Here is a 57,671-nt window from a genome sequence, read left to right on the forward strand (position 1 = left end):
CATATCGCCGCCATGGTAGACGCTCTGCATGAGGCCAATGCAAAATAAAAATGTCGGGATTATCGAATTTCAGGCAAACGGAATAAGCGGATTTCGTGGGTTTCATCTTCAGCGGCGACTTCGGCGTACACCCAAAGTTCGTCGCCGACTTCGAGCCAGTGCGAATAGCGAAAGGTCGAGAAGTGTTGATTGGGCGTACTGCTCTTCAACAACGGCGCATCCGGCGTCAGATCAATCATGCGGTGCAAGTCAAAGGTGAACGCCAAACCCGTCTGCACATTATAAACCGGGTCAAACCAGTTCACGCTTGATCCCTCATAAACAAATAGCCATCCCGCTCCAATTGGAAGCAATGACGAGGGTCGGACAAAAAAGTCATGCCAGCCGATCAGTTGCATCACCGATTGATGCGGATCGCCCACGGGCGCCCAGGTCTCACCGTCGCCGCTGGAGAAGTGATAGATGCGCTCGTTGCGCCGCATGTAGCCAATCAAATAGGCGTGATAAGCGCCGTCGGCGTAAGCGATGACCGGGTCTTTATATTCGACGGGGATTACATCGCGTTCGTATTCTTTCTTAATTGGCGATATAACGACTCGCGCCGTTGAAGGATCAAACTGATCGGGCCGTTCGGCGTCATCAAACTTGATGATGCTCCAGGGGCCGCCTTGCCAGGGGCCGCAAGCGTACAACTTCCATTTTTTTGTATGAGGATCGCGCAACAACGCGGGTCGCTCGAAGCCTTTCATCGGCAGGTCTTCCGCCAGAATCGAGAGCGCTTTTTCAAAATGCACGCCGTCGTCGCTTCGCAATATACGGATTTCATACCCGCGCAGCCCACGCGGAAACTCGGCGGACCGCATTCGGCACGCCAACCAGAACACGCCGTCTTCACCGCGCACAACCGACGGCGCCCCCGCCCACCATTCCGGTTCGAGTTTGTCGGGGCGCAAAATCACATCATAGGTTTCAAAGTGTTTTTGAAGCGAAGCAAATTCGTGATCGGGGAGATCGAGAGCGGCGGCATGATGCGCATAAAACAAACAGAGAAAAAGCACAGCATGAAAATGCAATAGATATTTTTGGATACGAAAAAACATAAACGATGACAGCCTTATCCGTTTTCTCCATTTTGGATGCGCGACAAAATCCGTACGGTTTTTGATTCAATCCACGGCTGAACGGTCTGGTCGAATGCAGCGAAGTGGTTGGTTTTGGTATGCGCCTGAAACGCTGACTCATTTGCATAGACTTCATACAAAAATATTTTGTTGGGATGATCGGGTTCAATGCAGACGTCAAATTGCAAGCATTCAACCTCACGCTCGATTGAATTTTTCGCTTGCGTCTTGACCGCATCAAGCAACGGCGCTTCACATCCTGCTTTGCTTTCAAATTCAACGACAACAACAAACATGAAAAGACTCCCCTGACTTACGATTCGTACGCCAAACACAACATGCAATATATTGAATCTATCGACATTAAATAATAAAAGGAATTACTTATCTACCAAAAAAAACTCAATTTCACAAGCCTATCAAAAATTACAGATTGGTCTCCGGGAAGAAATGGCGCATAAAAATCAATATAATAAACTAAAATTGTCAAGAAAATAATTTAACTGTCTTCGTTTTACTGTTAAGATAATACAAAATAACGATAACTATTTATAAACTTATTACTATATATTCATCTTTCGGAATACATTGATTTCATCCCGGGGATTGCTGTATCCTCTTTTTACTGGGAACAAGGTAAAAACGAACAGAGGGAGCACCATGGAAAACCCAGTCAATCGACGCGGATTTATTCGCAATACCGTATTATCAACCTCTATTGACGCTGCCGTTCCATCAGCGTCCGCGAACCAATCCGTCATGTCGCAATCGAATGGTATTCCGACCGGCAAAATCGTGCGCATAAACAAACAAGGATAGTTCGAATGAGCCATGACAACGTAGACCGACGTAAGTTTCTGCAAAAAACCGCTATCGCAGCAGGCGCCATGGCTGGCTTAAGTTTGGAAGAGAAAACGCTGATGGCAAATGCCGATACGCCTCAGCAAACGCAGGCCGCTCAAATTGACGGCGCGTTGCCTCAAGGCAAAATCGGCGACGTATCCATCAGCCGGTTGATCTGCGGCGGAAACCTGATCGGCGGTTACGCCCACGCGCGCGACCTCATCTATGTTTCGTCTTTGTTGAAAAACTATTTCAGCGAAGAAAAAATATTTGAAACCTTGGAACGCTGCGAAGAACACGGCGTCAACACCATCGTCACCAATGTGAATCCGCGCAGCAACGACTCGCGCACCACTAACATTCTCAGCAAATATTGGAACGAACGCGGCGGCAAAATTCAATGGCTGGCGCAATGCCATCCCGATTCAAAAGATATTGACGCCGTGGTCAACATCGCCGTCGATAACGGCGCGACCGGCGCCTTTCTCATGGGCGGCGTCGGCGACAACTGGACCAAACACGAGCGCGTCGACCTGATCGGCGAGGCCGTCAACAAATTCAAACAAAACGGCCTGATCGCAGGCGTTGCGGGCCATTCGCTGCAAGTGCCGATGGCGTGTGAAGCGGCGGGCGTCGGTAATGATTTTTACGTCAAGACCTTTCATCATGACAAATACTGGTCGGCGACGCCCGAAGAACACCGCATGGATTTCAACGTCGACGTCAAACGCCATCAAGACCACCGCAAAGACCACGATAATATCTGGTGCATTAACTCAACCGAAACCGCCGCGTTTATGGCGAAAGTCGAAAAACCCTGGATCGCGTACAAAGTCATGGCCGCCGGGGCCGTTCATCCCAGCGACGCATTTAAGTTCGCGTATGAAAACGGGGCCGACTTTATTCTGGCGGGCATGTTTGATTTTCAAGTGACAGAAGACGTTATCATTGCGAAGAATATTTTATCGCAGCCGCTGCAACGCCAGCGGCCTTGGCGCGCATAGGGAGAAACCAAATGAATAAGAAATCCGAAGTTGACCGCCGCCGTTTTATCACAACATCCATCGCCGCTTCCGCGCTCGCAGCGGGCGTAAGTTTTGAAGAGCAGAGTCTCGCGCAAGCCGCCGAAGCGCCATCGCGCCCTAAAGGCGACTCCAAGGGAATGAAGTACGGCAAGATTGGCGATCTGGAAATCAGCCGTTTGTTTTGCGGCGGCAATCTCATCGGCGGTTGGGCGCACAGCCGCGATTTGATCTATGTGTCGGATCTCGTCAAAGCCTATCATAGCGACGAAAAAATCATGGACACCTTCGAACTCGCCGAAGAATACGGCGTCAACACGGTCTTGACCAATCCCGTCTCCGACAAAGTCATCAATCGCTATTGGGATGAACGCGGCGGCAAGATTCAATGGATATCCGACTGCGCGTCCGGTAAGACCATCATCGAAGGCATCCAGCGTTCCGTCGACAGCGGCGCCCATGCGGTTTATGTACAGGGCGGCCTCAATGACAAGGCGGTTCTCGACGGACAAATTGATCTGGTCGGCGAAGCGTTAGCGTTTATTCAGGAGCAGGGCGTTCCCGGTGGATTAGGCGCGCACAGTCTTGAGACGGTTAAGGCTTGCGTCGATGCGGGCTTTAAGCCTGATTTTTGGGTCAAGACGATTCACCCCGACTTGTATTGGTCGGCCACGCCCAAAGAAAACCGTAAGGATGATTGCTGGTACGGCGGCAACCAACTCGACCATGATGAATTCCATGACAACATCTGGTGCCTCAATCCAGAAGAAACCATTGATTACATGAAATCATTAGAGACGCCCTGGATCGCGTTCAAAGTTATGGCGGCGGGCGCCGTCAGACCGCAGCAGGGCTTCCAATACGCATTTGAAAGCGGCGCTGATTTCGTCTGCGCCGGAATGTTTGATTTCCAACTGGTCGAAAACGTCATCATCGCCAAGGGAATTTTGAACAATCCCGAACTCGAAGCCAAACGCCCGCGCGCTTGGATGGCGTAAGGAGATATTCATGAAGATCAACGTCAACCGCCGGGGATTCATCAAAAAATCCATGATCGCTACTGCCGCGACTTTGGGAACCAGTTTTGAAGAGAAAGCCCTTCTCGCCAAAGAACCCGGCCCTGCGCCCGACGCATGGGAGGGCGAGTTCCCCGTCGGGAAACTTGGCGACCTCAATGTAAGCCGCCTGATCTGCGGCGGAAATCTCATCAGCGGGTTCGCCCATAGCCGCGACTTGATCTATGTCTCGTCGCTTTTACAAAATTATTTCACAGACGACAAAGTATGCGAGACGCTGGCGCAATGCGAAGAAAATGGAATCAATTCCGCCCTGCTTCGGGTGGACGACCATACCGTTCGTATTCTCAACAGATATTGGGACGAGTGGGGCGGACAAATGCAATGGATCGCCCAAGCCAAACTAGCGGGCAATGATCATAAAGCCGATTTCAATAAAGCCATCGACAACGGCGCCCAAGCCGTCTTCGTACACGGCGGCGTCGGCGACAGTTGCGTCGAAAACAAGCAGGTCGATCTCGTCGCCGAAGCGGTCGATTTCATCAACAGCCAGGGCGTGGTCAGCGGCGTCGCCGGACACAAACTCGAAACCATCAAAGCCTACGAAGACGCCAAACTCAACAACGGCTTTTACATGAAAACGCTCAACGCAAAGAACTACTGGTCGGCGGGCCCCATGCCGCGTAACGACAGCGTGTGGGCCGAGACGCCTGAAGAGACCATCGCATACATGAAAAGCATCAACAAACCCTGGATCGCATATAAGGTGCTGGGCGCGGGCGCCATTCATCCCAAAGAGGGATTCAAATACGCCTACGAAAACGGCGCCGACTTTATTTGCGCCGGGATGTTTGATTTTCAAATTACCGAAGACGTCATCATTGCCAAAACGCTATTAACCAGCAACCTCAAACGCGAACGCCCGTGGGTGGCTTAGCGTACCGCTATTTGAACTTACTTCAGGAGAACCGACATCGTGACAGTTGCAAAACCACTTGACCGCAGACGCTTCATTCACTCGGCGGGTGCCGTTAGTGCGCTCGCGTTATCCAACCGCTCCATCGCGCAAGCCAACGATACAATCAACCTCGCCGTCATCGGCGTCGGGACGCAAGGCCAGGAACTCACCAACGCCTGCATGAAAATCCCCGGCGTACGCATTCAGGCGATTTGCGACATTTGGGAAACCTACAACCTAAATAAAACATCGCGCATCCTCGAAGGCTTCAACCAAGAACATACAACCTATACCAATTACAAAGACCTGCTTGAAAAAGAAAGTGGACTTGACGCCGTCATCATTGCAACGCCGGATTTCTGTCACGCCGAACAAACGGCCGCGTGCCTGAACGCCGGGCTGCACGTCTATTGCGAAAGTTTGATGTCGAACACCATCGACGGCGCCCGCAGCATGGCGAACGCCGCAAAAGACAGCGGCAACTTATTGCAAATCGGCCACCAGCGCCGTAGCAACCCCTATTACCACTATTGCTTCGACCACCTCATCAACGAAACCAAACTGCTGGGCAAACTCACCGCCAGCAATAGCCAATGGAACCGCCCCGTACAAACGCCGCGCGGCTTCCCCCGGCGCTTTCCGGTTGAAGACGCCGTGCTTAAAGCAAACGGCTATTCGTCAATGCAGCAGTTTCGCAATTGGTCGTGGGCGCGCGAACTGGGCGGCGGCCCGGCGGCGGAACTCGGCTCGCACCAGTTTGACGTGATGAACTGGTATCTCGAGACAACGCCGAAATCAGTCCTCGCGACTGGCGGCGTCGAATATTACGACGACGGTGCGCACGAATGGTACGACACGCTGATGGCGGTGTTTGAATATGAAACGCCGAAAGGCACCATCCGCGCGTTTTATCAAACGTTGAGTTCAAACAGCAACTTCGGCTACTTTGAAAATTTCATGGGCGATGAAGGTACGCTTTACGTCTCCGAAGCGGCGGGTCGCGTTAAAGTCTACCGCGAGCCGAACGCGCCTGATTGGGAAAAGTGGGTCAAACTCAACATTTTGAAATCACCGGTCGCGCCGCCTAAGGAAGAAAAGAAAGAAGAAAGCGAATCGGTATTAGACATTAAAGAATCCGTCATCCCGCCGACGTACGATGTTCCGGTTGAATTCAGCGATCCCGTCTATCAACCGCACTTACAGAATTTCATCTCCGCCATGAAAGGCGAAGCCAAACTGGCTTGCCCGGCTGAGATCGCATTCGCCGCGACCGTGATGACCATCAAACTTAACGAAGCAGCGCAAAAAAGCGAAAAGACCGAATTCAAACCAGAAGATTTTATCGTATAAACACACAATGAAAATTCATCCGTGGTTATTCACTATAGTAGCGTGTCTGACGTCCGTGTGTTTTTCGCTGGCGCCGCTCTCTCAAGAAACACAGGATTGGATCGGCGACCGCGACGACGGCAGCCGCGCCATGCCGGTGCATAACATTCCGCTGCTTGATGAAGAAGGCATGGAACTCTTGCCGGACGATGAATTCCCGGTTCCCTTCTCGGTCAAGCAAACATGCGGAAAATGCCACCAATACGAACGCATCACTCAAGGCTGGCACTTTAGCGCCGCCATTGAGAGCGCATCGCCCGGGCGCCCGGGTCACCCTTGGATTTATGTTGACCACGATACGGGGACCGTCCTGCCGCTTTCCTATCGCGAGTGGCAAGGCGCGTTCACGCCAAAAGAAGCAGGCCTCAACGACTGGCAATTTATCAAGCGGTTTGGACGACACTGGCCCGGAGGCGGCGTAGGTGAATGGCAGTCGCTTGACGCGCAAGATTTGGTCATGCGTAAGTTTGTCTCCGGCCCGCTAGACGCAAACTGCCTCGCCTGCCATGACGCGAATCCGGCGCACGATCAAGCGGAATACGCCAACCAGATTGCGCGCGAGAATTTCCGCTGGGCGGCGGCGTCAACCTCTTCGTTTGCCATTGTATCCGGCGCGGCGGCGGATATGCCTGACGCGTATGACTACCTCATGCCCGAACCGCCCAATGATCCAAAACTAATTGAACCGGGCGTTGAATACAAACAGGGAATCTTCGACGCCAAGAAGCGCGTCTTTTTCGATATCAAAAAGCAAATCCCCAATGAACGTTGTTATTATTGCCACACCTCCGTCGATCTCGATGCGCTTCCCGCCAGCGGTTACAACCGCGAACAAGACGTACATATCGCGGCGGGCATGTCATGCGTCGATTGCCACACCAACGGCGTCGATCACGACATCGTTCGCGGCTATCCCGGCGAGTCGGTAGTCTCAAACAACCCGCTTGCTGGTGCGCTGACGTGCGAAGGCTGCCACATTCAACATAACGGTGCGTCAACGCCGACGGCGGGGCGCTTCACGGCGCCGCTGCCAGAGCACAAAGGCATCCCGCCGGTTCATTTCGACAAACTCGCTTGCACCGCCTGCCACTCCGGCCCCTGGCCCGACGAACGCGCGCACCGCTTCAAAACATCGCTCGCGCATGGCCTGGGAATGCACAAAATCAACCACGACCCTGACGCGCTTCCTCATATCTACGCGCCTGTCTTCGCCAAAGGCTTCGACGGAAAAATCGCGCCGCACTACGCACTGTGGCCGTCGTATTGGACGACTTACAATCGGGACAACGATGAGACATATTTATTGACACTCGATCAAATAAAAAGCCATGTTGGTGACTTGGACAATAAATTCCGAGAACAAGTGCAAGATCGTTGGGGCAACATAGACAACCAGCTCATTACCAATGTGTTTGATTCCATCCGAGTGGAGAATAGTGAAACGAATACATGGCCTAATTTGATTAGCGGAAGCAGGAAATATTCCTTGACGGATACACCGCCAAAATTGTTTACAGGCAACCAGTCTGAACCCTACCTCTGGCCGATGGGGCATGACGTTCGCCCCGCCGCGCAATCGTTAGGCGTTCGCGGATGCGATGATTGCCACAGCCAAGGCGCCGCTTTCTTTACTGGCGCGTTGCCCGTTGACGGGCCGTATGTTGACGAATCTTATTCTGAAATTCAAATGATCGCTTTGATGCAAATCGACCAACCGTATACGCATTTATTCAATCAATCATTTGGGATGAGGCCTTTGTATAAGTGCATCATTTCCGTATGCGCCGTCATCATCGCGTTGATTGGCCTCGCGTATATTGTTCGCCTCATCCAACGCGCGATGGACCGGACGAATACGATTCTCGATGACGAGTTGGAGGATTGACCGTGTCGCTTCGCTTCTTCCAAGGGGCCGCTGCGTTGGCGCTGGTCATAGGCCTTGTTCTTCTCACACTGACAGCAGCGCCGTCGATCCTGCACGGCGCCCAATTATCCGGCTATGGCCTGATTGCCCATATCAGCCTGTCGCCTATTTATGTCATTGCATTTCTGGCCTACATGTTCATGTCGTCTCCACGCTTGGATGCGCTTCAATCAACCACACTCAAATCACTGTTATCATTTTTATACTTGCTCGCGCTCGCCTCAACATTCGCCGCCATTGCGATCATCCCACTCACCATGCTGCCGCTGGTTTCGACGGACTGGCTTGAATGGCTGCTGCTCATGCACCAACGCTGCGCCATCGTGATGGTCGTTAGCGTATTGATCTACCTATCCAGTTACAGCCTGTCGCGCAGCCGTTTCTTTCAGGAGTAATCTGATTTCCGCCCCAATCAACGGTTCACCATGGCGTGATAATTTGTTGCGCTATGCGCATGACGCCATGGCGACGCGCTTTGAGATATTGCTCTTACATGATGACGCCCAATACGCGCGCCAGGCCGCTGAAGCCGCCTTTTCAGAACTCGACCGTCTCGAACAAACGCTAAGCCGATACATCGAAACCAGCGACATAACCCGCATCAATCGCTTAAAGCCCGGCGAACAGTCCCGTATCGGATTAGACGTATTCGCTTGTCTAAAAGAGTGCCTGGAACTTTACGTCGAAACCGAAGGCGCATTCGATGTTGGCATAGGCGAACTGATCACCGCATGGAAAAGTGCAACGCCTGATGAAGAAACAATAAATTGCATATTAAAAAACGGCGGGATACAAAACATCCAACTTCATGCAGACCCGCCAGCAGTAAGCCGATCAGAAAACTCAATTACGATTGACCTGGGCGGCTATGGCAAAGGCTATGCGCTAGACCGCATGGCGGAGATATTGCGGGAATGGGATGTGGAATGCGCATTACTCCACGGCGGCATGAGCACCGCGCTCGCGCTTGAGTCGCCGCCAAACGAAACGGGATGGCCCATTACCATCAGCCATCCCGTCAGTCAAAAAAATATAAAAACGCTTCATCTTTCAAACGCTGCATTCAGCGGCTCCGGCCTGCAAAAAGGACCGCACATTATTGATCCCCGCACGGGCCAACCCGCCGACCACCCGATTGCCGCCTGGGTGCTGACGAAACGCGCCGCCCGCGCCGATGCGCGATCAACCTCTTTTATGATGATGAACCCTGATGAGATAAACGCATGGATCCAAAACCATACCGATGAACAGGGCGCCACACTCGACGCTGACAACCAATTGCTTTGGTTCCCAACTACAGACCAAAGCGCATGATGTCGCCGTTGGAAGCGACGCCGTTTGAAACATCAAATGGCGCCAGGTCCTGCCCCACTGCCGCCTCGAAGTCGCCGTCGGGGCCGTAACTCATCAGCGCCCAAATTTTGTTGGGGCGTCCCTGGTTAGGGAAATGTTTGCCAAGACCGTTGGGCGTACGATAATTATCGGCAAACGCCGGGTCCCAATAGGGGTAGGTGTTAATCGGATCTAATGGGTTCGATTCTTCTTCTGTTAAGAGCGTATTAAATTTATCTTCTGGAATCGACGACATATACGATACAGGCGTCGTCAAGACAACCAACCGCTGGAAACGCGTCCGTTGCGTTCCATCCGCTGAAGTAAACGGATACGAGTTGTTATCTAACCGGTATTGTTCTATCGCAGTTCCCAGGTTGCGCATATCGGCTTGTGCGCCTGCGATTTTGGCGCGTATCTGCGCGTTTAAAAAATTGGGGACGGCAATTGCAGCGAGGATGCCAATAATGGCGACGACAATCAACAATTCAATCAATGTAAAACCATGCGATTTCATACAAAGATGCCTTTCATATCCGAATTTGCTCCACACCTAATGAATAGCGCAAGCGGAGCATTACCGTCTATGAAATTGATAAAATTGTCAGAAAAAAATGAAAATTAAGGTTCTTCCGTTAATTGGATACTTTTTTTATACATTGAATTGAGATTTCGCTGCATGTGGCATGGGTACACCTCTGCTCGCTTCAGTGTGGGCTTTCAGGCCCTTATGCACAGGCGCTCCCAGAGTTGCACCCATGCCTGAATTGGTTTGTCAATTATTGATACGCCGGGATATATTTTCGGAATCAAAATCATGACCATCCATCAATGTAGGTACTCACTTACCGGATGAACCAAAATTAATTACGGTCCGGGTGCGTCCCCCACTCATTGCGCCGCGCCGGGTCAAAATCGGGATTATTTTCAGGCATTTGCGCGTGAATTGATTCGCGCCAACGAATCAATTTTTGATGCAGTTGTTTTGTGATTTCCGGTTTTTCATTCGCAAGATTTTTTGATTCGCCCATATCATTTTTTAAATCATATAATTCTAAATGGCCGTCTTCAAAAAATTCAATCAATTTATATTTCCCGTCGCGAACCGCGCTTGCCGGCGACGAATGATGATAGATTGGATAATGCCAGAAGATCGGGCCGCGTTTCTTTTTCTCTCCCTTTAACCAGGGCATTAAACTCACGCCGTCTAAGTCGCTTTGTTTGTCGACGACGCGTTTCTCCACGTCCAAAAACGTCGGATAAAAATCTACGCTGCTGACAGGCTCATTACATTCGCTGCCCGGTTTTACGGCGCCCGGCCAACGCACGATCAACGGAACGCGTATCCCGCCTTCATACAAAGTTCCTTTTTCATCCCGCAACGGTGCATTGGTTGAAACAATCGGGCCGATGCCCTGAAAATGCTGGCGTAAGCCGCCGTTGTCTGAAAAGAATATGACCATTGTATCGTCCGCAAGTTTCAAATCATCCAAGGTATCCAGTACGCGCCCCACGCTTTGGTCGACGTGTTCCATCATGGCTGCATAGATTGGATTATTCACGCCGTCTGCGGGTTTATCTTTTTGTTCGTATTTGCGAATCAATTTTTCCCGCGCCTGCAATGGAATGTGTACGGCGTAATGATGAAGGAATGCACAGAACGGCTTGTCTTTGTGGTCTTGAATGAACTGTACGCAGCGGTCGGTTAAAACTTCAGATTGATAGTCTTCTTTGGTGATATCCGTTTCCGGCGTCGTTCGGAAATTAAAATGCGCACCGCCAGTCACCAGCATTTCGTCAAAGCCCTGACGGTCAGGAAAATGCTCACGCCCGCCCAGATGCCACTTACCGAACACACCCGTTTTATAGCCAGCCGATTGCATGGCTTCGCCCAGGGTGATGATTTCTAACGGCAGGTGTTGCGTACGGTTTTTTGGGACGCGCAGTTTTTCATACGGACGCCAATGTCCAGTTATAAAATCAATGACGCCCACATGCGCGGGGTATTGCCCCGACATAATGCTGGCGCGGGTCGGCGAACAGACCGGACAGGCGGCGTACGCATCGGTGAATCGCATTCCCTGCGCGGCGAGGCGGTCGATATTGGGCGTTTCATGGAATTTGTGTCCATAACATCCGAGGTCGGCCCAACCAAGATCGTCGATTAAGATAAAGACAACATTGGTCTTTGTATCTTGCGCATTGGCGGCCCGCCCCCACGAAGAACAAGCCGCGCCTGCGGCTAGCGCTCCAAGTTGAAATAACGCATTTCGACGATCAATCTTCATGGTTCACTCCCCAAAAATAATCAATGATCCAGCGACACTAACCATTTCATTTCAGACGAAATTTGTCTAGCCTTTTAGCGCTTTCAACTTTATGAAGAATGAGAAAATCACTTCGCCTCGCGCCGACTCACGTAAGAAAAGTCTCGCCTGATTTTGCATCGCCCCAGGCGCCGTCAATGTTCTGTAGAGAACGATTCGATAGCGATCTAGTAATATTCAGAACAGAATATTTATGGTTCTTCCGTAAAATGGATACTTTTTTTTCGCTGCATGTGGCATGGGCGCAACTCTGCTCGCTTCAGTGCGGGCTTTTAGGCCGGAATGCGTTTTCGGAACCAAAACCATGCTCATCCAACAATGTAGGTATTCACTCACTGGATGAACCATTTTTATTTTCCCTCTGTAGTCACCAAATCACTTTTTAATTCCCGTTCAAAAAAATCAAAGATGCGCTGAAACAAATGATAGCGCCGCGCATCGCCGCCGATGCTGTGGTCGCGTTGCGGATAGATATAAAGTTCATACTCTTTGTTGGCTTCGATGAGCGCATCCACCAGTGAATAAATATTTTGAATGTGCACATTGTCGTCTGACACGCCGTGCGCCAAAAGCAACGAACCTTCTAAACCGTCGGCAAAATTGATGGGGGCCGCATCGTGATAGCCGTCTTTGTTTTCATCGGGCTGTCCCATATAGCGCTCGGTGTACACCGTGTCATACAGCAGCCAATCGGTCACAGGCGCGACCGCCGCCCCGGCGCGAAACAACCCCGGCTTCATTAACATCGCCGCGCAAGTCATAAAGCCGCCGTTGCTCCAGCCCCAGATTCCCATACGCTCGCCGTCGACGTAAGGCTGCGTCTTGAGATGCTCGACCAGTAGTTCTAAATCCTGCAGCGGCTTGTCCGCCGCATTTTTATGAATTCCCTCGATCCATTCGCGCCCGCGTCCGTAGGTTCCCCGCGTATCGAAACCGACATAGATATAGCCTTGGTTGACAAAGGCCATGTCTTGCGAGCCGGTATATCGGTTTTTCACGACCTGCCCCGCCGGGCCGCCGTAGACGTTTACGATCACGGGATACTTTTTGTTTGGATCAAAATCAAAAGGCTTCAACACGCTCGCGTAATAGTCCAAACCGTCCGGCGATTGAATGGAAACAATCTCTTTTGATTTGATGCGCCACGGCGCATAGTCTTGCGGCGTGCGTTCGCCCATTTTACGAATCACGTTTCCGCTATTATCAATAATCTGAATGCAGCGCGGCGTTGCCGTGTTGGAATAATCATCAATGGCGAAACGGTGGTCCGCAGACCAATTCACGTTGTGAGCGCCGGGTTCATGGGTCAGCAGGCGGGGCTTGCCGCCGCTGAGCGAAACCGAATAGGCGTGTTGTTCAATCGGCGTTTCTTTATTGGCGACGAAGTAAGCGCGCTTGTTCTTTTCATCGGTTCCGAATGATGTGCTCCACGGGTTTGGGTCAACCTCCCAGGCGCCGCGCGTCAACTGGCGCAGTAATTTTCCCTGGTTGGAATATAAATAGAGATGGCTAAAGCCGCTACGTTCTGAGAACCAGAGGAACGCGTCTTTTTTCTTAAGAAAAAACGGCTTGCCATGAGAGGAAACCCACTCGTCGTCGGTTTCTTCGAGGATAGTCTTGCATTCTCCGCTGCGTAAATCCACAAACAGCAACCGCAGCATCGTCTGTTTGCGGTTCACCACTTGCACCGCCAACGTCTCGCCGTCCGGCAGCCATTCAACGCTGCATATATATTCGTAGGGTTCGCCGAGATCGACCCAGCGCGTCTCGCGGGCCGAGAGCGAAACCACTCCCAGCCTCACGCTTGGGTTGACCGTGCCCGTTTTGGGATAACGCATCTCGCGGGTCTGCGGGACGGGCTTGGAAAAATCGGTCACGGGATAAATTGAAACTTCGCGTTCATCAAATTGCAGATACGCAAGCCGGTCGTTGTTGGGCGACCATTCAAAAGCGCGCCATCCACTGCGGTTGTGAATTTCTTCCCAATACACCCACGACAGGCGCCCGTTCAAAATGCCGTCGCCGCCGTCTTCGGTCAGACGAATCTCTTTCTTCTGATTGCGGTCAAACGCATATAAATCACCCGTGCGGGTGTAGGCGGCGTAGCGCTCATTGGGCGAATCGGTCGCATCCTTTTTTTCTCCTTCCGGCAATTCGGGCCGCGTTTCTTCATTCAGCAAATTCTCTTTGAAGTTCCACACATACCGCTTGCCTTCAACGCTCAAACGTAGATCATTGGTCAACTTGCGCCAATTAAACCAGCCGATTTTCTTAATCGCCGTCACGTCGTCAGGAACCGTAGCGCGTTGTTTTGAAACGGCAATCGACGCGCCTTTGGGATGAGACGCCAGCGCAACAATCGCGTCATGCACCGCGAAGGGAGACACGACAAACGGCGTCGCATCCTTGGCGGGATCATAGATCACCAGATGCGGCGCTTCGGTCACGGATGAAACCAGATACGCCAGATGGTGGCCTTCGGGCGACCATTGCAGCGAACGCGGAAGATGAGGCGCAATCGGCTTTACGCCGGCTTCGTCCCGTTTATAAAGATAATCAAGATTAATATCTTTGAATGGCTCTTCTTGCGCGAATGTGAAAAGAGGAAATGCAACAAGCAGACATAAACACCAATGCAAATTACGCATGACAATTCATTCTCCAGAGATTTTATTTACCGTACCAACGGCCAATCCGCCATGTGTGATTGCAGCGAAGGTCGCGCAATTTCAAAAAGTTTGGGCCAGCGTTTTCCGGTAATGAATATGCGCCCGTTCATGGCGTCATAGGCGATACCGTTCAGTACATCCGTCAGCGGGGTTTGCTCATTCGGCGCAAGCAAGCCGCTTGCATCAATCCAACCAATCACCTGACCGTCTCTGGGGTCGATTCGCGCAATACGGTCGCTCATCCACACGTTCGCCCACACTTCGCCTTCGATCCACTCTAACTCGTTGAGACGCGTGACGGAGGCGGCGCCTTCTTTCACGGTTACGCTGCGCAATAAATCAAACGTATCCGGGTCGCGAAAGTATAAGGTTGAACTTCCATCGCTCATAATGAGCGATGCTCCGTCGCTGGTCAGCCCCCAGCCTTCGGTTTCATACGATAATTCACCGATGAGATCAAATGACGTTTTGTCAAAAACCAATGCCGTGTGCTCGCGCCAGGTCAATACAATAATTTTGTTTTCAACCACCGCGCAGCCTTCGCCAAAATAGCGTCCCTCTATATGAATCTGTTTAATCACTTCGCCCGTGTAAACGCTGACGCGGCGCAGAGTCGATTCGCCATACTGCCCGGTTGTTTCAATCAATGAATCCTTGTCCCACAATAAACCTTGGGTAAACGCATTTGCATCATGCGGAAACGAATTCACCACATCGACGGGCGCCGTCTCTGCGCAATAAACAAAGGCGCAAAACGAAACGGCAACGAAAAATACAATTGGATAAATGCGGTTGATAATCATCATTTTTGTCATCATAACGCCGTCGGGATGAATCATGAAACCGTTTCAAAATTCGCGGCGGCTTTTCCCTGCGTGAAATCTGTTGTTTAATAACGAACTGGTTTGCGCCTTATCCGGTTTTTCCTCTTCGATCTTTCATCCGCAGACCAGAAATTTCGAGGAGGAAGATATATGCGCTGGATACTACTTTCCGCTGTTTTGCTGTTCCCGTCAATTACGCTCGCAGGATCATTAGGAGAAGGGACGCCCGAATTTCGCGTCCGCGACGGCTATCACGTCAGTTTGGCTTCGCTGCAGTTGCCCGAAGCGCGATTCATTGAATTTGACGACAAGGGGACGCTCTATGTCAGCGCGCCGCGCAAAGGCGAAATTTATTCCTTGCGAGATGATAACAACGACGGCGTCTATGAACAAATCGGGACATTCATCTCAGACAAAAAACTCGTACATGGAATGCACTTCTACAAAGGCTGGCTCTGGTTCACCCAATCGCAGGGCGTCTTTAAAGGGCGCGATACCAACGGCGACGGCGCGGCGGATGAGGTCGTCACCATTATCCCCGACGGCGAATTGCCCGGCGGCAAAGGCCATTGGTGGCGCGCCATCTACGTCACCGACGACGGCTTCTATACATCTGTCGGCGATGAAAGCAACTTCACCGACCCGCCCGACGCGGAGCGCACCAAACTTTGGTTCTACAGTCTCGACGGTAAAACCCGCGAGCAAATCGCCAGCGGAATCCGTAACACCGAAAAGTACCTCTACCGCCCTGGAACCACCGAACTATGGGGCATCGACCATAACAGCGATTGGTTTGGCGAACCCATCGGCGAAAACAAAGACAAGCAGGCGATCACCGATTACAACCCGCCCTGCGAACTCAACCATTACGTCAAAGACGGCTTTTACGGCCATCCGTATCTGGTCGGCGACGTGGTACCGCGATTGGAATTTCTAGAGAAGCCCGACCTACTCGATCTCGCGCAAAAGACGATTCCGCCCGCATGGAAATTCGCCGCTCACGCCGCGCCCAACGGCTTTGCGTTTCTTGAAACCAACGCTCATTTTCCCAAAGACCATGTCGGCGACCTGTTCGCCGCCAGCCACGGTTCCTGGAACCGCACCACCAAAGTGGGCTATTCCATTGACCGTATTTTATTCGACGACTCAAACGGAAAACCTTACGGTATGTTGCGCATCGTGAGTACGCTAAAATCTGACAACGAGCCGAGAGATGACCGTTCCGGCATTATGGCCCGGCCCGTCGATTGCGCCGTGGCGCCGGATGGCACGATCATTTTCAGTTGTGATTACACTAACACGCTCTACCGAATTTCATACACCGGCGGCGATGCGAAAATTGGACAATAACCGAACCACTACTTTGCGAACTCTCTGTTTTATCTTATTCAGCGGCGCTGTGTGTTGCTTGAGTTTCATCTCATGCCAACATGCAGCGCCACCCAATAAACTTCAACCCGCCGTCGAGCCTCTTTCATTTCATCCCATCGAATATTTTGAATTTAACTGCGCCCGCTGCCACGGTTCGTACGGCTCCAGCTACGGCGACACATTCGGCGAAGGCATGACCGACGCAGAGTTAATCGAATTTGTTGACGACATGGCCGCCGGGCCGGGCCAGGCGCCAATCGAAGGCGCCGAACTTAATGCCCAAGTCGCTTTCCACCGCAGTTTGGTCAAAGACTTGCCCTTCATCGCCTGGACGGGCTGGGACGGAGAAACACTGTCGGGCGAAGTGACGGCAGGCTCAAGCGTCACGGTGAAAGTTGGAAACGAAATACTTGATGCTACCGTTAGAGACGAGAAATGGAGCCTGAATTCGACACAATTAAAACCAATTTTAGGCAGCCTCGTTATCACTGCGGAGCGCAATGGCGCAACCTCTCAATTGAAATTATCAGAGAGCGCTTTTAACCACGCATCAGAATTGCCCCAATAATCGAATTCATTTTTAATCCGTTCGATTATTGAGAAAGCCCACTCAACTTAATTCATATCAACAACTTAATTATTCTGATTCAAGGCTTATTCAATTTCACCACTCCATTCAAATGAAATTCTAACAATTTAGAGTTGTATTATGTTATAGATAATGTTATATTAATCCGTAATTCGTTTAAGTAAGCCGATGTATTTTATTTATTGTGTCGTGCGGTTGAGGGAAAATGCAGTATGGGATCGAGAACCTGTGCGTCAAAATCCCGAATATTGCAGGCGCAAATGGTTCGCCGCTTCACTCGCATCTGATGCAACAACAAAGGGCATTGCTGTAATACGACTCGTTCTCATCAGGGATGAACCAGAGCGAAGCCGAAGCAATAGCAATTTCAGAACGCGAGGCGAGAAATGTCAAATTCCAGTTCTACAAAATTCAACAATCTTCCACAAGCGAATTCATTTCTACGCGATTTCACATTGGATCCGCCATTGATTGCACTTTCAAAAGACCAAGAAGTTCCAAAAGCGCAACCTGCTAATTCAAGCGATATCTTAGGCTTGCTGTCTCAGTTGCTAAAAACCGTTGTCCAGGAGCAAATCTCCCAAACGCTGCAATCGCAAGTGGAGGGGGTTCGCCCAGAAGATAAAGCCCCGGTGAATGGAACGGCGGCGCAATCGAACAGTACAACGAACGATGTTTTTTTTACTGCGAGCGCCGCAGCCTTCTCTGGTGAGAAACAACAGTTTGGAGAGTCGCGGCCCCTGCCAGACATTTTCTTCCATACGCAGGAATGGCGCGCACTCAATGAAGGCATCGAACATTGCAAGGCCGCGTTTTTTAACCTGTCCCATGAAGTACAAAATGACCTGAGCGGTGAAAACAACGGCGCCTTGCAAGAAAAATGTTACGCCATACTCGATGCGCTAAATCTGCAATTGCAAGAAGCGGAACGGTTGCTTGAGAGTTCGAAGCATAAAGACGAAGGCTGGGGATACATCTTTAAAGAAATATATCCATTTTTTATGCGCAGCCGCTTTGCGGAACGCTCCTACTTTAAGCCGAAAGGATACGCCGGCGATTTTTTAATGATTGAAATGCTGTATCACAATCTAGCCGACGGCGATGGCCGAATCGGAAAAATGGTTGATAGCTGGTGTTTAGACACCGCCACCGCGCGGGCCGTCCGCGGGAGAAGAAAACTCCTCAAACAATTGCTGCATAAATTCTGCGATTTACGAAAAGACTCTCCCGACCCGATCCGACTGTTAAATCTGGGCTGTGGCTCAAACCGCGAGTTGTTTGATTTTCTCAAAGATTGCGATTACACCGAAAAAATTGAAGCGACTTGCGTCGATACTGACAAAGACGCGCTGCTCTTCACCAACCAGCGCGTAAACCGTTTTCACCATCGCGCTTCGATTCGGTTATTAGACGACAATGTCGCGCGTTGGTCGGTCGGTCGCAGCCGCTATCAATACTTGCAGCAAGACATTATTTATTCGTCTGGACTAACGGATTATTTTGGAACGCGTACCTTCCGCGCACTGGCAACGCGCTGTTACGACCACCTGAAACCCGGCGGGGTCTTAATCATCGGCAACTTCGGCCCGGCCAACCCTCATAAGACATTCATGGATTCCATTATCCGCTGGCGATTAATTCATCGCAGCGAAGAAGAACTCAAAGAACTCTTTGAAGATACGCCTTTCAGTACGCGGGTGAAGGTCATTTCGGAACCCCAATCAATCAACCTGTTCGCGGTTGCGCACAAACCGATGGATTAAACGATAGCGAACCTCGAGCGGCGGTCGCCGTTTAAATCAACGCGCCGTCTAATATGTCGCGAACTTTTTGAGTGAGGGAATGTGCGGTAAAGGGTTTATCCAACAGCGTAACCCCCTTGTCTAAGATGCCATGATGTGAAATCGCGTCGTCCGTATAACCGGACATATAGAGGACTTGTATTTGTGGACGCATCGCCAACACCGTGCGCGACAACTCCGCGCCGCTCATTTGCGGCATGATAACGTCAGTCAGTAAGAGATCAATTTTGCCGGAAAACGTCTTGCATATTTCTAACGCATCATGACCGGATTGAGCGTCGAGAATTTCATACCCGTTTTCATGCAAAATTTCTCTGGCGATCTTTCTCACCGGCTCATCGTCTTCAACCAGCAAAATCGTCTCCTGGCCTTTTTGTAGTTCGCCGACGGCTTCTTGTTCACGTCCATTGCCGTTCCCATTTTGATAGCAGGGCAAATAGACTTTGAATGCGGTCCCTTTTCCGATTTCACTATAAACCGTAACCGCCCCTTCGCTTTGCCGGACAATCCCGTAGACGGTTGAAAGCCCCAAACCGGTCCCCTTGCCCACATCCTTAGTTGTGTAAAACGGCTCAAAGATGTGAGACTGTATCTCTTTGTCCATGCCCTCTCCGGTGTCGCTCACAGACATCAAAACATAGTCGCCCTCCCGCAACGAACCTTCGCGGCTGACGGTTTGTTGACGGTCAAAATACACATTCCGGGTTTGGATGGTGATATACCCGCCTTTGGGCATCGCATCCCGGGCATTCACCACCAAATTCATTACCACTTGCTCAATCTGGCTGGGATCGGCTTTCACCTTACCCAGGTTATCTGAGAGATTGATTCCAAGTTCGATATCTTCTCCGATCAAGCGTTCCAACAAGTCGCTCATACTGGATATGACTTCGTTCAGATCGAGGTCGCATGGCTGCAACATTTGCTTTCGGCTGAAGGCAAGCAATTGACGAATCAGCGCAGCCGCCCGTTCGCTTGCGTGGCGAATTTCGATGATTTTTTTCCGGTATGGGTTCTCTTCTTCCATCCGCATCAGCAATATATCGCCGTTCACTTTAATGACGGTCAGAATATTGTTGAAATCGTGCGCGACGCCGCCAGCCAAACGCCCAATCGCTTCGAGCTTTTGCGACTGGACTAGCTGTTCTTCTAACTTGTCTTTCATCTCTTCTACAAGTTTTTTTTCTTGCAGATTTTCAATCAAATCGCGGTGTTTGCGCGCAAGAGTAATTTCAAGCATCTCATTTGAGCGCTGCAATTCGCGCTTGGCGCTTTCTAACTCGATGCGCGATTTGTATTCACGAAAGCGTAAATTGGAACCAACAGCAGACGCAATGATAATAATGAACAATGAAGAAACCACAAACGAATTGTTCGACAAAAACAGACGGTACATGGTGATCGCGGGGTCATTCGGCGCCGCTAACGTCGGGTCGAATTTATACGGCGCTGTCGGGTCGAGAATCATCACTCCAAGTAAGTAAATCAAATATAAGCCGACGCAATGCAACGTAATCGTACGCACTTGCAGCGGATACAAAACGCCAAATGCAACGAAGACGAGGTTTAAACCCGCGTAATAGGGAGAGGCGTATCCTCCCACGTCCCATATCATACGGATGATGCAAAACCCGACGATATAATACCCGATGATGGCGAGAGTCGCGCTATGAACACCCAGGTTCCATCGGCGGTTGATAATAAAAATGACGATGCAACTGACCGACGCGATCAGGCGATACTGCAAAAATTGAAAAAATAAATCAGGGTATAACAGCGCATCGACGACGCTGAACATGGGTACCAAAATCACGCCGATGAGCGAGAGTTTATCGACCAAGATTCGCGTAAGCGATTCTTGGTCTTTGCGAAAATTCGCAAAGATGGTTTCGTCGTAGGTTCGCTTTGTCGGTTCTGCCATTTTAAATCACTTGCTCCACAGCGAACATTGTATGAATGCTGCTACCAAAATCCCCTTTGGTTCAACGCACTTGATTCGTCAGGCATTCATGGCGAATCGGCGCATCATTATCAGTTCCGCGTTAAAAGCGAAAATTAAGTCCAATACCCGCCAGCCAAACATCAGAGTGGATGTCGCCGCTAGAAGGCCGGCTGAGGTCGAACCCGACATTTCGGTCGCCCCAAGCATACGCCAAACTCACATCAATCGTCATCCATTCGGTCGCCTCGTAGGCAAGCCCCGTGCTCACAATCCAACCCGGCGTATCGGGAATCGAAGGGATCAACACATCGTCTGGCATGGCGGACGACAACCACCCGGCGCCGTGTTTCCAAGTTAATTGGTCGGTTACTTTAATGAAGTTGCCTGCATGAACGCTCCATACGCTTTTCCAGTATAACGGCAGCGAAGCGTCAGGCGCGTTTTCATAATGAAACGAAAACAAATCGCTTTGTTCATAATCCGTATAGGTCGCGTCAACGGCGCTTGTCCACCAATCGCTAAATTCATACGCGACCCCAACGCCAACGCGCTGCGGGATATCCACTTCTGACGAAAAATCGTCGCTGGTCACGCCAAGCGCCGCAGGTAAAGAAGAATGCCCATCCAAATCAACCGAGGAGGGAAACGAATATTTTACGCCAAGGCTCCAGGGGCCGGGGCGCCACAAAGCGCCGATGCTGCCGCTGACGCCGAATCCGTCCGCTTCGCCGGAGTTATGGCCTAAATACGTCCCGCCTACAATCACGGGCAAACGGTAGGTCAAGTCAAAATAATCAATGTTGAGCGTTGCGCCGACTGAAAACTCATCATTGAATTGATACGCCGCCGCAATCGAAGTTTGAAGGTCAGACAACTCGGTGTTGTAACCAGGAAACGTAACGGTCAAATCCCGAAAGTCTGATGCTAGCCCATAGGGCACGGAAAGTTGGACCGCCACGATCCAATTCTCATCAATCCGCCATCCCAACGCAAATTCAGGAAACTGAAAATTTTCATCCCGCGCATCAAAATGCGATCCGCCTAACAAGCCGTGCTGGTCATACGAAAAATCCGTCCAGACGCTCACATCGCCAAGAAACAACTCGACGCCGTCAACCGTCACCAAAGCGGCAGGATTTAACGACGCGTTGAATGGGCCTGGATTTACGCCGGAGTGATCTCCTGCGCCAGACGTCGCAAGACCCATTGGAGAGGTGCTTCCTAAGCGGTTCAATAATCCTGCGGACGCATCCATCGACGCAAACAAACAAAGCAACCCAAGATAGCCCCCCGTGATCGCCCAACACACAGACCGTTGCCTTTTCATTGTTGTATTCACCCTTCATGGTATTTGAAACGACGGAGGAAACATGGTTGAAGTTTCCATCCGTCCAATCGTACGAATGATCTAAACGTAGAGTTGTTGCCGTTCGTTATCCCAAGAGCCAATGAAGCCAATATTTTCATCTTGGTTTTCATTGAAGCGCTCCATGACGGCTTCGATGGTATCAACCTCGCGAAGAAACGTATCGACGATATCCGGGTCGAACTGCCTGCCCTTTTCATCTTGAATAATCGCCAATGACTCATCAATGGAATAAGCGTCCTTGTAAGACCGCTTGCTCACCAATGCGTCAAATACATCAACAACCCTCACGATGCGGGCCGATAATGGAATCGAATCTCCTGTAAGCCCTTCTGGATAACCGCTGCCGTCCCAATCTTCATGGTGATAACGAGCGATATTTTCTGCAATTTTGATTAAGTCAGACTTGGAGTTGGATAATATCCGCGCGCCGATCTCTGAGTGCGTTCGCATAATGGCCCACTCGTCTTCCGTCAGCGGGCCGGGTTTTTCTAAGATCGATTCGGGAACAGCAATCTTCCCTATGTCATGGCAGATTGCGCCGATCCGAATCATGTGAACGCGCGACTCTTCGATGCCATAGGCGCGGGCTACACATTCGGCAAAACGACTGATGCGCGTCAAATGCGCCCCCACGATCCCTTCTTTATACTCAGCAGCCATCGACAAGCGTATTAGCATTTCTTCATGCGTATCGCGTAATTCAACCGTCCGTTCGAGCACCTTCTGTTCAAGTAGGTCGCGGTCGCGAAGAATGAGGTCGTGATAGTGTTTTAATTTGAGGAGGTTTTGGGCGCGAATCAACAGCTCGGTTGCATCAATGGGCTTGTTGAGAAATTCGTCTCCACCCGCTTTCTTACATAAAATGCGGGATTCATAATCATATTGTCCTGTAACAAAAATGATGGGGATGCTCATCGCCTTGGGGTTTTCTTTCAAACGGCGGCAAACTTCAATCCCGCCAATTTGGGGCATAACAACATCGAGAATGATCAAATCGGGGGGATCATCTAAAACAAAATCAAGGCAGGCTCTACCATCGTTTACGCAGACTACGCGATAGCCGTCTGATTCCAATAAATCTTGAATCGCCATGCAGATGTCGGGATTATCATCTACAATGAGTATTGATTTTTGCGCGCCGCAATCATTCACGAGTCCATTTACCAACGTATATGCAAGAATGCCCGGAACCCTAAAAAAATAAGTAGATTAAATACATCGACGCAATTCTTAAGTACCATAATACTCATTACAAACTAACTATAGAATAACATTTTAGAATCGATTCGTTAGGGATAAAAAGAAATGTTGGTACATTTTCATCTCGCAAAAATCGTTAGAAGTCTAGGGTTTAATTGACCTTAGATATCAGATATCAGATATCGAGATTTCTTTATTTTTTATAGTTTTATATCATAGTGGATCATAGAAATAAAGGAATAATGAAAATTATCGTGAAGTTCTCATAAATGTCACAAGAAATCTCACCAAAGACATTTCATTATAGAAATTCGCAACCTCTTTCAATAGACGGTATTTGAACTTAAATTAGCCAATACCTTAGAAAGAGCCCCAATGAAGATCTCTCGCAGAAAATTCGTCGCCGCAGGCGCCCCGTTGCTAGCCATGACGCAGGTTTCCTGCCAATCGATCACACAACGAAAGTCAGCAATGACATCTATGAAACCAAAAGCCATCCAACCGGGCGATACCATAGGGCTGATTTGTCCCGCCAGCCCCATTGAACCCGAGCGGGTGGAACGGGCAGCCGAATTACTCAAGCAGCGCGGCTACAAAGTCCGATTGGGTAATTACCTCACTGAAGAATACCTCTGCGAACTTTCGGGGACCGACGAGCAACGCCTGTCTGATCTCAATGGAATGATTCAAGACTCAGGCATAGACGCCGTCTTTACGCTGCGCGGCGGCTATGGCTGCAACCGCTTATTAGACCGAATCGACTACGCCGCATTGCGCGCCGATCCAAAGTGGCTCACGGGGTTCTCCGATATCACGGCGCTGCACATAGCGATGTATCAAATGACGGGCGTCAGCACATTGCACGGCCCCGCCTTTGGATACACTTTCGGCGGCGAGTCGCCCGCGCATGATTTCGTCGTTAATGATTTTTGGGACGCGGTCGAGGGACGCACCGGCCCGGGGCCGATGCGCTTCACGCGCGATCCGTCCTGGTCATCCATTGATACCCTGCAAACAGTTGTGAGCGGCAGGGCGCAGGGGCGGCTAGTCGGCGGCAACCTTTCCCGGCTGGCGTCGATGGCAGGGACGCCGTGGATGCTGCAAGGCGATGAAGATTACATTCTATTCATCGAAGATGTTGATGAAGCCGCGTACCGCATCGACCGCTATATCAATCAACTGCGAGACTCAGGTATATTTGAACGCGCCAAAGGGCTTGTCATCGGTCAATTTTATCCACGTGAAGAAGACGTAGAAGAAGAAACGCCTCTGCTCGCGAATGTATTACGTTCCGAATCAGAAGCCATCGGGCTGCCGACTCTCGTCGGCGCACCCATCGGTCACCACGCCTACAATTCTTCGCTTGCGCATGGCGCCTTGGTCGAACTGGATGCTGACGCAAAATCAATTTCTTACTTGGAGCCAATTACCGCATGAGCCGAACCGCTCCCGTTTCACCGTTACAATCCGGCGATTGGATTGGGTTCGCCGCTCCTGCCCATGCCGTCTCTAACGAGCGCATTCAACGCGCTGCGAATTTTTTTGAAGAGAATGGGTACCGCGTCCGCGTCGCACTCAACGCCAGCGATGAAGCAGAGGATAAAATCCTTGGCAAGTTAGCCGGGCCAGACGCCGCCCGCATCGCGTCCACTAACGCGATGTTCGCCGCCCCAGACATCAAGGCGATCTGTTGTTTGACTGGCGGCTACGGCGTCACTCGAATCCTACGCGACCTGAATTTTTCCGCGCTCAAAAAACATCCGAAAGTGATATGCGGCTTCTCTGATATCACCGCATTACACTTGGGCGTCTATCGCGAAACCGGACTGATTTCCTACCACTCGCCCAATGTCGATTCGTATCCGCTTGATGCTGCGACGGAATCCGTCTGGCTGCGTATGCTTCGCGGCGAGACGGTCAATTTTGACGAGAAGGTCTCCGCGCAGTTCAAAAGCAATGCACCTACCCCCCAAACATGGCGGGCAGGCAAAGCCAAAGGCGTGTTAATCGGCGGCAACTTGTCGTTAGTCGCCGCATTGGCGGGAACGCCCTGGGGCGTCCCCCGAGACCGGGACGTGATTTTGTTTCTGGAAGACGTGGGAGAATTCGCATACCGCATCGACGTCATGCTATTACAACTGATGCAGTCCGGCGCGTTTAACCGCGTGAAGGGATTGATATTGGGGCAGTTTTCCAAACGCAAAGTCCAACAAAATGAAACGCCCGATTTATTGGAGCGCGTATTGAAAGCGTTTTGCGCCCAACTCGACATCCCCATCGTGATGAACTTTCCCATTGGGCATGTCAGAAAAAATTTTACCGTCGCCCATGGCGCCCGCGTTGAATTAAATACAGAAGATGTATCATTGCGGTATCTCGACCCAATCTACTCATAAAAGAAAGCCACTGACTTTGAGAAAGGTGTTTCATCATGGATTACACATACCAAGATATCGCTAAAATGATCGACCATTCATTGCTGAATCCAACAATGGATGTCGAAACCCTGGAAGCAGGCTGCAAACTCGCGGTCGAATATGACGTCGCCAGCGTCTGCATTCTGCCCTATGCCCTGCCCCGCTGCGCGGAGTTGCTCAAAGGCAGCACGGTAAAAACTAGCACCACCATCGGGTTTCCCCACGGCGGCCACACCACTGCCGTCAAACTCGCCGAAGCCGAACAAGCCCTCAAAGACGGCGGCGAAGAACTCGATATGGTCATTAACATCAGCATGGCGCTGAGCGGCGATTGGGATTACATTCAGAATGAAATCGACCTGTTGACGCAGGCGACCCACGCACAAAACCAGAAGATCAAAGTCATCTTTGAAAATTGTTATCTCAACGACGATCAGAAGATACGGTTGTGTGAAATCTGCGGCGAGATTGGCGTTGATTGGGTCAAGACGTCAACCGGCTATGGCAGCAGCGGCGCGACCCATGAGGATTTGATCTTGATGAGAAAACACTCGCCCGCGCATGTCCAGGTCAAAGCGGCGGGCGGCGTTCGCGATTTGGACGCGCTGCTCGAAGTTAGAAAACTGGGCGTGTCACGCGTCGGCGCTTCTCGCACCCAAGAGATGCTCGATGAATGCAAGAAGCGCCTTGGCATGGAATAAAGAGAAACCATCTCAAAAACAATGATTGCGAAAAGGGATTCGGGCTTATCAAAAAATAACAAACCTTTTTTTGGCATGGGTGTAACTCGGGGAGCGCCTGTGCATAAGGGCCTGAAAGCCCGCACCGAAGCGAGCAGAGTGGTACCCATGCCTGACTCTGCGAACGATTAAATATTTTTGAGATGGCTTTTAATTCGCCAGCCCGATCTTTTGATGATGCGGGCTGTTTTTGTAATGCCCGCTGAGCGAATCAATACCGAAGTCATTACGGGGATCGCGCCAGACCGTGTGCGCGTGATTGGCTTGATTTTGCGTATTGTCATATTCAATTAAAAAAGTCGGTCCCTGAATCCGGTAATAATGGGGCTGCCCGAGTTCTGTTCCGCCCGCCCAGGCGAAGTACAGATCATCAAGTTTCATTGCCCGGATTTTTTTCAATTTTGCATCAGCCACTGACGGCTTTAAGCGATGCGCATAGAGAGCGATGAGTTCAAACGCATTCTGTTGTTGCTCGCTTGAAAGTTGCGAAAATGCGATCCCATCATCCGCCAACGGCTCAATGAACGGGTTCGCCGCCGACAACACATCGCCGGGCGCGACCTCCGAATAAATGGCTTTGGAGCGTTGTTCATCGCTCATAGATTTCAGCAAAGCCCGTCCCAAATCTTCTTCCCGTCCCAAAACACGCAACCCCCTGAACGGCCCTTCACGCACTTCAGCGGGATTGGTTCCCATAAAAAATGGAGAAAACGAAACGATCTCGCCGTTGTTCAAAGTGAAATTCATGGAAATATGATGGCCTTCAAGCCGCCAGCCCCACGCGCCTTTGGCGGAAGGCTCGCCGAACATCGTAATGTGATAATCGCCGGGATTTCGGATTGCGCTTCCCGACTGGTCAAAGAGAATTTGTTCCAGAAACATGATGCGCATCGCCTTCTCATAGCCTGCGGAACTCAGTCCGCTGGCGACAAATGCGTTGGCGAGTTTGCGTTGTGATTCCGCCATCTGTTCAAACGTGATGCTAGGGCGCTCTTTTGGAATAAAGTGCCAATCAAAGCGTTCCTCATCCGTCAAATCATATTGCATTTTGGGGTGTTCGCCGGTTCCAAACGCCTTCATAAAATACTGCGCCGCTTCAAGCATCTGGTTCTCTTCCGCCATGGCGGGAACAGCCAAAAATACGCACAACAGTAGCATCACGAAAGGTTTCATTCCGCTCTCCCTCGATTTGCAATCCAGAAATAAACAAAGGTTGGCTTGGTCTTGATGCGGGTATGCGTGGATTGTCTCAATGGATACACTACCATAATCAAGCGAACACTTAAACTCGCGCAACGGCTCTTATGCAGGCGCCGTCTTCGCTGATAAAATGAAACCCATGAAAACATTTCCCCGAATGGCCCCAATCGAGCAATCGTTTCCGCGACCTTGTGTAGAGGATGTGGAGGCGCGTTCATTTCAAATCGTTCAAACGTCTTTGGGCCAACGCCAACTCAGCAGCAAGCGAATCGCCATCGCGGTTGGCAGCCGGGGCATTGAGAACATTGACAAGATTGTCCGCGCCGCCGTCGCGGCATTAAAGCAATGCGGCGCCGAAGCGTTTCTAGTCCCGGCGATGGGTTCGCACGGCGGCGGACAGGCCGAAGCGCAAAAGAAAATCCTGCTGGAATACAAACTCACGCCGGACAACGTCGGCGCTGAAATTCTCTCTTCGATGGAGACCGTACAACTCGGAGAAACGCCCAGCGGTCTGCCCGTATACATGGACCGAAACGCGTACGAATCCGACGGCGTCATTCTCATCAACCGGGTGAAACCGCATACGGATTTCACCGGCGTTGTCGAAAGCGGCCTGATGAAAATGACCGCGATTGGCCTCGGTAAAATTGACGGCGCCAGCGCGTTTCACAGCCGTACGTCAGAATTTGAATCCGACCAGATGATTCGCGACATCGCCCAAACCGCGCTTCAAAACGGCAAGATACTCGGCGGTCTGGCGATCATTGAAAACGCCTATCACGAAACCGCCCATCTTGAATGGACGGCGCCGGACGCGATGGACGCCAACGAACAACAATGGCTCAAACGCGCCAAAGAGTGGATGCCGTCGCTGCCGGTCGCGCAAGCCGACTGCCTCATCGTCGACCGCATCGGCAAAAACATCAGCGGCGTTGGTCTCGACCCCAACATCACCGGACGGCGTTACAAAATTAACCGACGCTGGAACACCACGCCGGACATCACACGCATCATCCTTCTGGGGCTTACCGAAGAAACCAACGGCAATGCGGTCGGCTGCGGCCTCGCTGATTTTTGCAGCCAACGCCTGCTCGACGCCATGAATAAAAACGTCACCTATGTCAACGCCGTCACCTCGCGCAACGTCATCTGCGCCGACATCCCCCCGCATTGGGATACCGACGAAGAAACCTTGCAATGGGCGTTCAAATCCGTTGGCAACCCTGATTTGAGTCAACTGCGCGTCTTACGCATTCGCGATACTTTGTCGCTTACGCATATCGAAGCCTCGGAAGCCTTGCTTGATGAATTCAAGCAATCGCCCCAAGTCGCCCAAATCGGCGGTCTGCGCGAGATGACGTTTGATTCAACCGGAGCGCTCGCCCCGCTCGCTTAGACGACTGCCTTTTTTTTCGTGTATAATGCCGCTTCTGTTATTGATTGAAATTTGGGGAGAATAACATTGTCATCCGTCCAAACGCTTGACCCGCCAAAGGGGTTCTTTGGCGCAATCTCGTATATCGGCCCCGGACTTATTTTGTCCGCCGCGATTGTTGGCTCTGGCGAATTAATCGCCACCACCACGCTGGGCGCCAAAGCCGGCTTCGCCCTGTTGTGGGTGATTCTATTCGGCTGTCTTGCGAAAACCGCTGTGCAAATTGAGTACGGCCGCGCCTGTATCCTTACCGGAAAAACCACGCTGCAATTTTGGAACGTCTCCAACCGCGTTCATTGGACGGTGATTATTGCGGTGCTGTACTTGATCGCCACCTTCGCGGGCCAGGCGGGCGTATTGGGCGGCGCGGCGCAAGTCGGCGAGTATCTCATTCCATCCATTACGACATCAATATGGATTTTCGTTTTGGTCATTGTCTTAGGCTTGCTGGCGTCAATGGGGCGCTATCAATTCATTGAAAAAATCTCTCTCATTTTTAACGCGCTGTTTGTTTCAGCCATACTATATTGCGTGTTCGCCATCCAAGGGTCTGAATATGCGTTCACAAGCGGCGACCTTGCCAGCGGGCTGCAATTTCAAATGCCGCCTGACATGCTGCCGCTGGCTGTTGCGGCCTTCGGCATCACTGGCGTGGCGGCGGGTGAGATATCGCTCTATCCCTACTGGTGCCTCGAAAAAGGCTACGCCGCATGGACCGGCCCCGACGATGGCTCGCCTCAATGGAAAGCCCGCGCCCGTGGATGGATTCGCGTCATGATGATTGACGCCTTGATCTCGATGATCGTCTTCACCATCGCGACGGCGTCGTTTTATATTTTGGGCGCGGCGGTGCTGCACACCCAAAACGAACTCGCCGATGGAAACGAATTTATTCTGCAACTCTCGTCCATCTTCACTGACGTAATAGGCCCCAACGCCAGGACGGCGTTTATGGTGTGTTCTTTCACGGTTTTATTCTCAACCATTTTCGCCAACATCGCCGGGTTCTCTCGTATGTGGGCCGACTTCTTCAGCCTATGCGGTTGGATCAACGGCGGCGACGCGAAACAGGTGCGCGTCAGCGTGTTCTACATGGCGTGGGTGTTCCCCATTTTGAGCGGTCTGATTTATTTCGTTTTGCAAAAACCGCTGCTGTTGGTCATCTTCATGGGCGTGGTCAATTCGTTATTTTTAATCGTCGTCGCCTATCAAACCGTCTCTTCGCGCTATTGGCGTACGACGCTCACCATGAAACCCTCGCCGGTGTATGACATTGCGTTGTGGGTCAGTTTGGCTTCCATCGCCTTCATGGCGGGGCGCTCAATCTATTCACTGATTGCTGGATAAACAATATGAATGAAACCACCCATCCATTTTCGATTCAGGGAAAAACCGCCGTAGTGACTGGCGGCGTGTCGGGCATCGGCGCCGCCATCGCTCGCGTCTTCGCCGAAAACGGCGCCAACGTCTGGATCATTGATTGCAACCAACAAGCGGGTGAACCAGCGGCGGCGGAGATCAAATCAGAATCAACAGTTCAATTCTTGCGCGGCGACGTCACAAATTTCAACGACATGATAAGCGCCGTCGAGCGTATTCACACTGAATCTAAACAGATTGATATTCTGGTGAATAACGCAGGCGTTGGCTTCGTCGGCGACCTTCTTAACACGCCCGAAGACGAATTCGACCGCCTGATGGACGTCAACGTCAAAGGCGTATTCAATATGACGCGGGCGGCGCTGCCCGGCATGATCGAACACGGCGGCGGGTGTATCATAAACATCGCGTCGATTGCATCGCTGATCGCAGTCAAAGAGCGCTTCGCCTATTGCGCGACCAAGGGCGCGGTGATGATGATGACCAAGAGCATCGCCATGGATTACGTCGACAAGGGCGTTCGTTGCAACTGCATCTGCCCGGCGCGCGTACACACGCCGTTCGTCGATGAGTATCTCAAAAAAAATTACCCGGGCCGCGAAGCCGAAGTATTTGATACGCTGTCCGCCTACCAGCCGATTGGCCGCATGGGCGCGCCCGACGAAGTCGCGCACCTGGCGCTCTACCTGGCAAGCGACAAGGGCGCGTTTCACACCGGCGACGCTTTCCCGCTTTCGGGCGGAACCCTGATGGGATAACAAGTTTGTTGAAAGGATAGACAAAATGAAATTGGTTCGATTTGGAGAATTAGGAAAAGAGAAGCCGGGCGTACTCTCAGCCCAAGGCGAGGTGTTAGACGTATCGCCGTGGTTCAGCGATTTTGACGAAGCGTTTTTTGCCAGCGGCGGCGTCAATCAATTGGCAAGTAATATAGCAGACGCACCCAAGGCGCCGTCCGGTGTTCGCTTGGGCGCCCCGGTGGCGCGGCCCAGCAAGATCATCGCCATCGGGCTGAATTATTCAGACCACGCCAAAGAAAGCGGCATGGAACCGCCGCCCGAACCGGTTTTATTCTTCAAAGCCGCGACCGCGCTGTCGGGCCCCTTCGACAATGTAGAGGTTCCACGCGGCGCCCTCAAAACCGATTGGGAAGTCGAACTCGCCTTCGTCATCGGCAAACGCGCTAAGTACGTCTCCGAAGCGGAGGCCGATCAATACATCGCGGGCTACAGCGTTCTCAATGATGTCAGCGAACGCGCCTTTCAATTAGAGCACAGCGGTCAGTGGGTCAAAGGCAAAAGCCATGACACCTTCGCGCCAATGGGGCCGTGGCTAGTCACGCCCGATGAAGCGGGCGACGTTGAATCATTAGACATGACCTTAGACGTAAACGGCGAGCGCCGCCAAACCGGCAACACCAGCACCATGATTTTTAAGCCGCGCTTTCTGGTGCATTATCTCAGTCAATTTATGACGCTGGCGCCCGGCGACATCGTGACAACCGGAACGCCCCCCGGCGTCGGCATGGGAATGAAGCCGCAGCAGTTTTTGAAACCCGGCGATGTGATGGAACTCAGCATTCAAAACCTGGGCTCGCAAAAACAAACCTGCGTCCCAGCGTAATCGGTGAATACTGAATGAAGATCACTGGAGTCGAAACCTACCTGGTTGACGTACCGCTGCAACAACGCGCCATTACCGACTCGCAAAGTTATGTCGAGTCGGTTGAATTTGTGCAAGTGCGAATCGACACCGACGAAGGCGTCAGCGGCTGGGGCTTCAACTGGAACTACACCAAGGGTACGCGCGCCGTGCAGGTCACAATCGACGACGCCTACGCGCCATTGCTGCCGGGCAAAGATCCGCTGCAACGCCAAGCGCTTGTGCGCGAGTTGTACTTATCCAACCATTTTATCGGGCGGGTAGGAATCTCTCGGGTCGCGCTGTGCGCGGTCGATATGGCGCTGTGGGATATCCAACTCAAACAAGCCGGGCTGCCGCTTTGGAAACACCTGGGCGCCTGCAAAACCAAAGTCAAAGCTTATAACACCGACGGCGGCTGGTTGACTTGGTCAGTCGACGAACTGATCGACGATATGAAAGCCATTCTCGACCGCGGCTTCGACGCCGTCAAAATGAAGATCGGTCGTCCTAACCCAAAAGAAGATTACAACCGCGTCAAAGCAGTGCGAAAAGCGCTTGGCGATGATGTTGAAATCATGGTTGACGCCAATACCATTTGGGACCTCAAGACCGCTATCGTGTGGGGGCGCCGCCTCGAAGAATTCAATATCGCCTGGCTCGAGGAACCCATGCACCCCTTCGACAAACGCGCACACGCGGAGTTGGCCCACGCGCTGGATGTGCCCATCGCGGTCGGCGAGACGATCTATACGCTTTATGATTTTCGCGATTACATCGAAACGGGCGGAGTGGATATCGTGCAGGCCGACTGCACCAAACTGATGGGCATTCAAGAGTGGCTCGACGTCGCGGCGCTGGCGCGGGCGTTCAATCTTGAGGTCATTCCACATACGAACGTACAACAAAAACTACACGTCCAACTCGCCGCCGCCACGCCGAATGTGAAGATGGTGGAGTGTTGTTATGAATCAATTTTCGACATTTGGGAAGACCCGATTCAAGTCATCGACGGCTATTACACCTTGCCTGAGCAAGCCGGTTTGGGCTGTAAACTATGCGATGAGGTTCTCGCTGACCATCGCGTTTCATAATGTTGCAGCATTGACTTTTTTTAGAAAACCTTAATGGTTACGCAAACGCGCCGTTTTTTGTGAAATAGTGGTTCTTAGGATTACACTCAGATGAATTTTAATGAACTTATTCGAATTCTAGAAAAAAATGGTTTTCGTTTGCACAAAGAAAAAGGATTCAGTAAGATATTATATGAAAGACGGGCATGACCGACTGATTCGCGTCGATTATCATGGCTCGAAAGAAGTTCCGAAAGGAACTTGTCATGTTATTCTGAAGTCAGCGGGGATAAAACGATGATTGATTTAAATTATTCTTTAGTGATAGAAGCAACAGATGATCCCAATTTTTTTGGATTCTATTCACCTGAATTAGAAGGATTTACTGGGATCGGAAATTCAATTGAAGATTGCATTTATAAAGCTCGATGGGGAATGAAAGAGCATATTGGATTATTAGTTAAAGAAGGCATGACTATCCCTGATCCAAACCCGAATTCGACAATTTTAATTCAAAACGAATTGGCAAAAGTATAACAATTTTGATTCACCCTGCTCGATCAATTCCACATACGATGTCTAAATTGCCTGCAAATCCATGATAGTATTTCCAACAGGTTCCGATGAAAGAACATCGAAACGACGATACACCCTACAATGATAGGCCATCCAATAAAAAAAGCGTCTTCAATTTTTCCAATCTTTAATTCTGAATAAAATACAAACGCCAGCCCAACGCCAACTACTGCGCCGTAGATCGCTCGAATGAGAAACTCAATCAAATCGGGCGCCCGGTTTGGGAGCGGTTCATACGATGATAGGTCTTCGTCAGACAGTTGTCTCATAATCTTAGAAGCCAACTCAAAAATACTTGATCGTTCGCTGCGAAAGGCATGGGTACAACTCTGCTCGCTTCGGTGCGGGCTTTCAGGCCCTTTTGCACAGGCGCTCCCAGAGTTGCGCCCATGCCAATATTGGTTTGCCAATTATTGATGTGTCGAAAAGCATTTTTGTAAGAATGTTTTCGAGATACTTATTTCTTATTCGACGCCATCATCGCTATCTTCTTCCACCATCGCCGTTTCAGCCAACGCGGCGTTGTGCGCTTTCTCAGCATCGAGTAAATGCTTCGGAATTGCCTGATACCACGGCAGCTGTACCAACGGTTGGTTCATCCAGGCGCGAAACGGGTGATAGTTGAAGAACTCGCTGACAAAAATTTGCGCAACAAACGAGAACCAAATCACCACCAATACGGCGAACCCGGTCACGCCCATCACCCGCCGCCCCGTCCACGCGCCCGCGCGGACAACCACATGCCGCGGCTCTTTGGCTGGTTCGGGTTTTACGTCTAAGCAACTCATCACTCTACGTTCAACCGATGAGAGTTGTTCAATTTTGATCGTGCCTTTTTCGACGCAGCGTAGTACGCCCTTGGCGTAGATTCTCGCCGTAACCACTCTCAACAAGACATACGCAATAAATCCCAATAATCCGACGAACAAATAATACCCGCGCAGGAAGCCCAACAATTCCATGTCGCTCATGGTCGCCAGGTTTGAGTCGCCTTGCATCATAAACACAGGCGCCATTTTCATTATCGAAAGCGGCAGCGAAAACAGTGAGAACAATATCGCTAGCCCGATCGCTGACAACCAACGCTCACGAATAATCCGCCAGACTAGGCCAAACTCAAAAAACGAGCGCCATTGCCCGGTCGCGGCTTGGCGGGTATGCGCCATGGGGACGTAAAACATCGCGGCGATGAACAACAGAATGCCCAGTATTCCCGTGACCGGGCCGACAAAGGCTTGCTCATAGACTTTATGAAACGAGTTGTTCCAGCCCGCGTGCCATGCGTACAACCACAAGATGCAAGCAGGCAACGTGAATATCCAAATATTAACAATCGCCTGAAACCCGAGTTTGAAGTTCTTGCCAAACGAGTGCAGCGGAAATCCCACCCGCGGGCCGAGTAGTTTGATGAACCCTTTGAAACCTGGTTCGCTCTGCGGCCATGCAGTTCCCTTCTGTCGCCAAAACCAATTGGGCGCTTTGTTCAGATAAGCGAGTCCGGCGTCTTGGACGACAAACGCCTCCCATTCGCGGGGAGAAAATTTGCCCTTCTTGATGTGAAACCAGCGGCGTATTACGCAACGCTGCATGTATCGCTGCGCCCAACCAACCACGAAAAGCGCGAAAATCGCCATCTGGCAAAATAGCGTTCCGATGAGTGCGATCCATATCCACTTCAAGCACCAAAGCGCAATTGAGATATACGAACGCTCATCTTTTTTCTCTACCGTTTGGGGCGGCGGCGAAACCGGGGCTGCGGCTTCTTGGGGCGGCGCCACGGGAGGCAATTGATTGTCAATTTTGAGAGGCTCAACCAATGTCTCGTTCATGAGAGCGCCTCCTCTAATGGATTGCCTTCGGTGTATTCGGTGGGCGCGTTCATCAACCGTCCTATCGTTGACGCAATTTGAATTTGCTGAACAGGTTTATCGACCACAACGCCCTGCTCGACCCCCGGGCCAATCAGCAGGGCGAAAATTTTGCGCGCAGATTGGGTATTAAAGTGATGTTGATAGGGCACCGCCATCATGCGGTTGCTATCGCGTCCGCAATCGGGGACAATCACAAACACGGTGTTGTCGCGGTATTCTTCATCCGCCTCAATCACTTCAACCAGGCGTTGAATGCCCCGGTCAATCACGCTCACTCCCAGCGTATAATGGGTCGGGTTGCCCCAATGGACATAGTCAGGATCGTTATAATTAATCATTATCAACTTGGGGCGTAGTTGTTTGATCGCCCGCGTCGCCAACGCGGTCAACAATCGGTCGCCGCGCGGGTTCACAAATCCCGACTCGCCGTAATAATGCCGCCAGTTTTCCCAGAATTGGGCGATCTCAGGAATCGGCTCATTACGTAAATCTGCGCGGTAATCAACCGCTTCCAGTTTTTCGAGCTCTTTTCGTTTGGCTTCGATCTCTACATCAGGCACACCGCCCGATTCTAACTGACGGCGCAGCAGAAACGTTTTGTAGCGATACAAACTCAAAACCGTCGAGCGATATTGAACGCCAAACAGGTGGTGATTGCTGAAACTATAAAATTCTTCATCCGTACGGTCTTCGCCATTGATAATCAGCGTCTGGTGTTCAGGAACCTGATAGGCCTTGCGAAGATACTCAAACATGGTCGGAACCTTCGGCTCAAAGCGCGCCCCCAAAAATTTGGCGCCGATGTCTTTATAACGCTCATAGGTTCCAGTCAGAATATATAGCGTCCCCTGTCCGTGGCTGGTTTCAATTTCCTGCTTTTCGCCGCTGTCGTCGTCTTCAGTAAACTGTTCGATTTCCATCTGATTGAACAGCGTGCCGCGCTTGCACAGTTCATGAAGAAAGTAGGGGCTATAGGTATGTTGCGGGTCAATCGTCTCGCGGCGCCTCACCCCACCGCCGAAGCGAATCACGACAATGTTCGGGCCGTCATACGGCGGCAATTCAGTGGAATAGGCCTCCGCGTCTTGCGCATGTACGCGAGGGCCATGCATCGCCCCGGCGCCAAGCAGCGCCGCGCTCGATTTGAGAAACGATCTTCGGTCTGGGTAATATGCGCTCATTCGACATCCCCTTTTGCATTCAACTATACATAAGAATACGTCTGAGTTTGAGCAAAAATTCAAGATCATTCTATATTTTTTATAAAAAAATGATTACTGATTCAGTTTATTTTAAAAAGCAAAACACTGATCTTTTACAAATAAGGTCAAAAAAAATGAACCATGCTTTTTCAATCAATAAATATAACGCCAATAGATACCTCTGGCTAAAACCGTGGTGTTCTGTCTTCGACCGCATAAACATACAAAAAGGCGGGAACGATGCATGATCATTCCCGCCTTCATTATTTCAAAGAACAATTACAATCTTTAGAACAGTGACCACTCGTTGACAGCGGTTTCGCCAATGTCGCCAAAGGTGTAACGGCCATAACCGAACACGCCGCCTGACCACAGAATCTCAAAGGCGTTCTCTTCAGCAGTTGCTGGTTGGTTGACTTCGATTGCTTGTCCGAATCCACCATACGAACTTGGAACCACGTCGGATGGGGTTCGTAACTCATCTGTCGTAAACGCTTGAATGGCGCGATGCGCGATCAGAGCGCCGTCTTGCTCCGCCTCAAAGGCAGCGTCATGAACGGCGATGAAGCATGGGCGTATTTCGCCGTTGTCATCCCCATGAGTATTGTCAATTTGCCATGTCGAAGAACTGCAGGAGACAACATAAATTAAGCCGTCCAAACCTTTAATCGAGTTAACATAATTGGGTTTGTAGGTTTGAATGGTAGGCGTTTCGGTCACTTCGCCTTGAACGCTCCACAGTTCATCATTTCCCCACGGAGCATCTTCAGACCCGACATCTTTGTATGCGCGATAGAAGGTGGAATCCCATCCGTTGCTTGCGCCAGGATAACCGGAGTTATAGACGTAATTGGTAAATTCATCAGGGCTCAGGATAATATTGCTGGAGGCTCCATTGAAACCAGGCCAAGCGGAACGCCCGGTGGTTTCACGGACGCTAAACGTATTACCATCTTGCGTGGTAATAACGAAATAGACACCGTCGTTTCCGCCTGTGATAATCGTGTCGGCGCCGCTGCCGGATACAGACAAGTTGCCCGGGCGGAAATCGTATCCCAAATAGTCGCCTTCAAACGAAAAAGCCAACTCGGGCCCGGTAAATCCATCCGCTCCATCAGAAGTGTAGCGAACGATATGCTGTCCTTGGTTGATATAAATATTCCTATCATCATCCAATTCGAATGACATGTAGAAAGGCGGAGCATCCGATGCGCTGCCCCACCACGCTTCATTCCATTCCGCAGACGATTGAGGTTCAGGAACCACGCCCAATTCCAAAGCGATGCCCATTGGGTTTCCATTGAAGGAATCGATCCAGATGATAGAGTTGTCTGGATATTGCGCGGCTAAATCTAAGTTGGCGTCAGGATCAGACTCATTAATCCCGTTTTGACGGATTCCGAGAAGCAAGCGAGTTTCATCAAAACGCTTCAATCCGAAATATGTATCTGATGTACGCTCTCCTGCCTGCCAACTGCCTACTTCTGCGCCTTCAGAATCAACCGTCCGGCCTTGAGCCGTCAAAATCGGTAGTGGAGGGTTGGCATCTGTTAGCAGATGCTCAAACACGACCCCGATTTCTTGCGCCGATACACTAAACGCAAACAATCCTACACATAGAGATACAAATAATTTCTTCATAGAGATTTATTCCTTCCTGGATTTGTAGTGGTTTTTTGTAATGCCAAGTTGGCTTTCATCTTTAAATTTAGATTCATATTAAAGATTTGTCCAGTAAATTTTCACAAATAGTTTCGAGCCATTAATTTCTGCAAGCCGACATGAAAATTCGTCTCAAAAAAACAACCGACGTTTTGGGCGCAGCGCGCTGCGCCCCTAGCACTAAACTTGGGGAGGGCGAGGCTCCCGCCGAGCCTCAAAGTTTCACAACGTATTCTACACCGCAGTTCACCAGGAGCCTGCCTGCCGCAGGCAGGGTTCGCCCTCCCATAATGAATTTCAATAGGCGCCTTTGACGCGCATTTTGATTGAATACAACCCTTTGACTGCTGTAATAAACAATACGTCGCGGTCTTTGCCGCCAAAACACGCATTCGCCGTCCAACCTTGCGGCACTTCAATCTGTTGTAATTTCTTTCCCGTCTTGTCATAGACCACCACGCCGTCTCCGCTGGTGGTATAGATGTTGCCTTCCACGTCCAGGGTCAGGCCGTCCGACTGCTGGTTGCAAATCAAGGTTTGATTGCGGAGCGAGCCGTCTGCGGCGATGTCATAGCGATAGATCTTTTTGTCGCCGATGTCAGCGACATACAAATACTTACCGTCTGGCGTCCCAATGATTCCGTTGGGTTTGACGATGTCGGTTTCCATGCGTTCCAACGTCTTGCCGTCGGGCGAGAGGCGGTAGACGAATTCCCCGCCCTGCAAAATATCCGATGGGCGGTCCGTCCACCATGGCCGTTTGTACATCGGGTCGGTCATATACATCGCGCCGCCGGGGTGAACATACACATCATTGGGCGCATTGAGCAACTTGCCGTCATACGCTTTGACCAACACGGTCACGTCGCCGTTGGGCGCAATCGACCACAATTCATTCTTCTCATCAGCGCAGGCGATGAGGTTGCCTTTTGCGTCGAAGAACATACCGTTGCTGCGATTGCTCGGTTTCATGTAAACCGACAGCACGTTGTTCGTGCTCCATTTTAAGATGCGGTCATTCGGCTGGTCGGTAAAATAGACATTGCCTTCCGCATCGGCGGCGGGGCCTTCGGTAAACGAAAATCCGCTGGAAAGCAGTTCCAGTTCAGCGCCGGGAGCGGTGACCTCTTGGGCGGCAGCGGTAAGAATGAAGAATCCTGAGAATAAAAACACGCAACTCGACAAAACAATTCGCTTCATGGCGATTGCTCCTTTCAGATCAAAGCACTCGCCTGATTGTAAACGATACCAGGTGGGGTGCGTCTAGGCGAACAGATCGGCGGGGTGGCGAGCCAAAGCCGTGAAGCGGACAGTCTGGAGCAGGATATGATTTCAGCGGTTCATCTTTGCTTTTTGGGATCCCCCCGGCGCTTTCAGCGCTCCCCCCTTAAAAAAGGGGGGCATAATGCGTCTAGGCGAACAGTTCAAGCACGGGCTTGCCGACGCCGTCGCGGGTCACATAAAAGGGCCGCTTTTCGATTTCGTAATTCAGTTCGGGCGGGATGCCCATTGCGTGGTATATGGTGGCGTGCAGGTCTTCCATCACCACCGGGTTCTCAATGATCTTACAGGGGCGCTCGTCAGCGGTTTTGCCGTAGACGGCGCCTTGTTTCACGCCGCCGCCAAACAGCAACACCGAACCGCCGTCGGTGAAATGGCGGTGCATACCATAGAACTTCAAGTCTTCAATCGTATCAGGAACCGTGACCTGGTCTTTGACTTTATTGCCGGGCTTTCCTTCGACCATCATGTCGCGGCTGAATTCGCTGGCGAGTACAATCAGCGTACGGTCGAGCAGCCCGCGTTCTTCGAGATCAAGAACCAGCTGCGCAATCGGCGCGTCGATTTCCTGTTTCATTTTCTCAGCGCGGGTGTGCCCGTTCTCGTGGGTGTCCCAACCCTGAAATGGAATGTACTCAGTCGTCACTTCAATGAACCGCGCGCCTTGTTCCGTAAGCCGACGCGCCAGCAAGCACCCCAAGCCAAAACGTCCGGTATTGTAAGTATCAAAAACCTCTTTCGGCTCCAAACTCATATCAAACGCCTTGGCGGCGGGCGATCCGAGTAAGCGATGCGAATTCTCTAGCGAGCGCAGCAGCGACTCTTTCTGGTAGTCGCTTCCATAATGGTTAATGGGGCTGGCTTCGACCATTTGTTTGTACTGGCTGTAGCGGTTCTGAAAGCGATTGAGCGTCATGCCCGGCGGCGGCTGTACGGACGACACCGCGTTACTGGGGTCTGGAACCATGAACGGCCCATACTCGCTGCCTAGAAACCCCGCCTGGTGAAAAGCGCGCAGTTCTTCCGCCTCGCCGTTGCCATCAAAACGCTGTCCGATGTCGATAAACGCAGGGACAGCCGGATTCAGCGGCCCGAGCGTCTTCGCCATAACAGCGCCGAGGTGCGGGGCCGCTACCGTCAGCGGCGGCGCGTAACCAGTGTGCCAATGATATTGATGGCGCGAATGCAGGATGAAGCCCAGGTCGCCCGCGCGAAACGTGCGCAGCACAGTTCCTCTGTCCATCACGGCGGCGACTTTTTCTAAGCCTTCAGAAAACTGAACGCCGTCAATCGCGGTTGGAATCGAAGGAAACGTGCTCAACACGCTGTCCGGCTTCATGCCGGTTTCATACGGTTGATAGCGTTTGGGATCAAAAGTCTCGGTATGCGCCATGCCGCCCGCCATCCAGAGCAGAATAACGGTATCCGCTTTGGCTTCCTGTAATTTCGCGGACGGATTGGCAAACGAAGCGCGGGGCGCTGCCGCCGCGAGTGCGGACAAAGTCGCAGCGCTGGCGTTCTTTAAAAAATCACGACGATTGGTTTGATGATTCAACATGATAATTCCTTTAATCCCGAATCAATAAATGAGTTGAAATTCTGGCAGCATGGCGACGATCCATAACAGGTCTTGCAGTGATTGCTCGCGGTCGTCTTGGTCGAAAATGGTTGACGCCAGGGAGAGTTCCTGTTGGGTCGGCTTGCGGCCTAATGCGTGGGCGAAGACGCCGTTGATGATTTCCGCTTCGCTGCCCTGGTTCCATTGGCGGGCGCCGTGTTGCAACATCTTCGCCAGCGTCTCGCCGTTGCTGATCTCCAGCGCTTGCAGCGTAGTGGTCAATGAATTGCGTTGCGTGGTCACCTGCTCGCGGTTGGGGCGCCCCAGCGCTTTTTGCAGCGGGCCAGCGACAACCAGCGAACTACGCAGCGGCTTCGAGTCGCCTAAGACGAAAAATTGCGTTTGAAATCGCATAAACTCATCCACAACCGGCCACTCGACCACCTCGACACGCGCCTTGAGCCGAAAATACCCTGGCGGGACCGCATAGGCAATCGTGGAATGGCTATGCGTACGCAGATGCGTTTTCGACGTGCTTGGGTTTTGTCCAACCACGGGAGGCTTCGCGTCAGCGGCGACGGCTTTCGACCATTGCAACTCGCTCAGCGGCAGTTCGCCTTCCGGGCCGATCAAGCGAGCGTCAATCCAATCGACTTGGACGGGCAAGCCGCCTTCGTGGTTATCCACCGAAACCAGTTGAACCATCGACGCGCCGCTGATATCGACGTCTATCTCAACCGAGCCGGATTCAATACGCGGGCTTGAGAAGCGCAACATGCGGTGAACGTCTTCGTCCGGCGCCTGTCCGCCCTGCCCGCGACCGTCGCTGCGAAAGAAGTTGTCCGGCGGCAATAAATCATACCCGGTCAACACCGACAGCGCATCAACGAACTGCTCCGCCGACATGCGGCGCACCAGCGGGCCTTGAAACACATAGTTTGGATCATTGGCGTCATAATCGACCGCAGGCAGCTGATAAGCGCGCGAGGTCAGTATGGTTTTCATGGTACGATGCAGATCGTACCCATTGTCGGAGAGGTCAGCCGCCAGCCAGTCTAAAACCTCCTGGCTCCAGGGCGCCGCTTCCATATCATCGACGGGTTCAATGATTCCTCGCCCCATAAACCGCGCCCAGATACGATTGACGATGGTACGCGTCAGGCGTCCGTTGTCATCGTTTGTCATGATCTTTGCGAGTTGAGCGCGGCGTTGATCGACGGGGGCCCCGGCATCAATCGCGCCAAGTTCTGGATACAAAAAATGCACCTCGGCGAATTTGCCTGTCGGCGAATCGCACCGCACCAGTTCTAACGGCTTCTCGGTAAACACCGCCGCCAGGCCGTACGAATCAGCCAACTTCCATTGATTGATGAAACTATCGTGGCATGAGGCGCACTTGAGGTTGGTCCCCATAAACACTTGGGCGACGTTTTGCGCGGCCTGCATTTCCGGCGTCTGGCTGGCGTTGACCACGCCGCGCCAAACGATGCCTTTGAGAAAACCGCGCGAACCCGTGACCGGGTCAATGAGTTCCGCGACGAATTGATCGTAGGGTTTGTTTTCTTCCAGCGATTGCAATAGCCATTCGGTAATTTGTTCGCGTCCGCCGTCGATGAAACCCGTGCCGCGATATTCATTGCGCAGCAGATCGTTCCAGAATGTCAGCCAATGTTGGGCGTAAGCGCTGCGGTTGCTCAAAACCTCATCGACCAACTTCGCCCGCTTGTCTTGCGAACCATCAGCGGCGAACGCCTCGACTGCTTCACCAGACGGCAGAACCCCAATCAAGTCGAGATACGTCCGGCGAATGTATCGGCGGTCATCTACCACCGTTTGATAATCGACTTTGTTTTTCTGATAATATCCGGCGAGTAAATTGTCGATGGGATTTTTCAGCAGCGAATCAGCATCCGTCGCCAGCGCTGGTCGGCGCGGTTCAATGCCGAGTTTTTTTTCTGCGCCCATCACGATGCTTTCGTCCCATTCGGCTCCCTGGTCGATCCAGGCGCGCAGCAACGCAATGTCTTCTTGCGAAAGCGGGTCGCCGCTCATCGGCATCTGCAGCCCCGGTTCAAGACCAGCGACCAGTTTGATCAGGCGGCTGTTCGCGCTATCACCGACAACCACCGCCGCGCCTTCATCGCCGCCAGCGATAAGCGCCTCACGACTCAGCATCGAATAGTTCCCCATTTTTAATTGTGCGCCATGACACTCAAGGCACCGCGACGACAATATAGGTTGGATTTGCTCTGAAAATGAAACGGCGCCGTCAAAAGGCGCAGGCAGAGTTGCTTCACCTTGCCCAAACGCCGTCAGGCCCAAAAAAGCGAATACAATAAGTAATAGAAAATGTTTCCCCATAGTTCACACCGAATCCTGATATCATTTATCTTAATAGTCAAATTTAAACAACCAAGAATGCAACGTCAAGGAACTGTCGAGATGAGATTTACGAAGGAGCGTTACTTGTCGAGAAAACTTTGCTGCGAGTAAGCCATGTCGCCTGCTGAAACCAGACCGTTTGACGAGTGATACGGCGGCGCCAGCCAGTTACGTCCTGGAACATTGATGAGCGCTTGGTCAGGCCCGGCGCTGGTGATACGCCAAAGCGAATGTCCAAACAGGTCTTTCCAAATTGCGCTGGGGCTACCCACCCCGCCGTTGAAATAGATGGTCGCGTAATCATACGACAACTTGTTGCCGACAAAGTGCGAATCAGACAACGATTCGATCACGTCCAGCGCCTGGAATACGTCCGGCATGATCTGGTTCATGTACCCCGTTGGCGTGGTCAATCGCGAAAACGATGACGCCCAGCCGTGATCGCCCGACGGCGCGTAGAAATCCCACGGCGCAGCGTTCCAATCCATCGTGTACATTTCGATGGCGGTTCCATAGGCTTTAAAATCGCCTTGGACGCGGGCGAGTTTAGCGCGGGTTTGAGCATTGAGAAAATTGGGCACAGCAATCGCCGCCAGAATGCCGATGATCGCTACCACGATTAACAATTCGATTAACGTAAATCCACGCTTCATAACCCGCCTCGACTTATTAAGGATCAGTTAGTATATAAGGGATCACTGCATTTACAGACATGGATGTTTGAATGGATATCAATCCGCATCCGTGAAGTAAGAAATTCAGATTTCATTTCGTCCTTGCTTCAATTGCGCGTTGGACCAACGGCGGATAATCGGTTTGAATCAGGTCGATCCCCCACCGTCTCATTTCCCATTGCATCTGAAAACACTTAGACGCCGATCAAACCGGGGCGCACTTCAGTTTCAATCCATGTAAATCCGCAAGCGCTTTCATGGCGCGGTTTCGAGAACCGGGCTGCGGAACGAATACACGCTGCCTGCGTCAGTGCTTACGTACAGTTTGCCGTCATACACCGCCAATCCCTGCGCGGCGCCTTCTACTTCGACGCTGCCCAGACGTGAACCATCGATCCGGTTAAACGCCGCCGCCTCGCCGTCGCCGCCTGCAAACAATGTGTCGCCCGCCATGATAAGCGTGTGGGGGTGGTTTGATTCCGTCTGCCAGACCACGCATTCTAACTTTTGTTTTGCGACCTCTTCCAACGCGCGGTTGGTATCTTTCACTTGTTCCATCAGCGCGGCTTTTTCGTCGCTGACGGTTTGCTTGCCTAATTTCTTGATGCGCTCGTTGAGTTGCTCTTTTTGGGCATCCAACTCAATACGTTTTTTTTCTAACGCAATATGACGAAAGCGGTCGAACGCAACCAATTTGCCTTGGGCGTGAAGATACGCCATGTTCTCAAACACAATCATGCAGGTGGCGTTAGGAAAGGTCGCGATCTGATCGCGGGTGTTAGGATCGAATCCACGAAATTCGGTATCGCCGCTTTTGCGCTTGCCGCGTCCGTGGATGAAGGTCGATTCCGGCGTGAGGATAGCGAACACGCCGCCGTTGCCGCCTTCGCCGAACCCGCCGATCTGTCCGCCCGTCTGACGATTGAAAGTAAGCGGATGCTGGCGCCCCTGTGAAATATACAGGTTTGAATCTGACGCGAGAATCGCGCCCTGAAAGGTCACGCCGCGCAGGGTATGGTTATAGGTTCCCGCCTGTTTGATTTCTCCGCTTTCGGCGTCGACCGCGCATAAGTATGATTCGCCCCACGGGACCAGCGACGCGCCGAAATACGCGAGGCCGTCTTGCACCAATACGCCAGTGCGAATCGGCCAGGGAGAAATCATCTTGCCATTACTGGGGATCAGCCGCCCGTCAGGCGCAGGGTGAAATTTCCAAACCAGCTCACCGTTTGTTGCATCAACGCAGTAGGCGAAGCCGTCATCCGAACCAAAATAGAGTTTGCCATTGTTCCATGTCGGCGCAAAACGGACAGGCGCATTGGTAAAATAGCGCCAATTGATTTCGCCGGTTTCGGCATCGCTGGAGACCACGCAATCTTCAACAGAAGTGCTGAAATAAAGCGATCCATTCACCGCGATGACGTAAAACACCGGGTCAAAATCACGCATGGATTTCAGGTCATTGATTTTGGCGTAGGCGTCCCAACGCGCGGGCGCAGGCCAGGCGGTTTGCGGCGGCGTGGGCGCCGAGTAATTCCAGGCCAGCTCGAGCGGCCATTTAACTTGATCGAGACTGACGCCGCTGCGCCGATTGTCATGTTGGTAGGTCGTCCAATCATCAGCGGTCGCGCTGAATGCGCTTATCGAGAGTACAAGTGTCAGTAATAATATCCGCATGGGAATCACTCGCTTTTCAATGAAATGTTGGGGATAAAACCAAGTGACGTTTCGAGCCAGGCGCCGCAACTGCAACCGCCGCCGCCTTCCGGCGCCAGCACCAGCCCGTCAGAGGGGATCACGCTCAGCCAACAACTGGGGCGAAGATTGAGCCAACTGCTGACGTCTCCGCTTTCGCGGTTCCACATCGAGATTTGCCCGCCGTCGCCGCGATAGACGAAAGCGTCTTTGGCGCCCGCATAAGTCGCGCAGCCGCTGTGGCGCCCCATATTGGTCACGGTCAATTGTCCTGTTTTCAGGTCATAGCCGCGCGGTTCCTGATACATCTGTCCTCCCGCGATTACGGGGTGCTGCATGTGACCGCCATGATTGTCTGAGGGCCATTCATGTTGATTGGCCCAGCGTTGTTCGCCATTGTTCGCGTCAAAACCGTAGAGATAATAGGTTCCTGATTTGGATGAATTGATGTAAAGCGATCCCTCGTGATAGAGCATGAAGAACACCGCCAGCCCGTCTTCGGTATCCAGCGGGCGCTGCCATTTCACGGCGCCCGTTTTGGCGTCGAGCGCAACCAGGAATTGTTCTTTCCATAAGTCTTCTGATTCGATGCGGCTATTTTTGGAACCCTTCAATGGAGCGAAGCGGGACTCGACGAAGTAAACCGTCCCGTCGCCAATCGAGATGGAAGTATGGATGATTTTTCCGCCAGGGTATTCCCACAACAACGAGCCGTCTTCGACCGAGCGCGCAAAAAAGCGCTCGCCGCATACCTTGCCGGCGCCGACGCCTTCAACGCTGTCATACCAGCTGGAGTTGCCCCAATAATCGCCGTACTGTGATCCTTGAATGACGGAGGTGCCGAACAACACGCCGCCGTCATTGGCTAAAAACCCCCAATCGTGTTCTTCATCGACTGACGCTTTGGGCATGGAATAAGTTTGTCGTAACGCGCCGTCGCTTGCGCGCAACCGCCACGTCAAATCATTCACCACTACAAAGACGCTGTCGGCGTCCGCGCACCAGTTCGACGAGTCGCGCGGCACGTTCACCCGCCGCATGTGGGGAATCTCTATCGACCAGAGAATGGAGCCATTGTATGAATCAATCGCGGCGAAGCGGTTCATGCCCTGATGAAACAGGCGCCCGTTGATAGACAACGGCGCGGGCATTCGCGGATTGCGGTCAATGCCAAAATCGGCGCCGGGTCGGCCAATCCACTGCATTGACATTTCGCCGACGCCTCTAGCGCCTTCGAGCGAATCGTTTCCATTTGAGGTATTGCCGGGGTTGGCGTATTGATGGGTCCAAGAACCTGCGCCCGGCTGTGCGCTTTTTTTCAACACGACCCATTCATCATTGTTCAATACTCGTACTTCATCGCTCAGCCGCACCTGCTGCAAATCGGCTGCGATCTTTGATTCTTTAGGAACCACCGCCGCGCCGCCGAAGGGGCGCAACACTCGCAGCAGCTCACTGAGCGAAGCGGTGTTATCGTCTTCCTCCAACATCCGCTCGGAGACAATCAAATTCGCGTAACGCGAAGTCATCGGCAAGACGCCCAGCGACTCGGTTTCGACAATTGAAATGCGTGAACCATAGACGCCGGTCTTCACCAATTGTTCGCGGATAGATTGAATGCGCGCGCTGTCATCATCAACGCCAATAATCATCACCTGGCTTTGTTTAGCGAGCTGATACGCCAAGGCGCCGTTGGTCATTCCATAGACTAGACAATAACCCCGGTCCACGCCTGACAGCGCGAGGATATCTTTTGCTTGCGCGGCAGTTTCGGCGCGTTCAAATTGCACCGGGACGTCATGCGCCAGATCGTCAATTGGATAGACCGAGTAATTGAGTGAATTTTCAAAATTGAATTCAAACACGGGGTTGTCGGTTTCCCCATGCAATACGATTTTATAATCGTAGGTCTTGCCCGGCTTTAAATTTTCGATGCGAACCTGATGCGCGAGCGTTGGTTGTGAGATTGAAATGGTTTCAATCGCCGCATCGTCAAGCGAAAGTTGCAACTCCGACGCGCAGGGCGCCGCGCTTTGCCAATACACGTCAACGCTCGACGGCGTTCGGAAAATCACATAAGGGCCGTAATCCATATCAATGGCGTGTGCTACATTGAAAGACGCGAGCATCATCACGACGCTCATCGCCCCAAAAGGCCAAAATTTCATATTCGTCTCCTACCGGTTGAATGCAAAGTTGAGCGTAGCCATTGATGATTTGTATTGTGTTAATGAATCAAACTCTCTATCACTTATACCGTGTGCGAAAATCAGAGATGCGGTGAAACGTCATAAAGTTTGCGTCGTGATAGTTGTGTGCGCCTTTGTAAGCCGTACGCGACATAAAGATAATGTCGTCCCCATCGAACCGGAAATCGACGTATTGAAATCCGACCTTAGAGTCATTGCCAATTTTATCGAAGTCGTCCAAATCCTCCAGTAAGGCCTCGTGGAATTTCCAGCGTCTTAAATCGCTCGAGGAATACGCCGCCAGTCGATTGCGCTGCTGAGCGTTTTTCGGATTGGTGTTGCCGTTCGCCAGCGTCCAGTAGCGTTGGGTCTTATCGTCATAACGGATAGCGAACTTGGTCATCCCGCCGGGGAAGTCAAAAAAGCCCGTCTTGGGATCAAACGACTCGATCTTACCGTCTTGGCTGACGTTCAACATTGCCGCTTTGTCAACCACGGGCATAGAATTGCAGCGCAAGATGTTGACCAATCTCCCGTCCGGCGCGAGCACGATGTTGCCTTCCAGCCATCCGGCGTCGTTTCTGTTATGGTCTTCGGATTTCTGACCGAATGCGGGCGGGTCGGTGTTCTGATTGTATTTAAGTTTATTGCTCATCGTCCATGAGGAGGCGTTGAGCAAATCCGCGTCAACCGGGGCGGAAATCACCAGCGAGTGTAATCCCGCCGCGCCTTGGCTCGTGACGTTGTCTTCGAAGGCCCGATACAGGCGCCCGTTATGTTCAAGCACTGGCATCGGGGCGCAATGGTAATTGGGCGCAGCGCGGCCTTCGCCGCTTGGGAACAACAAGCCGTGCTCAGAATCCACCGGTTGCGTCCAGGTTTCTCCGTTGTCGTCGCTGCGGCGAATCACAATATGCCCGTTTTGTTCAGAGGTTCCTAATAAATAAATTGCGCCGCGATGCAAAAACAGGTTCGCCCAGTACGTGCCCTGAATTTCAGTAACGTAGTCCCACGAGGCGCCGTCGTCGCTTGAGCGGAAAATCAAGCCGATGTCATGCTCTTCATTTTCAGAGCGGGGCGCATGTTCACCGAAGAGGTCCATGCTGGCGAGAATGTCGCCGTTGGGCAGGCGCAAAAGCGATGGACTGCCTAAATAATTTTTTGTGCTCGCGGGGGAAAATTGGATTACATTATCAAGCGGGCCCATTAGAGCGTCCACAGAATTCGCGGTGACGACGATGCTCCCCATACAGACCATGAGCAATAATAAGAACCGATTCATTCGCTTCATCCTCATCCTGGTTTTAGAATCAGAATGACTTTACCATAAAATCTCACGAGGAAACACAACAAAAAAGAAATAGTCCTCCCATGAAGATGAATCAACACATAAATCAATTCAAAAATATAAAACTCCAACGCCCATTATACGCCGTTGGATTGATGTCGGGCACGTCGGTCGATGCGGTTGACGCTGCGTTGGTTCGTTTTGAGTCAAGCGAACAGCTAGAAATAACGCTAGTTGAATTTACGGAAACGGCCATTCCCGAAGAATTGCGCCAGCGCATCTTCGCCGCAATGAATCCCGCCGAGTCGCCGGTGGATTTGATTTGCCAACTCAATGTGGAATTGGGTGAACTATTTGCGGATGCGGTTTTCAACCTTGCCAGGCAATCAAATACGCCTCTAGATAAAATTGATTTTATCGCGTCGCATGGGCAGACGGCCTATCACATCCCGGTGAAAGATGAAGCGCGCAATTGGCGGACGCCTTCGACCTTGCAACTCGGCAGCCCCAGCGTGATAGCTGCGCGAACAGGCGTCACCACCGTCGGCGACTTTCGCGCCGCTGACATGGCGGCGGGCGGCGTGGGGGCGCCGTTGATTCCCTTTGTGGATGCGGTCTTGTTTGGCGACCCAGCGCAAGACGTGATCTGTCAAAACATCGGCGGCATCGCCAATTGCACCTTGCTGCATCACCGCGGAGACATCATCGCATTCGACAGCGGCCCCGGCAATATGGTGATGGACCAACTTATGCAAGCGCAAACCAGCCAGCGCTATGACAAAAACGGCGAGTGCGCCCAACAGGGGCAAGTGCTTACCGCATTGCTTGAAAAAGCGTTAGCGCATCCGTATTTTCAAAAGGCGCCGCCCAAAGCAACGGGCCGCGAAGACTTCGGCGAAGAGTTTGTGCGCTGGTTGATCTCAGAAAGCGCAGGCGCAAAATTGAATGACCTGCTAGCCACGGCGTTAGAACTGACGGCGTCGAGCATTACCCAATCCTATCAGAATTATTTATATCCAATCGCCGAACCCAAACGCGTAATCGTCAGCGGCGGCGGCGTCCGCAACGCCTATTTGATGCAACGGCTGCGAGCGCTTGCGCCGGAACTGCAATGGCAAGCCAGCGACGACGCGGGCGTTTTGTCCGACGCCAAAGAAGCGCTGGGCTTTGCGATGTTGGGGCTAGCGACGCTGCACAGCGTCCCGTCGAATGTCCCGTCTGTCACGAAAGCAAAACGCCCCGTCGTGCTGGGCAGCATCTCGCCGGGGCGTGGGTTTCGCGTCGATATTTGAGTGATGTAGCGTCGTTATACTCGGCGCGGGTACATCTCTATGAGCGCCCGCGCCGGGCATAATTTTTAATCGTTTTTACGTGGCTAACGCTTACTTCTTACGGGCATTCCAAAGCGGTTGGAGGTCTTTCCAACCGATCAGTTTGACGTTGTGTTCATCAATGAATTTTTTCGTCTCGGGATTGGTGAAGATTTTGTATTCTTCATTGCGCTTCATGTGCGTCCCGGTAATCGCCTTTGATTCTTCCGTCAAAACATTGGGGTGAATAATCAGCAGATGGACGCCCGGCTCCAAATTGGCGATCAACTCGCGGTAGGCCTCCTCCGTCTGTTCGAGGGGGACGTCGTCAATCGCGGGCAGGCTGTCGATTAACGGAATGCCGCGCGCCGCCAACGCGTTCGCCGCTTCGACGGGAAACTGGATACCGTCGCGTTTGGCGCGTTCGAGCATCCATTTTGAGGCGCTGAAATTCATAAATGGAATGTTGTATTCCTCTGAAAGTTTCAGCGCGGCTTGCCAAAAGGCAGGGTGCGCGTAAACCGTCCCCATGTGAGAATCCATGTGGGTCGGTTTCATTCCGTTTTTGATTGCATGCTCAATCTGCGCGCGGATTTCTTTTTCTACCTCATCGGCTTTGGCGGATTGCACAACCGAACGCACGCCATGAAAGAAGTATCCGTCTGGATCAAGCAACCCCGGAACATCCGACTTGGGCGCCACTGGCCCCCAGCGGTATTTTTTCCACTCAGCGGTCAGAGTGAGATGCAGCCCCATATCGGCGTCGGGGTTTTCACGAAAATATTGGGCGGCTTCTGGAAACCAGGGGCAAGGAACCATTACGCTGGCGCTGGTGACGATGCCTTTGTCTAGGCATTCCATACACGCTTCGTTCGCGGAGCGGCACATGCCCATGTCATCCGCGTGAATAATCAATAGAACGTCGTCTGCCTGATACCCCAGGCGTTCAGCTACGGTTTCGGCTACCACTCCATGCAAAGCCATCATCACGCTCATCAATAAACCAATTCGGACTATCAGTTTTATCATCTTTTCACCTGTGGATTATGATCTGTCGTTTGAAAACAAAATTATTTTAGTCATGTTACTTACAATTTATCTGACGCATCATCCTTTAGATTGTCTCAAGATTACAAACGCCCTGTCAAGTCAAGAATAATTGCATACATTCTCTGATGAGCCGCGACATTTCAGCCGGGTTGGACTATTATTTGCATATCATAAGAAAATAAGTAGAATTATAGTCTACAAAATGTACGAACCTAGAATGGAGTTTTTGCCTTATGTTCAGAATGAGTCGGTCAGAACACGGATTTACATTGATTGAACTGCTGATTGTTGTAGCAATTATCGGGATTCTGGCGGCAATCGCAGTCCCAAACTTCTTGAATGCGCAGGTAAGGGCGAAGATCGCCAAGGCCGAAGCGGAAATGCGCAATGTGAGTACAGCCTTAGAGAGTTATCGTTTAGATAACAACTTCTATCCGCCTTGGATGAATGAAAATGGATCAGCGCGCAACGGTTCCGGCTCAAATATTGGCATCAGCCACCGTTTTCACGCTTTAACGTCTCCGATCTCGTATATGGGAGCCATACCAATTGACCCATTTATCGTCAGCCACTTTGAAAACCAAGACGCCGTTTATGATACGTATGATTATGTTGACGCTTGGTCAACCGTCAATTGGGGAAATGCGACAAGTTTAGGAAGTTCTTTCCGTTGCGGCATGTGGCGCCTCGCCAGCGCAGGACCTGACGCCACAATGAGTTATGGAGGCGTTGTTAATTACACATCGAGCAACGGTTTGCAAAGTTGGGGTGATTTAGTCCGGGTTGGCCCCAAAGCGTCTTACCCCTGTGACAAGACTTTTGTCGATTAAGAAAACTCGATTCATAGACAAGTAATTAAAGAGGGTTACAAACCCTCTTTTTTTATTCATCCGATAAGTGAATACTTGCATTGATGGATAGTCATGATTTTGATTCCGAAAACGTATCCCGGCCTATCAATAATTGACAAACCAATTCAGGCATGGGTGCAACTCTGAGAGCGCCTGTGCATAAGGGCCTGAAAGCCCGCACTGAAGCGAGCAGAGTTCGAGCAGAGTTGTACCCATGCCATATACAGCGAAATCTCAATTCAATTTATAAAAGTCTCCAACTTTACGGAAGAACCATATTCTTTGTCTCTATGTTCTATTCACAACATTCAAGTGTCTCTAATTGGACTAAAAAACAAATATTCAATCGAATTCAACTTTGAATTTTTAATGGATACTTCTGTGCGTTAAAATTTGAAGCGCTCGTTTTGAATCCTGGTATGATATCGCTTGGAGCGAAAACCATGAACGCCAATCCCGCTGACCTCGCCGTTATCGACGCCAATGTTTGGAGCGCTCCTGGAGAAACCCGCGCCGAAGCGGTCGCCATTCGCGACGGGCGCATTCTTGCGGTCGGCTCCACCCACGCCATCGAAGAATGGATCGCGCCTTCAACCACCATCATCGAAGGGCGCGGACGGTTTGTCGCGCCGGGCTTTATTGACTCGCACGTCCATTTTCTCGAAGGCGGCTTTCAGCTGTCGTCCGTCCAATTGCAAGATTGCGCTTCAGAAGAAAAATTCGTCGAAGCCATCCGCCGCTTTGCTGAAACCTTGCAACCAGACGAGTGGATTCTCGGCGGCAACTGGAACCACTACTTGTGGGGCGGCGAAATGCCGCGCCGCGATTGGATCGACGCGGTCACGCCGCGTAATCCGGTTTGGATCGACCGCCACGACGGACACATGGCGCTAGCCAACACCCTCGCCATCGAACGCGCGGGCCTGGCGGCAAACGTCGCCGAGATCGACGGCGGCGAAATTGAGCGCAACCCCGACGGCTCGCTCACCGGGGTCTTCAAAGACAACGCCATGATTCTCATTCAACGGGTGTTGCCCAAGCCCACGACGGAGCAATCGGGCAAAGCGCTGCAAGCCGCGATGCAACACGTCGCCGCGCAAGGCGTCACCAGCATTCATCACATGGGGTCTTGGGATGATTTGGCGGTTTTTAAAAAATCACACACCACTGGAGACCTCAAGACGCGCATTTACGCGGCGGTCCCGATTTCGACTTGGGAACCCCTACGCGACGAAGTCGAAGCCAACGGACGCGGCGACGAATGGCTGCGCATCGGCGCATTGAAGGGTTTTCTAGACGGTTCGCTGGGTTCAAAAACCGCGCAGTTTTTTGAGCCGTATCTCGACGATCCCGACAACGACGGCTTGCTTGTTGAGTCGCCGCAGGAACTCTATGAAAAAATCCAACCCGCAGACAAAGCAGGCTTACATGTGTTGATGCACGCCATCGGCGACCGCGCCAACCATGAAATACTGAACGTCTTCGAGCGCGTCATTGAAGCCAACGGCCCGCGCGACCGGCGCTTTCGCATCGAACACGCCCAGCACCTGCGTCCCGACGATATCGCCCGTTTTCATACGCTGAACGTCATCGCCAGTATGCAGCCCTATCACCTGATGGACGACGGCTGTTGGGCCGAGGCCGCCATCGGCGCCAAGCGCAGCAGCGTGACCTATGCGTTTCGTTCGTTGCTCGACGCACAAGCGCGGCTGGCGTTTGGGTCGGACTGGTTCGTCGCGCCGCCTACGCCGCTGGAGGGAATCTACGCCGCCGTCTCCCGCCGCACCAAAGACGGCAATCACCCCGACGGTTGGACGCCGCTGCAAAAAATCACCGCTGAGGAATCATTGCAAGCGTACACCACCGACGCCGCCTACGCTTCGTTTGAAGAAGAGCAAAAGGGCGCTCTCAAGCCTGGAATGTATGCGGATTTAGTCATCATCGACCACGACATCGCCGAAATATCAAGCGATGAGATAGCGAAAGCGCATGTCGATTTAACTCTGGTCAACGGCGATATCGTCTTCGAAAATAACGCCGAATAAGCCCCCCCCCTTATTGGGATGAATGCGCACAAAAAACGGGCTGGCGATTTCACCAACCCGTTGTGATGAAGCATGAATGGTTTTAAGCAGCGCTTAGTAGACGCTCCATGAATCAACGTCCGAGCCGCCTAACGAAATGACCTTCAGGTTGTCATATAATCCAAACTGGGTCGAGGTAAAGCGCGAGTCGAAGGTATCCTCATAACCGAACATGATTTTTCCTGATGGATAGGTATCATCGGCGTCGTCATATTCGACAACTTTGATGAAACCATCATCTGTGGTTTGCACCCAAGGGAAGTCGCTGTTAATAAAATCAATTTCCTCGGTGATTTCACTTTTCAAATAGACTGTCACGACGCCGTCAATAAAGTCCATTCGCAACTCCGTCCAGTGGTTTGCAGAGGCGCCGGTGTAACTACCGCCGGATTTATTGAAGAAGTAGATAAGGCTGAATAATTCATTGTATGGACGAGGAACACCATCATCTTCGCCATCACCGGGAACCGCACAATCTTGTGTAGGCGTTTCAATAAACCATGTTCCACATACGGAGTTATCCGTACCGTCTTCAGTCGGGCCGCCTTCGAGAAGGGCATAATCAAATGATCCCCAACCCAGGTCAGGCGCTGCGGACCAGAAGTAGCCGTCGGTATCGTCAACCGCCTCTTCAAAGCCAAACGTACCTTGACCAAGGCTGACAAGTTTTTCGCCGCTGTGGTTTATACCAACTAAGTTTTGGTTGGTCGAACCGGCCGCATCAGCGTTTACCCGGCCAAAGACATCGACGAAGACCTGGTAGTTGCCCGAAAATTCCTGGTTGGTATACACGTTCAAAAACGAACCCGCATTATTTTCAAACATGAAATTCGCTGACATCCATAATGCGATGGTGTCTCCATCCGTCGAGTTTGGCGCAGGCGGAATCCCATCGCCGATGCCGTCAACGTCAACGCTGTAGTCATAGGCAAAGCGGGCTTCGTTGTCCATTCCCGTATCAGGGCGGTCCAGCTGAAGCACTGAATAGTTGCCTGACGTATCCGTGTTGAAGTTGTCCTCATAAACCACTTCTTGTGCGGAAACGGTCAGCGACATCGCCAACCCCATCACCGCGGCTAAATACAGTTTTCTCATTTTCATCCGAACTACCTCCATTGAAATTAGATATAACTTTCTGCATCCGCGTTTGCGGTTACATTTGGTTTAGGTAATACGCCTCTTACTTCAACGCCGCCGGGATATCTTTCACTGTCTGATATTTTTGTGAAATGATGATGTTGCCAAAACTAAGAACTCCGTTTGTGGTGTCATAAATGCGGACGCCGTAGGTCCCATTTGCGTAAGTTTTGTCGGGCCCGTACGACAACGCCCGCCAAGTCCCATAGAAATCTTCCATATAATCAGGAAACAAAATGTGATCGGTCAGCATCTTCAAATTGTGATAGGTATAATAGAGTTCGTCGTTACGTTGGGTTTCTTCATCCCACTGGTCGACGAACGGGTCGGGCAGCAATCCCGACGATAAATACGCCACCGGCGTAGTAAGATTAAAACGCATGTACCCATAGGTGGTGTCGCTGTTGGTCATGCTTGGGTTGGTGCTGGGCGGCGGCGCATTGTTATCGAGAGTGTACATCTCAATCGCGGTCGCCATCGAGCGTAAATCTGACTGGGCGCGCGCCACTTTCGCTTTAATCTGCGCGTTTAAAAAATTCGGCACTGCAATTGCAGCGAGAATTCCAATAATTGCGACGACAATCAGCAACTCAATCAAGGTAAAACCTGGTGTTTTTCTCAATGAAGAAAGCATTCGAATTCATCAATCCTTTCAAATACAATCGTTCTAACCGTTTAAAAGCTATGCACTATGCTTAAAAACCGACAGAAAAGTGTGGATTTTTTAACTGGTTATAACTTTGGGTGTAGATTCAACGGTGGAGAAAAATCAATATTCCTACATATTAGTAGAATATTAGGACGATTCCGGTGAATTTGTAGCCCAAAGTATCATTTTTGTTAGAATTATATGGCAATTCTCATACCGCTTTACAAGCCACCCGACAAAAGGGCTTGAAAGCCCGCACTGAAGCGAGCAGAGTTGTACCCATACCTAATGCAACGAAATAAAACAAATTTCCAATTTACGGAAGAACCTAAACAAATGGCTTTGAATCGTACGTATCGGTTTCGCATTATTCTTGCGCTATGCGCAATTGTTCTATCTCAATCGAACATCCTGGCGCAAGAGGTTTCCTTCGAGTCGATCCAACCCGATTGGGTCGCGCTTGATTTCCCCGAGCTCGCCCAGCGCGCGCCGTCAGACATTGTTGATGACCTTCGCCGGGGTGATTATGACCAAGCGCGGGCGAAACTTATTGAAGCCGCGCAAAGCGTCGATGATGAATCGACTCAGCAGTTTTTCATGCACGAAGCAGAACGCATCCGCCGTATTC

General features: G+C 51.5%; 49 protein-coding genes (2 of these 49 only partly in view). 25 read left to right on the top strand and 24 right to left on the bottom strand.

The window, feature by feature from the left end:
* Window positions 1–48, top strand: the 3' end of a protein-coding gene (locus P9L94_04020) for a uroporphyrinogen decarboxylase family protein (protein MDP8243224.1). It extends 1,182 nt beyond the left edge of the window; the window shows 48 of its 1,230 coding nt (coding positions 1,183–1,230); its start codon lies off the left edge, out of view; its stop codon occupies window positions 46–48.
* An 11-nt stretch (window positions 49–59) separates the two neighbouring features.
* On the opposite strand, the gene P9L94_04025 is transcribed toward P9L94_04020, so the two are convergent.
* Together P9L94_04025 and P9L94_04030 are read right to left on the bottom strand one after the other, a co-directional pair.
* The gene (locus P9L94_04025) at window positions 60–1,100 is read right to left on the bottom strand and encodes a hypothetical protein (protein MDP8243225.1); all 1,041 of its coding nucleotides are present in this window, start codon (window positions 1,098–1,100) and stop codon (window positions 60–62) included.
* A gap of 14 nt (window positions 1,101–1,114) precedes the next feature.
* Window positions 1,115–1,417, bottom strand: a complete 303-nt coding sequence (locus P9L94_04030; GenBank protein MDP8243226.1) for a putative quinol monooxygenase — start codon at window positions 1,415–1,417, stop codon at window positions 1,115–1,117.
* 364 nt (window positions 1,418–1,781) lie between these two features.
* Between P9L94_04030 and P9L94_04035 the strand changes: the two genes are divergently transcribed.
* From P9L94_04035 to P9L94_04070, 8 genes are read left to right on the top strand one after another with little or no spacing between them, the layout of a single operon-like run.
* Window positions 1,782–1,940 carry a hypothetical protein gene (locus tag P9L94_04035; protein MDP8243227.1) on the top strand — a complete coding sequence of 53 codons (159 nt, stop codon included), beginning with the start codon at window positions 1,782–1,784 and terminating at the stop codon, window positions 1,938–1,940.
* 5 nt (window positions 1,941–1,945) lie between these two features.
* Window positions 1,946–2,968: a twin-arginine translocation signal domain-containing protein gene (locus P9L94_04040; protein ID MDP8243228.1), complete on the top strand. Its 1,023-nt coding sequence runs from the start codon at window positions 1,946–1,948 to the stop codon at window positions 2,966–2,968.
* An 11-nt stretch (window positions 2,969–2,979) separates the two neighbouring features.
* Window positions 2,980–3,984, top strand: coding sequence for a hypothetical protein (locus P9L94_04045; GenBank protein MDP8243229.1), 1,005 nt, complete (start codon window positions 2,980–2,982; stop codon window positions 3,982–3,984).
* A gap of 10 nt (window positions 3,985–3,994) precedes the next feature.
* On the top strand, window positions 3,995–4,939 hold the full coding sequence (locus P9L94_04050) for a hypothetical protein (GenBank protein MDP8243230.1): 945 nt from the start codon (window positions 3,995–3,997) through the stop codon (window positions 4,937–4,939).
* A gap of 39 nt (window positions 4,940–4,978) precedes the next feature.
* Complete coding sequence (locus P9L94_04055) at window positions 4,979–6,310, top strand: Gfo/Idh/MocA family oxidoreductase (protein ID MDP8243231.1); 1,332 nt, start codon at window positions 4,979–4,981, stop codon at window positions 6,308–6,310.
* Between the two features lie 7 nt (window positions 6,311–6,317).
* On the top strand, window positions 6,318–8,234 hold the full coding sequence (locus P9L94_04060; GenBank protein ID MDP8243232.1) for a hypothetical protein: 1,917 nt from the start codon (window positions 6,318–6,320) through the stop codon (window positions 8,232–8,234).
* Between the two features lie 2 nt (window positions 8,235–8,236).
* Window positions 8,237–8,668, top strand: a complete 432-nt coding sequence (locus P9L94_04065) for a hypothetical protein (GenBank protein MDP8243233.1) — start codon at window positions 8,237–8,239, stop codon at window positions 8,666–8,668.
* 43 nt (window positions 8,669–8,711) lie between these two features.
* On the top strand, window positions 8,712–9,587 hold the full coding sequence (locus P9L94_04070) for an FAD:protein FMN transferase (GenBank protein ID MDP8243234.1): 876 nt from the start codon (window positions 8,712–8,714) through the stop codon (window positions 9,585–9,587).
* Here P9L94_04070 and P9L94_04075 read toward each other — a convergent pair.
* From P9L94_04075 to P9L94_04090, 4 genes are all read right to left on the bottom strand, one after another.
* Window positions 9,568–10,122 carry a prepilin-type N-terminal cleavage/methylation domain-containing protein gene (locus P9L94_04075; GenBank protein ID MDP8243235.1) on the bottom strand — a complete coding sequence of 185 codons (555 nt, stop codon included), beginning with the start codon at window positions 10,120–10,122 and terminating at the stop codon, window positions 9,568–9,570. The two genes, P9L94_04070 and P9L94_04075, sit on opposite strands and share 20 nt — an antisense overlap.
* Window positions 10,123–10,468: 346 nt before the next feature.
* A complete protein-coding gene (locus tag P9L94_04080; protein MDP8243236.1) occupies window positions 10,469–11,893 on the bottom strand; it encodes a sulfatase in 1,425 nt (474 codons plus the stop codon).
* A 389-nt stretch (window positions 11,894–12,282) separates the two neighbouring features.
* A complete protein-coding gene (locus P9L94_04085) occupies window positions 12,283–14,580 on the bottom strand; it encodes a S9 family peptidase (protein MDP8243237.1) in 2,298 nt (765 codons plus the stop codon).
* Window positions 14,581–14,606: 26 nt separating this feature from the next.
* Window positions 14,607–15,440, bottom strand: a complete 834-nt coding sequence (locus P9L94_04090; protein MDP8243238.1) for a glutaminyl-peptide cyclotransferase — start codon at window positions 15,438–15,440, stop codon at window positions 14,607–14,609.
* A 135-nt stretch (window positions 15,441–15,575) separates the two neighbouring features.
* Here P9L94_04090 and P9L94_04095 point away from each other — a divergent pair, with 135 nt between their 5' ends.
* The 3 genes from P9L94_04095 (at window position 15,576) to P9L94_04105 (ending at window position 19,148) form a co-directional block, all read left to right on the top strand.
* Window positions 15,576–16,775, top strand: a complete 1,200-nt coding sequence (locus tag P9L94_04095) for a hypothetical protein (GenBank protein MDP8243239.1) — start codon at window positions 15,576–15,578, stop codon at window positions 16,773–16,775.
* Window positions 16,765–17,364, top strand: coding sequence for a hypothetical protein (locus P9L94_04100; protein ID MDP8243240.1), 600 nt, complete (start codon window positions 16,765–16,767; stop codon window positions 17,362–17,364). Before P9L94_04095 ends, P9L94_04100 begins: the two co-directional genes overlap by 11 nt.
* A 407-nt stretch (window positions 17,365–17,771) precedes the next feature.
* Window positions 17,772–19,148 (top strand): class I SAM-dependent methyltransferase family protein, encoded by a 1,377-nt coding sequence (locus P9L94_04105; protein MDP8243241.1) that lies wholly within the window; start codon window positions 17,772–17,774, stop codon window positions 19,146–19,148.
* Between the two features lie 31 nt (window positions 19,149–19,179).
* On the opposite strand, the gene P9L94_04110 is transcribed toward P9L94_04105, so the two are convergent.
* The 3 genes from P9L94_04110 to P9L94_04120 form a co-directional block, all read right to left on the bottom strand.
* On the bottom strand, window positions 19,180–21,108 hold the full coding sequence (locus tag P9L94_04110) for an ATP-binding protein (protein ID MDP8243242.1): 1,929 nt from the start codon (window positions 21,106–21,108) through the stop codon (window positions 19,180–19,182).
* 121 nt (window positions 21,109–21,229) lie between these two features.
* Window positions 21,230–22,456 carry an outer membrane protein transport protein gene (locus P9L94_04115; protein MDP8243243.1) on the bottom strand — a complete coding sequence of 409 codons (1,227 nt, stop codon included), beginning with the start codon at window positions 22,454–22,456 and terminating at the stop codon, window positions 21,230–21,232.
* A gap of 81 nt (window positions 22,457–22,537) precedes the next feature.
* Window positions 22,538–23,650, bottom strand: coding sequence for a response regulator (locus tag P9L94_04120; GenBank protein ID MDP8243244.1), 1,113 nt, complete (start codon window positions 23,648–23,650; stop codon window positions 22,538–22,540).
* A 423-nt stretch (window positions 23,651–24,073) separates the two neighbouring features.
* Here P9L94_04120 and P9L94_04125 point away from each other — a divergent pair, with 423 nt between their 5' ends.
* From P9L94_04125 to deoC, 3 genes are read left to right on the top strand one after another with little or no spacing between them, the layout of a single operon-like run.
* Window positions 24,074–25,135, top strand: a complete 1,062-nt coding sequence (locus P9L94_04125; protein MDP8243245.1) for an LD-carboxypeptidase — start codon at window positions 24,074–24,076, stop codon at window positions 25,133–25,135.
* A complete protein-coding gene (locus P9L94_04130; protein ID MDP8243246.1) occupies window positions 25,132–26,094 on the top strand; it encodes an LD-carboxypeptidase in 963 nt (320 codons plus the stop codon). The genes P9L94_04125 and P9L94_04130 overlap by 4 nt, the downstream gene beginning before the upstream one ends.
* 35 nt (window positions 26,095–26,129) lie before the next feature.
* Window positions 26,130–26,816, top strand: a complete 687-nt coding sequence (deoC, locus tag P9L94_04135; protein MDP8243247.1) for a deoxyribose-phosphate aldolase — start codon at window positions 26,130–26,132, stop codon at window positions 26,814–26,816.
* Window positions 26,817–27,005: 189 nt separating this feature from the next.
* Here the strand turns inward: deoC and P9L94_04140 are convergent, their stop codons facing one another.
* A complete protein-coding gene (locus P9L94_04140; protein MDP8243248.1) occupies window positions 27,006–28,028 on the bottom strand; it encodes a DUF3500 domain-containing protein in 1,023 nt (340 codons plus the stop codon).
* Between the two features lie 166 nt (window positions 28,029–28,194).
* Between P9L94_04140 and P9L94_04145 the strand changes: the two genes are divergently transcribed.
* The 6 genes from P9L94_04145 (at window position 28,195) to P9L94_04170 (ending at window position 34,121) form a co-directional block, all read left to right on the top strand.
* A complete protein-coding gene (locus tag P9L94_04145; GenBank protein MDP8243249.1) occupies window positions 28,195–29,451 on the top strand; it encodes a lactate racemase domain-containing protein in 1,257 nt (418 codons plus the stop codon).
* Between the two features lie 66 nt (window positions 29,452–29,517).
* Window positions 29,518–30,837 carry an Nramp family divalent metal transporter gene (locus P9L94_04150; GenBank protein ID MDP8243250.1) on the top strand — a complete coding sequence of 440 codons (1,320 nt, stop codon included), beginning with the start codon at window positions 29,518–29,520 and terminating at the stop codon, window positions 30,835–30,837.
* Between the two features lie 5 nt (window positions 30,838–30,842).
* Window positions 30,843–31,628 (top strand): SDR family oxidoreductase, encoded by a 786-nt coding sequence (locus tag P9L94_04155; GenBank protein ID MDP8243251.1) that lies wholly within the window; start codon window positions 30,843–30,845, stop codon window positions 31,626–31,628.
* A gap of 25 nt (window positions 31,629–31,653) precedes the next feature.
* Window positions 31,654–32,493 carry a fumarylacetoacetate hydrolase family protein gene (locus tag P9L94_04160; GenBank protein ID MDP8243252.1) on the top strand — a complete coding sequence of 280 codons (840 nt, stop codon included), beginning with the start codon at window positions 31,654–31,656 and terminating at the stop codon, window positions 32,491–32,493.
* Between the two features lie 14 nt (window positions 32,494–32,507).
* Complete coding sequence (locus P9L94_04165) at window positions 32,508–33,605, top strand: mandelate racemase/muconate lactonizing enzyme family protein (protein ID MDP8243253.1); 1,098 nt, start codon at window positions 32,508–32,510, stop codon at window positions 33,603–33,605.
* A gap of 276 nt (window positions 33,606–33,881) precedes the next feature.
* Window positions 33,882–34,121, top strand: coding sequence for a type II toxin-antitoxin system HicB family antitoxin (locus P9L94_04170; GenBank protein MDP8243254.1), 240 nt, complete (start codon window positions 33,882–33,884; stop codon window positions 34,119–34,121).
* A gap of 23 nt (window positions 34,122–34,144) precedes the next feature.
* On the opposite strand, the gene P9L94_04175 is transcribed toward P9L94_04170, so the two are convergent.
* The 11 genes from P9L94_04175 to P9L94_04225 all read right to left on the bottom strand — a co-directional run bounded on the left by P9L94_04175 (window position 34,145) and on the right by P9L94_04225 (window position 49,956).
* Window positions 34,145–34,429, bottom strand: coding sequence for a hypothetical protein (locus tag P9L94_04175; GenBank protein ID MDP8243255.1), 285 nt, complete (start codon window positions 34,427–34,429; stop codon window positions 34,145–34,147).
* A 195-nt stretch (window positions 34,430–34,624) separates the two neighbouring features.
* Window positions 34,625–35,989, bottom strand: a complete 1,365-nt coding sequence (locus P9L94_04180) for a hypothetical protein (GenBank protein ID MDP8243256.1) — start codon at window positions 35,987–35,989, stop codon at window positions 34,625–34,627.
* Complete coding sequence (locus P9L94_04185; GenBank protein ID MDP8243257.1) at window positions 35,986–37,212, bottom strand: hypothetical protein; 1,227 nt, start codon at window positions 37,210–37,212, stop codon at window positions 35,986–35,988. Before P9L94_04185 ends, P9L94_04180 begins: the two co-directional genes overlap by 4 nt.
* Window positions 37,213–37,521: 309 nt before the next feature.
* Complete coding sequence (locus P9L94_04190; GenBank protein MDP8243258.1) at window positions 37,522–38,874, bottom strand: hypothetical protein; 1,353 nt, start codon at window positions 38,872–38,874, stop codon at window positions 37,522–37,524.
* Window positions 38,875–39,192: 318 nt separating this feature from the next.
* Window positions 39,193–40,095, bottom strand: coding sequence for an SMP-30/gluconolactonase/LRE family protein (locus P9L94_04195; GenBank protein MDP8243259.1), 903 nt, complete (start codon window positions 40,093–40,095; stop codon window positions 39,193–39,195).
* A gap of 211 nt (window positions 40,096–40,306) precedes the next feature.
* The gene (locus P9L94_04200; GenBank protein ID MDP8243260.1) at window positions 40,307–41,734 is read right to left on the bottom strand and encodes a DUF1501 domain-containing protein; all 1,428 of its coding nucleotides are present in this window, start codon (window positions 41,732–41,734) and stop codon (window positions 40,307–40,309) included.
* A 21-nt stretch (window positions 41,735–41,755) separates the two neighbouring features.
* Window positions 41,756–44,095 carry a DUF1549 domain-containing protein gene (locus P9L94_04205; protein MDP8243261.1) on the bottom strand — a complete coding sequence of 780 codons (2,340 nt, stop codon included), beginning with the start codon at window positions 44,093–44,095 and terminating at the stop codon, window positions 41,756–41,758.
* Window positions 44,096–44,196: 101 nt separating this feature from the next.
* Window positions 44,197–44,769 (bottom strand): prepilin-type N-terminal cleavage/methylation domain-containing protein, encoded by a 573-nt coding sequence (locus P9L94_04210; protein ID MDP8243262.1) that lies wholly within the window; start codon window positions 44,767–44,769, stop codon window positions 44,197–44,199.
* A 276-nt stretch (window positions 44,770–45,045) separates the two neighbouring features.
* Window positions 45,046–46,467, bottom strand: coding sequence for a PQQ-binding-like beta-propeller repeat protein (locus P9L94_04215; protein ID MDP8243263.1), 1,422 nt, complete (start codon window positions 46,465–46,467; stop codon window positions 45,046–45,048).
* Window positions 46,468–46,472: 5 nt separating this feature from the next.
* The gene (locus tag P9L94_04220; GenBank protein ID MDP8243264.1) at window positions 46,473–48,653 is read right to left on the bottom strand and encodes a PQQ-binding-like beta-propeller repeat protein; all 2,181 of its coding nucleotides are present in this window, start codon (window positions 48,651–48,653) and stop codon (window positions 46,473–46,475) included.
* Window positions 48,654–48,732: 79 nt separating this feature from the next.
* Window positions 48,733–49,956, bottom strand: coding sequence for a sialidase family protein (locus P9L94_04225; protein MDP8243265.1), 1,224 nt, complete (start codon window positions 49,954–49,956; stop codon window positions 48,733–48,735).
* Between the two features lie 89 nt (window positions 49,957–50,045).
* Here P9L94_04225 and P9L94_04230 point away from each other — a divergent pair, with 89 nt between their 5' ends.
* Window positions 50,046–51,254 (top strand): anhydro-N-acetylmuramic acid kinase, encoded by a 1,209-nt coding sequence (locus tag P9L94_04230; GenBank protein ID MDP8243266.1) that lies wholly within the window; start codon window positions 50,046–50,048, stop codon window positions 51,252–51,254.
* A 90-nt stretch (window positions 51,255–51,344) separates the two neighbouring features.
* On the opposite strand, the gene P9L94_04235 is transcribed toward P9L94_04230, so the two are convergent.
* The gene (locus P9L94_04235) at window positions 51,345–52,301 is read right to left on the bottom strand and encodes a polysaccharide deacetylase family protein (GenBank protein ID MDP8243267.1); all 957 of its coding nucleotides are present in this window, start codon (window positions 52,299–52,301) and stop codon (window positions 51,345–51,347) included.
* Window positions 52,302–52,555: 254 nt separating this feature from the next.
* Here P9L94_04235 and P9L94_04240 point away from each other — a divergent pair, with 254 nt between their 5' ends.
* Complete coding sequence (locus tag P9L94_04240; GenBank protein ID MDP8243268.1) at window positions 52,556–53,152, top strand: prepilin-type N-terminal cleavage/methylation domain-containing protein; 597 nt, start codon at window positions 52,556–52,558, stop codon at window positions 53,150–53,152.
* Between the two features lie 464 nt (window positions 53,153–53,616).
* Entirely contained in the window at window positions 53,617–55,218 is a 1,602-nt protein-coding gene (locus P9L94_04245) for an amidohydrolase (GenBank protein ID MDP8243269.1), read from the top strand.
* 93 nt (window positions 55,219–55,311) lie between these two features.
* Here the strand turns inward: P9L94_04245 and P9L94_04250 are convergent, their stop codons facing one another.
* Both P9L94_04250 and P9L94_04255 read right to left on the bottom strand, forming a co-directional pair.
* On the bottom strand, window positions 55,312–56,358 hold the full coding sequence (locus P9L94_04250) for a hypothetical protein (protein MDP8243270.1): 1,047 nt from the start codon (window positions 56,356–56,358) through the stop codon (window positions 55,312–55,314).
* Window positions 56,359–56,437: 79 nt separating this feature from the next.
* Window positions 56,438–57,028 carry a prepilin-type N-terminal cleavage/methylation domain-containing protein gene (locus tag P9L94_04255; protein MDP8243271.1) on the bottom strand — a complete coding sequence of 197 codons (591 nt, stop codon included), beginning with the start codon at window positions 57,026–57,028 and terminating at the stop codon, window positions 56,438–56,440.
* 351 nt (window positions 57,029–57,379) lie between these two features.
* Here P9L94_04255 and P9L94_04260 point away from each other — a divergent pair, with 351 nt between their 5' ends.
* A protein-coding gene (locus tag P9L94_04260; protein MDP8243272.1) for a transglutaminase-like domain-containing protein crosses the window boundary here: on the top strand, window positions 57,380–57,671 show its start. Its footprint extends 1,235 nt past the window's final position; only the first 292 of its 1,527 coding nucleotides appear in the window; it begins with the start codon at window positions 57,380–57,382; the stop codon falls past the right edge of the window.

Origin of the sequence: Candidatus Hinthialibacter antarcticus (genome assembly GCA_030765645.1) — a bacterium.
GTDB classification, from domain to species: domain Bacteria; phylum Hinthialibacterota; class Hinthialibacteria; order Hinthialibacterales; family Hinthialibacteraceae; genus Hinthialibacter; species Hinthialibacter antarcticus.

Excerpts from the sequence above, each read along its gene's own strand:
- P9L94_04140 (MDP8243248.1), bottom strand. The coding sequence starts at position 28,028 with ATGAAACCTTTCGTGATGCTACTGTTGTGCGTATTTTTGGCTGTTCCC.
- P9L94_04240 (MDP8243268.1), top strand. The coding sequence starts at position 52,556 with ATGTTCAGAATGAGTCGGTCAGAACACGGATTTACATTGATTGAACTG.
- P9L94_04160 (MDP8243252.1), top strand. The coding sequence starts at position 31,654 with ATGAAATTGGTTCGATTTGGAGAATTAGGAAAAGAGAAGCCGGGCGTA.
- P9L94_04085 (MDP8243237.1), bottom strand. The coding sequence starts at position 14,580 with ATGCGTAATTTGCATTGGTGTTTATGTCTGCTTGTTGCATTTCCTCTT.
- P9L94_04215 (MDP8243263.1), bottom strand. The coding sequence starts at position 46,467 with ATGCGGATATTATTACTGACACTTGTACTCTCGATAAGCGCATTCAGC.
- P9L94_04205 (MDP8243261.1), bottom strand. The coding sequence starts at position 44,095 with ATGGGGAAACATTTTCTATTACTTATTGTATTCGCTTTTTTGGGCCTG.
- P9L94_04125 (MDP8243245.1), top strand. The coding sequence starts at position 24,074 with ATGAAGATCTCTCGCAGAAAATTCGTCGCCGCAGGCGCCCCGTTGCTA.
- P9L94_04175 (MDP8243255.1), bottom strand. The coding sequence starts at position 34,429 with ATGAGACAACTGTCTGACGAAGACCTATCATCGTATGAACCGCTCCCA.
- P9L94_04095 (MDP8243239.1), top strand. The coding sequence starts at position 15,576 with ATGCGCTGGATACTACTTTCCGCTGTTTTGCTGTTCCCGTCAATTACG.
- P9L94_04220 (MDP8243264.1), bottom strand. The coding sequence starts at position 48,653 with ATGAAATTTTGGCCTTTTGGGGCGATGAGCGTCGTGATGATGCTCGCG.
- P9L94_04060 (MDP8243232.1), top strand. The coding sequence starts at position 6,318 with ATGAAAATTCATCCGTGGTTATTCACTATAGTAGCGTGTCTGACGTCC.
- P9L94_04165 (MDP8243253.1), top strand. The coding sequence starts at position 32,508 with ATGAAGATCACTGGAGTCGAAACCTACCTGGTTGACGTACCGCTGCAA.
- P9L94_04045 (MDP8243229.1), top strand. The coding sequence starts at position 2,980 with ATGAATAAGAAATCCGAAGTTGACCGCCGCCGTTTTATCACAACATCC.
- P9L94_04030 (MDP8243226.1), bottom strand. The coding sequence starts at position 1,417 with ATGTTTGTTGTTGTCGTTGAATTTGAAAGCAAAGCAGGATGTGAAGCG.
- P9L94_04235 (MDP8243267.1), bottom strand. The coding sequence starts at position 52,301 with ATGATAAAACTGATAGTCCGAATTGGTTTATTGATGAGCGTGATGATG.
- P9L94_04090 (MDP8243238.1), bottom strand. The coding sequence starts at position 15,440 with ATGATTCATCCCGACGGCGTTATGATGACAAAAATGATGATTATCAAC.
- P9L94_04130 (MDP8243246.1), top strand. The coding sequence starts at position 25,132 with ATGAGCCGAACCGCTCCCGTTTCACCGTTACAATCCGGCGATTGGATT.
- P9L94_04115 (MDP8243243.1), bottom strand. The coding sequence starts at position 22,456 with ATGAAAAGGCAACGGTCTGTGTGTTGGGCGATCACGGGGGGCTATCTT.
- P9L94_04050 (MDP8243230.1), top strand. The coding sequence starts at position 3,995 with ATGAAGATCAACGTCAACCGCCGGGGATTCATCAAAAAATCCATGATC.
- deoC (MDP8243247.1), top strand. The coding sequence starts at position 26,130 with ATGGATTACACATACCAAGATATCGCTAAAATGATCGACCATTCATTG.
- P9L94_04170 (MDP8243254.1), top strand. The coding sequence starts at position 33,882 with ATGATTGATTTAAATTATTCTTTAGTGATAGAAGCAACAGATGATCCC.
- P9L94_04105 (MDP8243241.1), top strand. The coding sequence starts at position 17,772 with ATGTCAAATTCCAGTTCTACAAAATTCAACAATCTTCCACAAGCGAAT.
- P9L94_04200 (MDP8243260.1), bottom strand. The coding sequence starts at position 41,734 with ATGTTGAATCATCAAACCAATCGTCGTGATTTTTTAAAGAACGCCAGC.
- P9L94_04255 (MDP8243271.1), bottom strand. The coding sequence starts at position 57,028 with ATGCTTTCTTCATTGAGAAAAACACCAGGTTTTACCTTGATTGAGTTG.
- P9L94_04250 (MDP8243270.1), bottom strand. The coding sequence starts at position 56,358 with ATGAAAATGAGAAAACTGTATTTAGCCGCGGTGATGGGGTTGGCGATG.
- P9L94_04040 (MDP8243228.1), top strand. The coding sequence starts at position 1,946 with ATGAGCCATGACAACGTAGACCGACGTAAGTTTCTGCAAAAAACCGCT.
- P9L94_04195 (MDP8243259.1), bottom strand. The coding sequence starts at position 40,095 with ATGAAGCGAATTGTTTTGTCGAGTTGCGTGTTTTTATTCTCAGGATTC.
- P9L94_04210 (MDP8243262.1), bottom strand. The coding sequence starts at position 44,769 with ATGAAGCGTGGATTTACGTTAATCGAATTGTTAATCGTGGTAGCGATC.
- P9L94_04155 (MDP8243251.1), top strand. The coding sequence starts at position 30,843 with ATGAATGAAACCACCCATCCATTTTCGATTCAGGGAAAAACCGCCGTA.
- P9L94_04110 (MDP8243242.1), bottom strand. The coding sequence starts at position 21,108 with ATGGCAGAACCGACAAAGCGAACCTACGACGAAACCATCTTTGCGAAT.
- P9L94_04225 (MDP8243265.1), bottom strand. The coding sequence starts at position 49,956 with ATGAATCGGTTCTTATTATTGCTCATGGTCTGTATGGGGAGCATCGTC.
- P9L94_04035 (MDP8243227.1), top strand. The coding sequence starts at position 1,782 with ATGGAAAACCCAGTCAATCGACGCGGATTTATTCGCAATACCGTATTA.
- P9L94_04075 (MDP8243235.1), bottom strand. The coding sequence starts at position 10,122 with ATGAAATCGCATGGTTTTACATTGATTGAATTGTTGATTGTCGTCGCC.
- P9L94_04245 (MDP8243269.1), top strand. The coding sequence starts at position 53,617 with ATGAACGCCAATCCCGCTGACCTCGCCGTTATCGACGCCAATGTTTGG.
- P9L94_04185 (MDP8243257.1), bottom strand. The coding sequence starts at position 37,212 with ATGAGCGCATATTACCCAGACCGAAGATCGTTTCTCAAATCGAGCGCG.
- P9L94_04190 (MDP8243258.1), bottom strand. The coding sequence starts at position 38,874 with ATGAAGAAATTATTTGTATCTCTATGTGTAGGATTGTTTGCGTTTAGT.
- P9L94_04080 (MDP8243236.1), bottom strand. The coding sequence starts at position 11,893 with ATGAAGATTGATCGTCGAAATGCGTTATTTCAACTTGGAGCGCTAGCC.
- P9L94_04230 (MDP8243266.1), top strand. The coding sequence starts at position 50,046 with ATGAAGATGAATCAACACATAAATCAATTCAAAAATATAAAACTCCAA.
- P9L94_04145 (MDP8243249.1), top strand. The coding sequence starts at position 28,195 with ATGAAAACATTTCCCCGAATGGCCCCAATCGAGCAATCGTTTCCGCGA.
- P9L94_04025 (MDP8243225.1), bottom strand. The coding sequence starts at position 1,100 with ATGTTTTTTCGTATCCAAAAATATCTATTGCATTTTCATGCTGTGCTT.
- P9L94_04180 (MDP8243256.1), bottom strand. The coding sequence starts at position 35,989 with ATGAACGAGACATTGGTTGAGCCTCTCAAAATTGACAATCAATTGCCT.